The sequence below is a fragment of the Shewanella waksmanii ATCC BAA-643 genome, assembly GCF_000518805.1.
Classification (GTDB): Bacteria; Pseudomonadota; Gammaproteobacteria; order Enterobacterales; family Shewanellaceae; genus Shewanella; species Shewanella waksmanii.
This window is the reverse complement of sequence record NZ_JAEH01000025.1, coordinates 1-57,671: the sequence shown is the minus strand read 5'-3', so window position 1 is coordinate 57,671 and position 57,671 is coordinate 1. Positions and strand designations below refer to the sequence as shown.

Sequence of the window (57,671 nt, the reverse complement as noted above, 5' to 3'; positions counted from 1 at the left end):
TAACCATCGCGCAGCATACTTAAATAGATGGGAACCTGTAGCAGATTTAGTCAACTCTCCCACAAAATAGCCATTCATATAAACATCAAGAACAGCCATTACCACTCCTCTTTCCATTCATCGTCAGTGGGGATGTGTTTATCTTCAACCAGCGTCGACACCAGTTCAGGATTTCTAACCTTAATATCTAGCTCAAGGTTTAAAGCAGATAAAATCTTAAACAATGTTTCCAATTTAGTGGAATCTGGGTTCTGTTCAAAATTTGAAACCGTATCCTGACGAATACCAACCTTCTTACCTACCTTGCTTTGCGACAACTGCATATTGAGTCGCGCATCTTTAAGGTACACAGCAAGCTGTTTTGAATTAGTCACCTTCATTATTTCCCACCTATAAACCCTATCGCTATTACCAAGTTTACACGCCACAACCGTTAAAACAAGATTCACACGCTATAAGCGTTAAAACGATAATTACACGCTACAGGCGTTAAATCAACAATTACACGCTATAAGCGTTAAACAAAAAACAACACGCTATAGGCATTAAAATGATAGTTAAAACTCAATATCCACGTTGAAGAAACTCGCCGCATCCTTAAAAAAGGTGGCGCCCAAGGCCGCCGTTTAGACTTTATGATGCAAGAGTTCAACCGCGAGTCTAACACCTTAGCCTCTAAATCTATCAGCGCTGAAGTCACTGCCGCAGCAGTAGAGCTTAAAGTACTGATTGAGAAAATGCTTGGGTAAATCCAGAACGTGGAATAAGTATTGGGACGCTTGTGATAGCAGGCTGGTGAAAAATATTAGAAGCCATGAAATTTCTAGGCTTTCAGGGGGGAGATACCATAACCTAAAAAACTATCCTTTACCTAATATTTAGGCTCTTCTTATTCCCTAGACAAATGCAACCTTTTAACTCGGTTTAACCCGAAATGGCTTGAACTTCATCGATAAAACTTTTAAATGTCTGCAAATACCCTAACTGATTAGGTGTATATGTTTCATGAAGAGGCTTTGGAACAACTAACTGAAGTTTCAAGTGCACCATTTGTGTAGTTTGCTCTTCTGAAATAGCAGGTTCCAACGTTAATAGGTGCTTTGTCTCTATGCGCTTTGCTTCTGCTAGTACCTGTCTCCATCGGTCTTTGCATGATGTTTTAGCACCTAACATTCTCAGTTTTCTCTCATCAAACCGCTTGTTCTGGTATGCCTTTTGGCTTGGAAATAAAAAATCTGGAGTTTGCTTACCTTCAGTCTTTCCACCACGCTTATAAGAAAGGTTATTTGCTATAAAGATAGCCTCTATATGATTTTCAAAAGCATGCCCAACTCGAGACTTCCTTCTATTCTGAACACTAAGAGAAAATTTGATGAAAGCATCAACATCATGCCCTGAGCCTCCGAACCCTAGCTTCAACTGTTCAGATACAATGTGCCTTTCAAGTAGCCTGAAGTTTTGCTCTTCAGCTTCCATCCAAGCAAGTAAAGTTTGGTCTGGCGCTTCAACTGCACAAACCTCACTTTGAACTAGTTTCCGTGAATATTCAGAAAAAACACGAGTCTTGGGGAAATTTGAATCAAACCGATTAAGTAGCTCAGTAAGCTTACTTTCATCATCTACTTTTGAAGTACTAACATCTATTCCAAGCTGAGCTAATACTATTCGCACAGGAATAACCAAAGAGGCTTCTTTGACTGGTACATTTATTAAAGCTGTATCTATATCAAGATTCAAAGCACCAAAAATGCTTTTGAGTTGAACCTCTGCGGAACTACCTTTGGGCGCAAAAACAAGCAGCAATGTTTGCTCTTTTGTAAGGGCAATCAACAAAAAGTCATCTTCTCTAAAGCTCTGTGTAACTTCATTATCATGATAATAAAGTCTATATTCAGCCCCCCTTAGAGGGTCTTTATAGCGGGTGTCGTACCAAGAAACGGTGTCTTCACAAACAATGGGTTCACTTTCATCATCAGAAATATATACCATCTTAGCGGCAAATTTTAGGGTTTTACCATCAATAGGGAAGCCAAGCTTTCGTCCAAATCCAGCCTTAACTAACCCGCCAATTTCATGTTGGTTTGAGCCCTTCTTGTTATTGTTGCCTCTCTTTACATCAACGGCTTTTAGGTATTTGACCGCTACAGCTTCAAAAATATCTTCTAATGTCTCGTACAAAGCCACCACCCTTATATAATAACAACCATAAGATTATCATTTATTTTTATCTACTTATAAAAATAATACTACTACTCTATTCATATCAACAACTAGTTATCACTAACATCCTTTGACATGTGTTTTTATACAGTACTCAGCTGTACTCTGGGTCAAACGAGTGATAAAGTATTAGGCCTCAGATTTTGTAAAGAAGCACTCCATGGCTAGTAACGAAGAAACACTTGAACTACTTACTAAACTTTTAGAAATTTACGATCAAAAACAAATAGCAGCCAAACTAAATCCGTGGACTGAAAATGACTGGTGCAGAGAAACAATCAATCGCATTCTAAAAGGGAAATCAGATAAACAACTTACTTCTGAAGAATTCCGAATTTTAAATGACCTTTTGCCCAAGCGTCCCAAACACTATGACAATCCTAGCTTTAAATTTATAGATCTATTTGCAGGAATAGGTGGGATAAGAAAGGGCTTTGAATCTATCGGCGGTCAATGTGTTTTTACTAGCGAATGGAACAAATATGCAGTCCGTACCTATAAAGCTAATTACTATAGTGACCCGGTTGCCCATTCCTTTAACCAAGACATACGTACAATAACTCTAACAGAAGACAGTGATACCATTTCTGAAACTGTTGCTGCAAAAAACATACGAGATAATATTCCAGAGCATGATGTCCTGCTCGCGGGCTTCCCTTGTCAACCCTTCTCACTTGCTGGGGTATCTAAGAAGAATTCTCTAGGAAGAGCTCACGGTTTCGAATGCGAAGCTCAAGGCACTTTATTTTTCGATGTGTGCCGAATAATTAAAGCAAGACAACCAAGTGCATTTGTATTGGAAAACGTAAAAAACCTGAAAAGTCATGATAAGGGTAATACTTTCAAAGTAATAACTCAGGCACTTGATGAATTAGGTTATGACGTAGCAGATATAGACTTTGAAGGTTCAGGAAGTAAGGACCCAAAAATTATTGACGGCAAAAACTTTCTTCCTCAACACAGAGAAAGAATTGTACTAGTTGGTTTCAAACGTGATTTAAATATTGCTAATGGTTTCACTCTAAAAAACATTATGTTTCCTGAGCATACCCCTTCCTTTGAGAGCCTTCTTAATAGCCTTACGGAGGCCGAAAAAGCAAAATATACCCTGACACCTCGCTTATGGGAATATCTATACGAATACGCGAAAAAACATCAAGCTAAAGGCAACGGTTTTGGCTACGGTTTAGTCGACCCGAAAAAGCCTGACGTAATAACTAGAACATTATCTGCCCGCTACCATAAAGATGGTTCAGAAATTTTAATTGACCAAGGCTGGAATAAAGAATTAGGTGAACTTGATTTTTCTAATCCAGAAAACCAAAAGAATAGGCCCCGCAGACTAATGCCAAAAGAATGTGCTCGACTAATGGGATTTGATGAGCCCGGGAAAAGCGAATTCATAATTCCTGTATCTGATACACAAGCATACCGCCAATTTGGCAATTCAGTTGTTGTACCTGTTTTCACAGCAGTAGCGAAGCTAATGCAATCAAGAATTGATGAAGCCGTAAAAATCAGAAAAGAGAGCAAACTGATAAACTAGGTTAAGGGGCTTGAAAATGATGACATACCTTAAGCCCCCTCGCCGCACAATCACTGCTTAGCGCATGTTTTCTAAGAAAAAATACAACCAAAAGAACTTAGCAACTAAGCAACTAAGCAACTAAGCAACTAAGCAACTAAGCAACTAAGCAACTAAGCAACTAAGCAACTATTGAGAAGCGACTATAATACTATTTTTGAAAACTTGTATTAAGTCATTACACCATAAACTATGATAAACACTGGTAAAAAGATAACAATGTATCGACAAGGATTTTGACACATGAAAAAGCTCAACCCAGCATTTATCGGTTACACACTCACATTGAATGTTGTCGCTTTGGTCTTATGTATTTTACTAATAAATTATGGAGCGAGTGCTGGTTTTCTTATTGGACTATACACTACTATCGTGTTGCTGCCTTCAATCCTCATGGCTGTGACACGGCTCTGCTCAGACAATTCATAAGCACATACAGCCTAGTTTACAGCCCACCTACCGCCTGTATCGGCCTGTGGTTTTGCACTATCCATGCTACCCACACGAGTTTCTCTGCTTTGCCTGAGTGCTTGTTGTCGATGGTCACTTCCCCGCTAAAATGGCTGGGGTTAGTGGTATGTGGCGTAAACACTTGATGCTGCAGCACAGTAAAGTCATGCTTTAGTACTTTGTTGCGGTTTTCACCGCGGGTGACGTTAGTGGTAAAGCCGGTGCCGACCAAAGCAAGATGCAGTTCTATGGGGCTTTCGTCGTTGATAACCGTGCTTGCTTGTTGGTTGCTGCTTTGGTTTGCGGTCTTGCTACTTTGATTGTCGCTGTAGCGTTCAAAACTGGCTTGTAGATGTAAGGCCGTGCCTGCGGTGCCTGTGGCAGTATCTGTAGCTGTGGCTGTGGCTGTATTTTCGGCTTTATCCTGTGCGGATTTGGCTTTAATGCTGACTGACAGTACGCCAACTTTTTCTGGTGGCTGGTTAAATACATCACCGAGTTCACGGTCGAACCAGCCGCGCCATTCTTTGCCGTTAATCACAAACTGTGGGGTGTAGACTTGGCCGGTGTTTTTGGCGTTAAGATGATCATATTGGCGCTGGCTAAACGCGCGTTTGCTGTAGGGGTCTTTCCAGCCGATGCAGTTCCAGTAGCTTACGTGAAACGCCAACGGAAATAGGGTTTTCCACAACTGGGGATGGTCACGAAAGCTTGATAGCCATTGCTCTGCAGGTGGACAACTGCTGCAACCTTGTGAGGTATAAAGCTCAACAAAATAAGGTCGATAAACACTGCTTTGTTGATTAAATTCGCCTAGCGAGGCTGCTCGCAATGGCTGGGACATCAAAAAGCCACTGCAAAGCAGCACCAATAAATACGCTCGCGCGCTGCTTACACTAAACTGCCGCCAGTTTTGACGAGATGACAAACTACACGTTTGGAGGATTGGGGCAAACATAATCGCACTCTTGCTAGGCTTTGTAATATAGACCTAACACGACGCGTAGATCTTTCAGTCTAACTCGTATAGTTAGTCCGTATAGTTACCCCGTAAAGTTAGCCCATATAGTTGGCCTGCATAGCAGGCCAACCACACAAACCTAAGCCAATTAGGCTGCGCTGGCTAAGCGAGCTGCTCGGCTTGTCGTTAATTGTTGATAGCCATATAACAGCGCCGCTGCGACCGATAACACCATTATCCAACTCCATAGTGGCGCTAAACCTAAGTTGATTGCCTGAAAGCCCACTATCGCACTCAGCGCGGCAATCATGGCAAACGGCAGCTGAGTCACTACATGGGCATGGGGCGCACAGCCCGAACTGGTGGCACTGATCACACTGGTATCTGATATGGGTGAGCAATGGTCACCAAATACTGACCCAGCCATTACCGCACTGAGTACTGGCAACATTAGAGTTTGATCTACCGCCTGGGCAATTTCAGCACCAATGGGGATCATAATGGCAAAGGTGCCCCAGCTAGAGCCTGTGGTAAACGCCATCACCGCGCACAGTACAAAACAGCCCGCAACCAAAATGTGGCTCGATATAAATTGCTCGGCCCAACTGGCCAGCAGCTTAGCCACACCTAAATCGGCGATAACAGCACCAATCATCCAGGTAAACAGTAAAATAGCGATAGCAAAGCTAATCACTTTAATGCCTGCCACGGTATCGCTTAGCAGGTGGGTTAAGCTTCGCCCGGCAAACTTTAACATCACCACTGCAATACCTGTGGCTAGCAAACAGGCATCACGCATGGCGGCACCAATATCTGCCGCAGTAAGCCATGCTGCAAGCTCGTTTGATGTGGCATTAGCCGCGCCCGACCACAAGGTGAAACCAATGGATGCTAACAACAAACTCGCCATGGGCACACCCAATAACCACGGACTGCCTGCGGCCACTTCTGTAGACGCATCAGCATGATTTGCATCCTCTATAGCTGATTGCGAGGTTTCTGCATTCGCCGATTTAGGGTAAGTAAAACCAATACCAAACCACGCTATCAGCAATGACAACACAATCACCGTAATGGCATAGAAGTTAAGCTGAGCAATGGCAATAAAGGACTCAAGCGGTGATAACGGCAGCAGGGTAATGCCGGCCAAAATCGCCATCACATACGGCCCCCAGCTTGAAAAAGGCAGTAACGAACATAACGGCGAGGCGTTAGAGTCCACCAGGTAGGCAATTTGCTCTTTGCTCATTTGATAACGCTGGCTCAATGGCTGGCATACATGGCCCACCGCTAAGCAACTAAAAATACCATCAATAAATACCACCCAACCCAGCAGCACTACGCCAATGCGTGCTTGGCGGCCACTTTGAATGCGATGATACAACCAGTCAGCAAAAGATTTAACTGCGCCGCCTCGGGCCAGCAATTGCGTCATTACCCCTAACAGCACCATCGCCGCCAGCACATTTAAATGCCACGCTTGCCATTGGCCGTTGGCCGTTGGCATAAAATTGCTGCCAAGCCGTGCTCGATAAATAGTGAATGCTTTCGAGTGGATTAAAACTGCTTAAGATAAGGGCGCCAGAAACAATACCCACGCCTAAGGCCACTAACGTTCGGCGTAATACCAAAGCCAACACTAAGGTTAATAACAGCGGTGTAAGCATTAAAAGATTGGCCAACATGGCTGCGACTCCGGTAGGAACGATTAACTCAGCAAATAGTGCTGAGTGACTGGCACCTCAGTGCGTTAATCACTGTAGTGCCGGTTACGTTACGCGTGTGCTCGACTAGCTTAAGTGTTGTTGCAGTGCCGCTTGGTTTTCAAGCAGGCTTTTGTACAGGGTAAACTGATTGGCAGCGCGCTCTAAATTATGGTTTTCATGATGAATATTAAAATACACATCGCCATTAAGATGATCAGTTAAAAAGCGCACGCCAATCATCAAGCAAATAATTTTAGCCCCCAGCCATAAGCTTTGACGTTCAGCCTTGGTAAGAATGCTGCTTAATTCGCTCAAATACCCTTGGCATATCGCAGCAAAAATGGTTTCGCGCACCTGCACATTACTGAGGTTGGTTGAGTCTTCCTCTTCTGGCGAGCAAAAGGTACGTACCATGTCGCCAAAGTCATACATCAAATGCCCTTTCATGCAGGTATCTAAGTCAATAATTGCTAGACTCGACATGTCACGCTTATCAAACAACATGTTGTTGATTTTAGTGTCATTGTGGCAAATACGTTTAGGTAGCTGTGGCTCAATATCCGCCAGTTCTTGCAATAAACTTTGTTGAGTCAGGGCAAAATCAACCCAAGCTTGGCACCCAGCTAAGCGCTGTTTGCTATTGGTTGCCACCGCCTGTTCAAGCTGCTTTATACGCCCAGGTAAGTGATGAAACTGTGGGATCACATCTTCAATTTGCTCAGCATCAAAATCACTCAATGCTTGCGAAAAGTGGCCAAAAGCTTTGGCTGCGGCTTGGGCCTGTTGCTCGTCGCCTACCACATCAATACTGTGACTGTTGGGTAGGTAATTGATCGCTCGCCAAAAACCCTTGTCGCCTAAATCTATGGCGAGTTCATTAGCTTGAGTCGTGAGCGGCGACACGACTTTAAGTTGGTACTCAGCTTGCTGGCGTTTATCGCGTAAGTGTTGAGCAATTTTTTGCGCGTTGTTGACCAAGAAAAATGGCGTTTTAAAGACCTCGGTATTGATACGCTGCAGCACCATTTCACCATGCTGGCCGCGTACAAGAAAGGTATCGTTGATATGTCCATTTCCTAGCGGTGACACTTTGGCCTCAACTTCAATGCCAAAATTCGGCAGTACATGCTGCTTTATAAAATCAATCACCCAACAACTCCATTAATTTTTGTTTTACCTCAGCCACATCCTGAGGATAGGTCACACCCAACCATGTTTGGGTTGCTGTGCTAACCCCTATTTTAAACACATCACGTGTTTCTTTTGCTCCGTCCATGGCGCTTTGCACCACAGAAGGTAAATAACATTCGGCAGTGGCACTATTGGCATTGGCGCTAACAAAAGCCAGCAACTGCTGCTCTAGCACCGAAAAAATACTGCAGGTAAAGCCCCAACAGGTCATAGATACCAGCGCATCGGCTGACAGTTGCATTACTTGACCTGCAAACTCGCCGCTACATGTATCAGACGTCAAAGTCGGGCGAATGTTCAACCATTCTTGCACAGAACGCAGCTCGCCATTTTCAACCTGGCAAATCCCGCGATTAACGCCGCCGTGTTCAGACAAGGTATTACGCAAACGATACGCCACCATTTGCCACTGTTCCGGTGCAGATTTAAATCCTGCGGCTAATAGCTTAAATGCATCTTGGCCGTAATAATCATCCGCGTTAATCACCGCCATTGGCCCAGATACATGGTGACGAGCACACCACAGCGCATGGGCAGTGCCCCAAGGCTTAGTTCTGTGCTCGGTATTTGCAATAAACTGTTGCCAGCCATCGGGCAAGTCATCCATCGCTTGATAGCAAAATGCAATTGCTATTTGCCCAGCAAACATCGGCGCTAAACTGGATTTGAGTTCTTGTTCCAGCTCAGGACGGATAATTAACACCACTTTGCTAAAACCGGCTGCTATGGCTTCGCGTACCGATAAAGCCAATAAGGTTTCACCATTGGGGCCAAGTTGAGCAAGCTGCTTGTCGCCACCAAAGCGACTGCCCATGCCTGCGGCCATAATCACTAAGGTTAAGCCACCGCATTTAGGCATAAAGTGTTGAGACATTTAATCTTGCGCCATTAACTTATTTTCGATTAATCATTAACTTGCTGTACTTAGGCGCTTCAACCAAGGTTTATGCAGCGCTAGTCACCTCACGGTTTAGCTTACAACGGCATACTGCTACGCCATTACAGTGCTAACAAGCAAGCCCAGCAGTCTAATAACTTAACAGCATAAATGCTAGCGCGACTTATAAGTAGTCGATAAAGCCTGCACTTTTAGCCAGTGCTGCTTGGCTGCCTTTAAGGCTAAACTGATAGCCACACAGCTTTAAATTTCCGCGCATGGCAATATCGGTAATGATGGCCTGAGTATCCAACGGTGAAAACCGCGCCTGAGTGGCGCTACTTGGCAGCAGTTCTACATTAATCGGCCGATAGCTGGCACCATTATTAAACTCCATGGCTTGGCAAGTTCTGTCGCCTTTAGCCGTTGCCAATGACCATAACTGTTGCGGCGCACCGCGCTCGCCCAGCCATTCAAGCAGCACTGCGCCATCGAACAAAATCACACTAAATCCATCGGGCATATCTGCTTTAGCATCAGCCTGAAATGCTACAGGTTCTATAGATTGCGGCTCAACGGGCTCCGATGCCAAAGTTTCAACCTGCTCGCTAGGTTTTAAAAGGCTCAATACAACCACTAGCACCACAAGCGCAGCGCTGCTAATCATCAGCATTTTCTGTTTCACAGCTGACAGCGCTGACCAACGTCCTGCAAGTGCTTGCCAATTGATTTGCGCCGCTTCGGCCTCTTTAAGGCTATCCAATGAGTCAGCGTTTGCCTCACTCGCCTCAAAATTAACCTCAGTAACCTCTGTTACCTCACCATCTAGTGTGGGTTCTACTCGGCGACGCTCAGTGCTGCTTCCCGATGGCGTTGAATGATTATGAGGGCCAGCGTAACCAAACTGGTCAAATTTCACAGATTTGGTGGCAGGTAACACCACTTGGGTTAACAGCGACACCGCCACACCTAACAGGGCGCTGACCACGACAAACCCCATACTGGCATCAAATGCCAGCGCACTCCAAAACAGTAGCAATGGCAATGCCGGCAATAAGATAAACCAAGCAGGGTGAGCCACATGCTTAACGCGGCGTTTAGCGCTCAAAACAACCAGCGCAATAACCGGTAACGCTACAACCAGGGTGCCAATATGGGCGCCAATAAAGCTAGTGGTAATTAATAGCACCACATAAGCCAAAGCATTAATCGCCATAAAGCGAAATTGGCTATCAGTACCGGTCAAACAAAGCAGCGATTTAAAATGCATAACAGCGATCACCTAAAACATGCATGGAAAAGTCGATTAAACCTGATGGAGCTGAGCTGAAGATTAATGCACTAGCAGATAATAAGCCCCATCTTGGCTGTTTTTATACCATATACTGCTAACGCGCCCTAGTCACCACGCTTAATCCGGTGAATTATCATGCAAATTGATAGATAACAATGTAAAGCGTAAGCTCGACTAACAAGCAATTGATAAATTTTTGCCCTAACACTAGCTCAATAGATCAGCCAAGAGGTATAATGGGCCGCTATTATCAATTTCTAGCTTTGGACTCCGCACCATGACCGCTCGTGGCAACCTTTTTATCATTTCAGCGCCAAGTGGCGCCGGCAAATCGTCGCTCCTTTCTGCAATCTTAAAAGATAAGCCCGCTGATATGCAGGTGTCGGTATCACACACCACACGCCAGCCACGTAATGGTGAAAACAATGGCGAGCATTATCATTTTGTGTCGGTTGATGAGTTTAAAGCGCTAATTGAGCAAGGTGCCTTTTTTGAATGGGCCGAAGTGTTTGGCAACTATTACGGCACCTCACGCCAAGTGATTGAAGCTAAACTGGCTGAAGGTGTCGATATTTTCCTCGACATTGATTGGCAAGGCGCACAGCAAGTTAAACAGATGATGCCAGAAGCCATTGGGGTATTTATTTTACCGCCCTCAAAAGCGGAGCTAGAGCGCCGCTTAACCGGCCGTGGGCAGGACTCTGCTGAAGTCATTGCTGGCCGCATGGCGCAAGCAACTTCAGAAATATCCCATTACAACGAGTACGATTTCATCATCGTTAATGACGATTTTGAACAAGCACAGGTAGATTTAAAGGCGATTATTCGCAGCCAACGGCTTACTGGTGCTAGCCAAATTCAGGCTCAAAATGATATGCTTAAAGATCTGTTGGCAGACTAACTGTCATAGTGTACAATTTTGCGTCATTTTTTCACCCATAAATACTGGAGTTCCATCTGATGGCTCGCGTAACTGTAGAAGACGCCGTAGAACAAATCGGCAACCGTTTTGACATGATTTTGGTTGCAGCTCGTCGAGCTCGCCAAATCGCTGTACAGGGTAAAGACCCTATGGTTGAAGAAGAGAACGATAAGCCAACCGTTATCGCACTTCGCGAAATCGAACTAGGTTTAGTGACTGCTGACACCCTTGATGCCGACGAGCGTCAAACTGTCCGCGAACGTGAAGCAGCTGAAATTGCTGCTGTTGCTGCCATCGCTGAAGGCCGCAACACTATATAAGGAGTGCCGCCACTTTGTATCTGTTTGAAGGTCTCAGGGAGTCTGCGTCAGCCTATTTAGAAGCTGAGCAGGTAGAATTACTCAAGCAGGCCTATCAGGTGGCGCGTGATGCCCATGAAGGTCAGATGCGCACCAGTGGCGAGCCTTATATTACCCATCCGGTTGCGGTAGCCCGCATCCTGGCAGACATGCGTCTCGATCATGAGACGCTGATGGCTGCCCTGCTCCACGACACGATTGAAGATACCCCGGTAACCAAAGAAGAATTGGCCGAACGATTCAGTGAATCGATTGCCGAATTGGTTGAAGGCGTGTCTAAACTCGACAAGCTCAAGTTCAGAGACAAGAAAGAAGCCCAAGCGGAAAACTTCCGCAAAATGATGATGGCAATGACCCAAGATATCCGAGTCATTCTTATCAAGCTGGCTGACCGCACCCACAATATGCGCACCCTTGGGGCACTTCGCCCTGATAAACGTCGCCGTATTGCCCGTGAAACCTTAGAGATTTACGCACCGATTGCCAATCGCTTAGGTATTCACAACATTAAAACTGAACTTGAAGATTTAGGCTTTCAAGCCTACTACCCCATGCGCTATCGCGTATTAAAAGAAGTGGTCAAAGCCGCACGGGGTAATCGTAAAGAACTGATCCAAGGCATTGAAGCGGCCATCCATACCCGCCTAGAAGATACCGGATTAGTCGGCACCGTTAAGGGCCGCGAAAAGAACCTCTACTCCATCTACAACAAGATGTGCAACAAAGAGTTGCAGTTCCAAGAGGTGATGGACATTTACGCCTTCCGCGTAATTGTCGACTCGGTCGATACTTGTTATCGCGTTATGGGTGCAATGCACGGTTTGTATAAACCTCGCCCAGGCCGTTTTAAAGATTATATTGCCATTCCTAAAGCCAACGGTTATCAGTCGTTGCACACATCACTATTTGGTCCCCACGGTGTACCGGTTGAAATTCAAATCCGTACCGAAGATATGGATCAAATGGCCGATAAAGGGGTGGCAGCACATTGGCTGTATAAAGGTTCAAGCTCACAAGACCAAGGCACCACAACCCAAGTGCGTGCGCGCAAGTGGATGCAAAGCTTGTTAGAGCTGCAGCAAAGTGCCAGCACCTCTTTTGAGTTTGTAGAAAACTTCAAAACTGAGCTGTTCCCAGAAGAAATTTATGTCTTCACCCCAGAAGGGCGAATTCTAGAATTGCCCGTTGGCGCAACACCGGTCGACTTTGCTTATGAAGTTCACACAGATGTGGGTAACACCTGCGTAGGCGCGCGCGTTAATCGCCAAGCCTACCCATTGAGTCAGCCGCTGATTTCAGGGCAAACCATCGAAATTATTACCGTTAAGGGCGCTAGGCCTAATGCGGCTTGGCTTAACTTTGTGGTAACGGGTAAAGCCCGCGCTAAAATTCGTCACCTGCTTAAGAGTCTTAAAGAGGATGACGCGGTTATCCTCGGTAAACGTTTACTCAACCATGCGCTGGGTGAGAATAATATCGAAGATATTGATCCTAAACAGGTCGAGAAGGTTGTCGCCGATACTAAGCATGACACCTTAGATGATCTACTAGCAGATATTGGTTTAGGCAACGCCATGAGCATTGTTGTCGCTCAGCGTTTACGTGGCGACCAAGAAGTCGAACAGCACGAACATAAAGAATCCAACATGATGCCAATCCGTGGCGCTGAAGGTATGTTGGTTTCATTCGCGAACTGTTGTCGCCCTATTCCGGGTGATGCGGTGATTGCCCATGTAAGTCCAGGTAAAGGCTTAGTGGTGCACATGGAAAGCTGCGCTAATATTCGTGGCTACCAAGGCGAGCCAGATAAATATATTCCAGTACAATGGGATAACGCTGAAGGCGTTGAATTCCAAGCCAACCTGCGGGTAGAAATTGTTAACCACCAAGGTGCGTTAGCAAAAATCACCTCGATTGTGGCGGCAGAAGGCTCGAACATTCACAACCTCAGTACCGAGGAGCGTGACGGCCGAGTGTTCTTGATTAATTTACGAATTTCGGTGACCGACCGAATTCACTTGGCAAACGTGATGCGTCGTATCCGCGTATTGCCAGAAGTTTTGCGTACATCTCGCAATCGATAAGCAATCGCAGAAGATAATAACGGAGAGTTTCATGGCTGAAAAAACAATCATCGCTACCGATAAAGCCCCGCAAGCTATCGGCACTTATTCTCAAGCTGTTAGAGTGGGCGACACTGTCTACCTATCAGGTCAAATTCCACTAAATCCACAAACAATGGAGATGGTGAGCGATGAATTTGAAGCACAAGTTGTGCAAGTGTTTGACAACCTAACTGCCGTTTGTGAAGCCGCAGGTGGTTCATTAAACGACATCGTTAAACTCAACATCTTCATGACCGATCTAAGCAACTTTGCGACGGTTAACGAAATTATGGGTCGTTATTTCAGCCAGCCTTACCCTGCCCGTGCAGCGATTGGCGTTAAGCAACTGCCTAAAGATTCGCTAGTCGAAATGGACGGCGTGTTAGAGCTATAAAGCCTAACACTCAGTATTAAAGGGCGCATAAGCGCCCTTTGTTATTTTTACTCGTTACTGTTAGCCCAACTTGTTGACCACACTGAATTAAAAGACTATGAGCCCCGAACGTTTACAGCGCATCAATCAGATGCTCGACAATCGTCAAACCGACCTGACTATCTGTTTAGATAAAGTTCATAAAACCAATAACATTGCCGCGGTTGTCCGCACAGCCGATGCCGTGGGCATCCACCAAATCCATGCGGTTTGGCCCGACATTGATATGCGCGTATCGGGCAACACCGCTTCTGGCAGTCAGCAGTGGGTTGGCACTAAAAAGCACTATCACATGAGTGAAGCAAAAGCCTGTTTTGATGCACAAAACATGCAAGTGTTGGCCACTAACTTTTCCGACACAGCCGTCGACTTTCGTGACATTGACTACACCAAACCCACAGCAATTATTATGGGTAACGAGCGCGACGGCGTCAGTGAAGAAGGCATCGCGATCGCTGACCAACACATTATTATTCCAATGATCGGCATGGTGCAGTCACTGAATGTCTCGGTGGCATCTGCACTCATTATGTATGAAGCTCAGCGCCAGCGGGAAATTGCTGGCATGTACGGTAAACGCACCCTAGATGATGCCTATTGCCAAAAAATGCTCTTTGAACAAGGCCATCCTATCTATGCCAAAGCTTGTCGCCGCAAAGGTATTCCTTACCCACGAGTAGACGAGCAAGGGCAAATTGCCGCTAATGAAGATTGGTGGCAGCGCATGCGCGCGCCAGACCCGAACGCCGAGCCTGAATAGGCACTCAAAGCATATAAAGCAGTCTTGCCCATGCAATATGCGGGTTTGCTGTTACGTTAGCAGGCTAAAGCCCATGTTTTTTATCTTTTAAGCCACTATGTGTTTTGCTCAGTAGTGGCTTAACTTTATGCAGTAATAACCTACCTTGAGCGTGTTGAAGCCTACCTTACAGCCCCACTACATCTGGCTGTCATTTATAACACTATGATGACAATTCAGGGCTTTGTCCTGCAAATCAATTGTCATCATTTCTTTTATTCGCCATACTCATATTGATTACCCGTAATAAATATCAATCTAAACAACAAGACTACCCGCTCAGCTGAGTGAACAATAAAAAATAACAAATATGGAAGATCAGATGGATTCAGCAATCAAAACCCCAGTAGAGATGCTTGCCCGGTGGGTCGATACGCAAGGCGACAGTATCTACCTTAGACAGCCCATAAATGGTCAGTATGTTGATTTCACTTGGCAAGATGTGCAGCAAAAAATGCAACAGCTTGCCGGCGCCCTCAGACACTTAGGTTTACAGCCTGGCGACAAAGTCGCGGTTTTATCTAAAAACTGTGCCGAATGGTTTATTACCGATTTAGCCTTAATGCATGGCGGCTATATCAGTGTACCGATTTACCCTACCGCGAATGCCGATACCATTAAATACGTATTGGAGCACAGCGAAGCCAAAGCCATTATTATTGGTAAACTCGATTATTGGGCTGACCAAGAGCCCGGTGTTGGCGGCGATATCCTGCGTTTAGCCATGCCTTACGATACGATGCCAGCACAATACCAGTGGGACAGCTTACTCAAGCTGGGTCAACCTCTGGTTGATGCCAAGTTCCCTGAAGCAGACGACACCATGACGCTGATCTACACGTCAGGGTCAACCGGCAAACCTAAAGGTGCAATCCAAACCTATGGCAGCTATGCATGGACCTGCCAAGCGGTAGTGCGCGACTTACAAACAGATGTGAAAGATCGTCTTATCTCTTATCTGCCGCTGGCACATATTACTGAGCGTGTCGCCATTGAAGGCTCATCGTATTACTCCGGCAGCTGTGTGGCTTTTGTTGAAAGCTTAGATAGCTTCGTGGCCGACGTTCAACGTGCAAGGCCAACGGTATTTTTCTCGGTACCGCGCCTGTGGAGCTTATTCCAAAAGAACATCATCGATAAGATTGGTTATGCCAAGCTTAACTTTTTGCTCAAGGTGCCTATTATTAGCAGCATCGTGAAGAAAAAAATCCACCAAGGTTTGGGTTTGGAGCATTGCCACTTACTCGGTTCTGGTTCTGCGCCAATTCCACCTTCATTGATCGATTGGTATCACAAAATTGGCTTGAATATCAGTGAAGCATGGGGCATGACCGAGAACAGCGCTTATTCCATCATCAACTTCCCATTTGATGCTAAAAAAATTGGCTCTGTAGGACGTGCTATTGAAGGCTGTGAAATTAAACGAGCTGAAACTGGTGAGCTGTTGGTGAAAAGCCCCGGCTTAATGACCGGCTACTACAAGCAGCCTGAAGTGACGGCCGCCAGCTTTGATGAAGATGGCTTTTTCAAAACCGGCGACCTGTGTGATATCGACCAAGATGGCTGTGTCAGCATCACAGGCCGCGTGAAAGACAACTTTAAAACCGCCAAAGGTAAATACGTTGCACCTGTGCCCATTGAGCGCAAACTGGCACAGGACCCGCACGTAGAGCTGCTATGCGTCATCGGCTCAGGCCTGCCGCACCCCATTGCCCTTGTGCAGCTATCAGAAGGCGCACAATTGCAACCTCGTGAAGAAGTACGCGCCTCGCTTAAGGCGACATTAGACAGCATCAACCCTAATCTCGAATCCCATGAAACCATCGATGCCATTGTGGTTGTGGCCGAAACTTGGGATGTAGATAACGACGTGCTCACGCCAACGTTAAAGATTAAACGTCACGTGCTTGAAAAGCGCTATAGCGAGAAAGTTGATGGTATCCGTGGTGCCAAAGTACGCTGGGAAGAAGAGCTATAATCAGCGGCAATCAATGACTTATTTGCCCCAGTTAAAAAGCACGTCCTAGACGTGCTTTTTTGTACGCCCAAATTAAACAAAAATTAATCATTTTATTGCGTTTTTTAGTTGCCTTTTTAGCGTTTCGGCCTATTCTTTCGCTCCCTTAAATTAATCTTAAATTTGACATTATGTGGATTGCTCTGTCGATTATTGCTGGCTTTATCATCCTCACCTTGGGTGTTGAGGCGTTAGTGAAAGGCGCGAGTCAGATTGCGTTAAAGTTGGGTATCACGCCATTAGTGATAGGCCTAACCATAGTGGCATTTGGCACCAGCGCTCCAGAATTTGCCGTGAGTATTAAAGCGGCCTTAGCGGATAATGCCGATATAGCCATTGGTAACGTGCTCGGATCTAACATTGCCAACATTGGGCTTATTTTGGCAATCACTGCGCTGATTAAGCCGATTCGGGTCAAATCACAAATGGTTAAACGTGATATCCCCATTATGATTTTGGCATCGCTGCTACTCTGTGCCTTACTGTGGGATGGTGGCCTCGGACTCATCGACGGCATGATTTTGTCGAGTCTGTTGCTTGGCTATCTCATTATGAGCTACCTCAAAGCCGACACACAGACACCGAGCGATGTAGCCGCAACCGATACCACCCCCTCTTGGCAATCCATGGCCATGATAGTGGTTGGCATGGCCATGCTTGTGGGAGGCGGCATACTGTTTGTTGATGGCGCTGTGGAGCTAGCCACCGTGTTGGGTATCAGCCAAGTGGTGATTGGCTTAACGGTAGTGGCCATAGGTACCAGCATGCCAGAGTTAGCGACTTCGGTGGTGGCGGCACGCCGCGGAAAGAGTGATATTGCCATTGGCAATGTGGTGGGATCTAACCTATTTAACATTTTAGGTATTTTGGGTGTTACGGCATTGATTGCACCGATATCAAGCCAATCATTATCCACACTCGATCTGATAGTGATGTTGATGCTCGCAGCGATATTACTGCCGTTTGCTTGGACAGGTTATCGCATTGGCCGCCGTGAAGGCAGCCTATTGCTGGTGTGCTATTTAGCCTACATTAGTCACCTAGTATTAAACGCCTAAAATCAGTTATCCAGCTGATTTAATGTATAAAAACAAATGTAGGTGACAAAACTCACCTACATTCAATGACAAATGTCATCAGCAATTGATGACATTTGTGCCTGCCGATTATTGCTCGCAACTTAGATACTGATCCTGAATTTAAGGACAACACCTATCTAGGAGAGCAACATGAAAACACTCACTTTATTAGCATCACTCGCACTAAGCAGCCAACTTCACGCAGTAGAAATTAGCGACATTGACAACGCCGTGAATCATATGGCAGTTGATCAACTGCAAACCATGGCCAGTGAGTCACAGGGTTACCAGCAAGCCTATGCCAACTATCGCTTAGCCATCAGTGCCAATGTTATGGGTGACCGCAGCACCGCTAAAGCGGCCATTGATGCAGCCCAACAAACACTGGAATCGCTTAATAGTAATCAAGACAACAGTGAAGTGTTAATTTTGCTCGCCGCAACCTATGGCATGCAAATAGGTTTAGATCCACAAACAGGTGCGACTTACGGCGGTAAAATATACCAAGCACTGGAGCAAGCTAAGCAACTGACGCCCAATAACCCAAGACTGTTGTTAGTGAAAGCCATGAACGCATTTAACACCCCCGCAGCCTATGGCGGTAGCAAACAAAACAGTATCGACCTAAGCAGCAAAGCTATTGAATTGTTTGCTGAACCCTGCGATAACATCTGTTGGGGTCATGCAGAAGCATACACTTGGCGCGGCTTAGCTAAGCAGGAGTTAGGCGATAGTGCTGGCGCAATTGCTGATTGGCAAAATGCTATCAACGTAGATTCAGATTACGGCTGGGCTAACTTCCTGCTACAGCAAAACCAGTCATTAAGCGTTAAAAACTAACGGCTCAATTAGTCAAACTGGCCCGCTTGCGGGCCATGTGTCCCGTCAAATGGAATGGACAAATGATAAACAAAATCTCACAACAAGAAGATAAATTAGCTTGGGTATATTTAGTTAACCTGACTTTTTACCTTATTCCGCTGTTTTTTGGAGACAAGCCAGTGTGGCAAATCACCCTGGCATTATTGGCACTCATTCCGTTTGTGTATGCCTACTTTTGGGCTTATCGCAGCAATAAGCACCACGCGTACAAACCCATTTTAGTGATGATCGCTCTGGGGATTGCCACCACGCCAATCAATACCGGTTCATTATCGCTATTCACCTTTGCTGGTTTTTTTATTGGTTTTTTCTATCCATTAAACCGCGCATTGCAGGCATTTATTGCTTTAGCTGCCAGTCTGTTTGCCCTCAGTTATTTTTTAGAAATCAGTCACTATTTTGCCATCTACGGTACCGGTTTAGTGGCAGGTATTGGTTTATTTGGGGTGGCCGAGCGTAAAAGAATCGAGGCCAAATGCAAACAACAGCAAAGCCAAGATGAGATCAGTCAGCTCGCCACTATGTTAGAGCGCGAGCGTATCGCCCGAGATTTGCACGACATTATGGGCCACAGTTTATCGTCGATTTCACTCAAAGCCGAGTTAGCAGAAAAGCTACTGGCCAAAGGCAACATTGCTCAGGCACAAACTCAGCTGCAAGAGCTCAATGGTATTGCGCGAGAAAGCTTATCGCAGGTGCGTGAAACGGTGTCAGGTTATAAACACCAAGGCCTGCAAGCCAGCGTCGCTAATTTGTGCCAAACCCTACGTGATAAAGGTTTATCCGTCAGCCTAGTCGGCGATATCCCGCAACTTGAGGCAGAGGTTGAAACCCAGGTCATCTTGTCGGTCACCGAACTGTGTAACAACATTGTGCGCCACAGCAATGCTAGCCACTGCCAATTGCAGTTTAGCCAAGACGAAAGCCAACATTGTATTTGCATTGAAGATGACGGCGACAGCGTAGACATTACCGAAGGCAATGGCATTAAAGGCATCCGCGAACGCTTAAATAAACTGGGCGGTAGCTTACAGTATCGCAGTCAACCCCATTGCCAATTTAGTCTTTATTTACCCATAGCAGGAGCCCATTAAGCATGCGCATTCTATTAGCCGAAGATCAGGCCATGGTAAGGGGTGCACTCGCGGCACTGCTGAGTTTAGAAACCGACTACGACATTACCCAAGCTTGCGATGGCGACGAGGCCGTTGCGGCTTTGCAGCAACATAGCTTTGATCTGCTGTTGACCGACATAGAGATGCCTGGTCGCAGTGGCATTGAGTTAGCGCAGTGGTGCCAACAACACGCCCCCACGACCAAAGTGGTGGTGCTAACCACGTTTGGCCGCGCCGGCTACATTAAGCGGGCGATAGATTTAGGCGTTGGCGGTTTTTTACTTAAAGATGCGCCATCGGAATCTTTGATTAAAGCCATTGAACAAGTCATGCAAGGCAAACGGGTTATCGACCCCGAACTGGCTATCAGCGCAATGGGCGAGCAAGATCCGCTCAATGACAAAGAGCGTAAGGCACTGCGCTTAGCCAGCGAAGGCAAATCAACCGCAGAAATTGCTGGGCAGCTGTTTATCGCCGAAGGTACAGTACGTAACTACTTATCAGAAGCCATCTCAAAACTGCATGCCAGTAACCGTATTGATGCGGCACGTATTGCCAAACAGAAGGGGTGGCTGTAATACCAGTCAGCATAAGATGATTAATTCATTGAAGATTGCGTAAACTGATATCTCTGATAATATATGTATATATTTACAGTGTTAGCAGGTTTTAGCCGTTAAAACAGCTAAACTATCAAATGGGTATCGTAAGTGAGAAGACTCGATCTTATTGCTGTTACTGAGCTAAAAGGCGTAGCCAAGCGAATGGCTGAACGCTTAAATAAGCTCGGCATTAAAACAGTGCAAGATTTGCTATTCCATTTGCCACTGCGCTATGAAGATCGCACCCAAATCTACCCTATCGCCAGTTTACACCCCGGCCATTACGGCACCATTGAAGCAGTCATTCAATCTAGCCAGATAATCCAAGGTCGCAAACGCATGCTAACGTGCACAGTACGCGACGACACCGGTGTGATCACGTTACGCTTTTTTAATTTTTCGTTGGCACAACGCAACGGCTTAGAAAATGGCGCCACTATCCGCGCCTATGGTGAAATACGCCGCGGTAAGCATCATGCTGAGATCATTCATCCCGAATATAAAGTGATTCAGCCAGGGGACGATCTTAACCTTAGCGACACACTGACCCCCATTTATCCGACTACCGAAGGCCTAAAACAAGCCAGCTGGATAAAGCTCACCGAACAAGCCTTAGCTATGCTTGAAGACGGCGGCTTGCAAGAGCTGCTGCCTGATAGCTTACAGCCAGGCAATTTATCCTTGCGGCAATCTTTGCAGATATTACACCGTCCACCTGCTGATGTTGCCCAGTTTGAACTAGAACAAGGTCACCATCCTGCCCAGCAACGGCTGATCCAAGAAGAGCTATTGGCGCACAACCTCAGCATGTTAAAACTCAGACAAAGAGTGAACCATGATGCGGCAATCCCCATGGCTGCCAGTGGCCAACTACTCAACCCCTTTTTACGTGATCTGCCATTTAAACCCACCGGTGCCCAACAACGGGTAGTGGCAGAAATTGGTGACGATTTAGCTAAGCCACACCCAATGATGCGCTTAGTGCAAGGTGATGTTGGTTCCGGTAAAACCTTAGTGGCCGCTTTGGCAGCGCTGCAAGCCATAGAAAGTGGTTATCAAGTGGCACTGATGGCTCCAACAGAGCTATTGGCCGAGCAGCATGCTAATAATTTTAGTGCCTGGTTTGAACCGTTAGGATTAAAAGTAGGCTGGTTAGCCGGTAAGCTCAAAGGCAAAGCCAGAACTCAGTCGCTAGCTGACATTAAATCCGGTGATGCCCATATCGTCGTCGGCACCCATGCGATATTTCAAGAGCAAGTTGAGTTCAACAAGCTCGCATTAATTATTATTGATGAGCAGCACCGCTTTGGGGTGCACCAACGCCTAGGGCTGCGAGAAAAAGGCATTAATCAAGGGTTTCATCCGCATCAATTGATCATGACGGCAACGCCGATACCACGGACCTTGGCCATGACCGCCTATGCCGATTTAGATACCTCGGTCATTGATGAGCTCCCACCTGGGCGTACGCCGGTTACCACGGTGGCGATGTCAGATTTGCGCCGCAATGATGTGATCAACCGAGTCCGTGCCGCTGCCATCGACAATGGTCGTCAGGCTTATTGGGTATGTACCTTGATTGAAGAGTCTGAAGTGCTTGAATGCCAAGCGGCAGAAGATACCGCAGAAGAGCTTAAATTGAGTCTGCCTGAGCTCAATATTGGCTTAGTACATGGACGAATGAAACCCGCTGAAAAGCAGCAAATCATGGCAGATTTTAAAGTGGGCAAACTGCATTTATTGGTCGCGACAACGGTCATTGAAGTGGGGGTTGATGTGCCCAATGCAAGCTTAATGATCATTGAAAACCCCGAGCGACTGGGACTTGCCCAGTTGCATCAGCTACGCGGCCGTGTCGGCCGTGGCAGTATCGATAGCCATTGTGTGCTGATGTATAAAGCGCCGTTATCTGCCACTGCCACCCAAAGATTAGGCGTATTGCGCCAAAGCAACGATGGCTTTGTTATCGCCCAAAAGGATTTGGAAATTCGCGGCCCAGGTGAAGTACTGGGGACGAAACAAACGGGCATCGCTGATATGAAAATAGCTGACTTAGTGCGAGACCAAACACTGATCCCGCACGTGCAGAAACTAGCGCAACACGTGATGCAGCAAGCACCGCAAAGTGTGGATGCACTCATCAACCGCTGGTTAGGGCAGCGGGAGCAATTTGTGCAAGCTTAAAGACAATGAATGTCACCATATTCAAGCATTGTTCAGCGCAGAGCACCTACACTGATAACAAGGATGCGCTAGCCAGTGATGACACTTCGGCGCGATACAAATTAACCGACATTTAAGTTGGCTTTGTCGTGCTTAATGATTAAATATTCTTTATTTGAGCCAACGGCTATAGACAAGTTCTGCTAATTTTGCAGAATAACAACAGTACACACAACGTTCAGGCATAAGCCTTTCAAGGATAATCAATGCAGGTAAGTCAAGAAGATAGGATCACAGCCCCCGAGCAACGCCGCAGCACCAACTCGCTGGTTATCGCTGCTGTGGTGATTTTGCTGATTATCATTGGCGGTGTTTATTACCTTGTCAGCAGCGATGACAAATCAGCTGAGCCAGTTGAACCAACACCGGTGCAACTGCCAGAAATCGTCCCTGAAGAACCACTGCCAACGGTCGCCCCGCTGCCAGAGCCAGAGATTGTCGAACCTGAAGTGATAGAACCGGTGCCGTTGACCTTACCTGAGGTGGTAGAGCCTGCAGAGGAACCCCTACCCAACCTGAATGACAGTGATGAATTTGTCCATCAAAAAACGGCTGAAGTAGCCGATGGTATGAAGATTGAACCCTTACTGGTTGAAAAAGATTTGGTACGTCACTTTGTAGTATTTGTCGATAACTTGGCCCAAGGTGAGTTAGCGCGCAAAGTCAGTCCGCTGCAAGCGCCAAACCGTATCTTTACCGTATCGGAGATCACCAATAAAACCTATCTCAACCCAGACAGTTACCACAGATATGATCTATATGCCGATTTCTTAGCGGGTATGAATCAAGAGCAACTCGCGAGTGCTTATCAACAGATGACACCATTGCTAGGCGAAGCGTTTGCAGAGTTAGGCTATGGCGATATGGCCTTTGATGACCGTATGGTTGAAGCGATTGACGTGATGTTGGCCGCACCGATTATTGAGCAGCCGATTGAACTTGATGGTGTCAGTGTTAATTACCAGTTTATGGATCCGAAACCTGAAGCACTGCCCAATGCGCAAAAGCTCATGATACGTATGGGGCCAGATAACAGCCGTAAAGTGAAGGCCGCGCTGAGAAAAATCAAACAGCAACTGCAGTAAACACCTCCAATAGCAGTAGCCCGCATTCATTGCGGGCTACTTATTTACCACCAAAATATACATCTCTACACACAAAACCTATTCAGCATATCCCCTACTTTGGTATAGAATAGCCGACAAGGCGGAAACATTTTGGTTAACTAGACCACATCTGTGCCACATACGTATCTATAGCCAGCGCTATGTTAAGGACAACCCCAGCAATTTTGCGACAGCAGAGGCAAAGCAGTGCAGTTATCATTAGGCATCCAGTCTATCGGAGCGTGGTCTCCCGAATATCAGACTTTGTCACATTGGTTAGATTGGCCGCAATCTCCTATATCTGAACTAGACCCAGAGGCTAAGCCTAAATTAGCTCAGGTACCTGCGATGCAGCGCCGACGTTTCAGTCGCCTCAGTAAAATGTTGCTCGAGGTCGCCTTTCAATGCCAAGCGCCAGCGCAATGCCGCTCTATTTTTGCCTCCCGTCACGGCGAGCTACACCGCACTTTAGGGCTACTTAAAGACATCATTAAGGATGAACCTATTTCGCCCATCGGTTTTAGCCAATCGGTGCATAACACCGCCAGTGGCTTGTACACCATATTGACCGACAACCAAGCGCCTTCAACCTCAATAGCCGCATGTCAGCAAAGTCTGTTACAAGCGCTCATTGAAGCCTATTGTCAGTTAGCACAGCAACCCGAACCTTTGTTGCTGGCTTTCGGTGATGAGCCAGTGCCCGATATTTACGCCAATTTTGTCAATGAATCCGAGTTGCCGATAGCCATGGCCTTGTTATTAACTCCATCAGGCCAAGGTGAGCTGGGGCAATTGACCGTCAATACGCGCAATACTCAGGGCGAACCTTTAAGTTACGGTGCCATTATTCATGCTATTGCCACAGGTCATAGCTTAACGGGGCAATTTCAAGGCTATCAGTGGTGTATTAATCCATGACTGAAATGCACATGGCGCCAAGGCTACAGGGAATTCGATATGTTCCACGGTGGCTTGGCGGCGTTGGTTGTTACATTGTATTTGGCTTGGGGGGATTGCTTAGCTCAATAACCTTATTACCTGTGCTGCGCTTTTGGCCTGGGACGCGACAACAGCGGATTCGCCGAGTACGGGCGGTTGTCAGTGGCATGTTTCGTTGCTTTGTATCGATGCTGACTTGGGCGGGCGTTTTGAAACTGTACCCCAACAACGCAGCAAAATTAAACCAAGCAAGCGGCCAAGTCATTATCGCGAATCACCCAACATTAATTGATGTTGTGGTGTTAATCAGCTTGATGCCCAATGTCGGCTGCATTGTAAAACAGGGGTTGTGGCGCAATCCATTTATGCGCGGTGTATTGGCCAGTGCAGGTTATATCCCCAACCGTGGTGCCGAGCTGCTATTACAAGATTGCCAACAAGTATTGGATACTGGCACTAATCTGATTATTTTCCCTGAGGGGACACGCACACTTAAGGGCAGTATTATTAACCCTTTCGCCCGCGGCGCAGCCAATATTGCACTGCGTACTCATACTGACATTACCCCAGTCGTGCTACGCACCAATGCGATTGGGCTGACCAAGCAACAAGCTTGGTATCAGATACCAAGGCAAACAATTGGTATGCGCGTAGAGGTAGGGACAAAATTTGCCCATATCGGTTATGATGCCGATAATCAAGGACAAGCCAAAATGGCGCGGACACTCACCCGCGATCTTGAACACTATTACATACAACAACTAGATAAGAACTTATGAGCTTACATAACGAAATAAAACAGTTAATCATTGATTGCTTAGACTTAGAAGACATCAGCATCGATGATATTAACACTGAAGAAGCGCTTTTCGGTGAAGGCTTAGGCCTAGATTCCATTGACGCGCTCGAGCTTGGTCTGGCAATTAAGAAACAGTTCGATGTAAAGATTGAAGCAAATTCTGACGCCACTAAGGCACACTTTTACAGCGTTGCTAGCTTAGCCAGCTTTATCGAGTCACAAAGAGCGTAGGAGGACATATGCAAAATCGTGAAGAGATCCTCGCGAAACTCACAGAGATTTTGGTGGATGATTTTGAAATTGATGCGGACGATATCACCTTACAAGCATCACTTTACCAAGAGCTGGATTTAGACAGTATTGATGCGGTGGATCTGGTGATCAAGTTGCAGCAGATGACAGGTAAAAAAATACAACCTGACGAGTTTAAAGCGGTGCGTACCGTTGATGATGTGGTCACTGCCATTGAAGGGCTAATTCACAGCTAATGCGGCTGTTACTGCAGATTGTCACTGGTGCGCTCATTGTCGGTTACCCGCTGGCGGTGTTTTTTGGCCTGCAGTGGTTGCCACCAGGCACCGTAGCTTTAATGTTGTGTATCGCCTTGGTATTGCGATTGGCACTGCAACGTCAGCAAGTTAAAGCCATGATGGCGCCCATTATTGTTGGCATAGGTTTAACCGCGGCCAGCTTTATCGCCAAAGAGCAACAGTGGCTGCTGTACTATCCGGTGGTGATTAATGTCAGCATGTTAGCGCTATTTGGTTATTCGCTGAAACACGGCCCTAGCATGATAGAGCGTTTGGCACGCTTAAAAGAGCCAGATTTACCCGCAACTGCGATTACCTATCTGCGAACAGTGACCAAGTTATGGTGCGGTTTGTTTATTTTTAATGGTGCAATGGCGTGGTACACAGCAAGTTATGCAACGCTAGCAGTGTGGACTTGGTATAACGGTCTGATTGCTTACTTACTCATTGGAGCCATGTTTGCAGGTGAATGGCTGTATCGAACATTTTGGTTGAAAAAACATGACTGAGTTACTTACATCTTGGCTCATTAGAGGGCCTTCAAGCCAACAGCTCATCAGCTTTAATCATCACGATATTGTTACGGGTGCCCTATTTACCAATCAAGTGGCACATATTCATACTCAGCTGTCTCAATCACAGGCAACACGCTGGTTGCTGGCCAGTGATGACAGTGCGCTCTTTGCTGCAGGCCTATGTGCAGCATTGCTAGCTGGCAAGCAAATTGTGATGCCAAATAACACCCAAAGTGGCACCCTCAGCGCCATGACACATCAATTTGATGGCGTGCTCTCCGACCAGCCACTATGTGAAGGCAAACGCCTAATTTTGCTGAAAAAAGATTACCCTAACAATGGTCAACCTTGGCCGGCATTAAGTCAGTGGGGCGAGCTGCAACTGTACACATCGGGTAGTAGTGGCGAACCCAAGGCGATAATTAAACAGCTGGCTCAGCTTGATGCTGAAGTAAGCATGTTAGCGCAAACCTTCTCAAAACAAGTGGCGCAAAGTAGCGTGATTGCCACCGTGTCACATCAGCATATTTATGGACTGCTGTTTAAAATCCTCTGGCCACTCGCGGCGGGATATCCATTTTTAAGCGAGCTAGTTGAATACCCTGAGACCTTAACCTACTACACCAACCTGTTTCCTAACCTGTGTTTAGTCAGCAGCCCTGCGCAGCTATCGCGTTTACCCGACGCACTTGATAATGAAGTGCAACTACGCAGCCCTGGGGTCATTTTTAGCTCTGGCGGACCGCTCTCATTTGAAGCCGCCTCAAAGGTCGCCCACTGCTACGGTAAACTGCCCATAGAAATATACGGCAGCACCGAAACCGGTGGCATTGGCTATCGTCAGCAACAGCAAAGCGAGCAAGCTTGGCAATGCTTTAGTAGCCACCAGATAAAACGTGACGAAACCGATGGTGCCTTGTGGTTACAGTCCCCCTATTTAGGTCATGATGATTGGCTTAAATGCGATGACAAGATTGCGCTGCTATCTGCACAGCAGTTTGTATTGCAAGGTCGCCTCGACAGAGTCGTGAAAATTGAAGAGAAACGGGTGTCGCTGGAGCAAATGGAAGCTTTATTGCGTAGCCACCCGTTAGTCGACGATGCCGCCTTGGTGATGCTATCCCAGCCAAGAGCGGGTTTAGGTGGGGTCATCATTCTTAGTCAGCAAGGGCAACAACAGCTGCAAGCGCAAGGAAAGCTGGCACTGAACAACAGCTTGAAAGCCCAGTTGCTAACCCAATTTGAACGCGTCACCCTACCAAAACGTTGGCGCTACCCCGATGCGCTACCGTTCAATACTCAAGGTAAGCGTATCCACACAGAATTAGTTGAGCTGTTTAACCATGATTAAGTCTGTTTTACCGCCGATCATTAGCCACTCAGCTGATAATGACGAGGCACATTGGCGCTTAGCCATCAATGCCGAACTGCCTTTCTTTGAGGGCCATTTCCCTCAACAGCCGGTATTGCCGGGAGTGACCCAACTTGATTGGGCGATTCAGTTAGGTGCTAAACATTTTGGCTATGCTATTGATGTGGCGAGCTTAGAAGTACTGAAGTTTCAGCAATTGATGTTGCCCGGTACCGAAGTCACTTTACGCATTAGCCACAAAGCGAATAAGCAAAAGTTAGTATTCACTTACTATGATGGCGACAAGCGTTACGGCTCAGGGCGTATCGCATTTGTTGATAAGGCCATTGAGCAAGAGGTGGCTCAATGAAACTCGCGTTAGTGATCCCTAACTACAATCACCACTACGCCATTGAGCAAACTTTAGTGGCTTTAGCGCCCTATGGACTCCAATGTTATTTGGTCGACGATGGCAGTAATGAGCAAACTCGCTATCTACTTGAGCAGTTAGCCAGTCGCTTTGATTGGGTGCGTTTAATCCAGCACCCCTACAATCGAGGCAAAGGGGCCGCGGTGACCACCGGACTGCGTGCAGCTTACCGCGACGGCTATAGCCATGCATTGCAGGTCGATGCCGATGGCCAACATAACCTTGATGATATTGAACAGATGATTGCCGCGGCAACACAATCACCACAGGCAGTGATATCGGGTTTACCTCAATACGATGACTCTATCCCCAAAGGACGTTATTACGGCCGCTTTATTACCCATTTTTGGGTGTGGGTTGAAACCTTAAGTTTGCAAATTAAAGATTCCATGTGTGGATTTCGCATCTACCCGCTCGCCGCCACAGAAGCCCTGTTTTTACAAGACAGTTTGGGCGAGCGCATGGACTTTGATATCGAAGTATTAGTCAAGCTGTATTGGCGTGGCGTACAAGTGGTGCACGTGCCCACTAAAGTCATTTATCCGGAAGGTGGCATCAGTCATTTTCAGGGACTAAAAGACAACGTGCGTATCTCGTGGATGCATACGCGGTTATTTTTCGGCATGCTAAAACACCTGCCAAAGTTGCTTGCTCGCCAACGTCAGCCTCAGCATTGGTCAAACCTCAAAGAACGCGGCAGCTATTGGGGCATTAAGCTACTGGCCAACAGTTATCGCATTGGTGGCCACTGGCTTTGCCGCGCCATTATGTATCCTGTTATCTGTTATTTCTTCTTAACGGGGCGGCCTGCACGCGAAGCATCGTTAAAGTTTTTACAATATGCCCAAGCGCGCCATCCAGAGCATGCCGATCTGCAAGGCAAAATAGGCTGGCAACACAGCCTCAAGCATTTCTTAAGCTTTGGTAATGCCGCTATAGTTCGTATCGATGCTTGGTGTGACCGCATCAAATTATCCCAAGTCGACTTTCCCGATCGTCAACAGCTGGCTGACCAACTAGCAAGCGGCCAAGGCGCGGTGTTGCTGGTATCACACTTAGGTAATTTGGAACTGTGCCGCGCGATTTCCATCAACCAACGCAAAGTAAAAGTCAATGTGTTGGTGATGACTGAGCATGCCGAGAACTTTAACCGGGTTCTCAAACAACTTAATCCTGATAGCGCACTTAACCTGATCCAAGTTACCGAACTTGGCCCCAGCACTTCCATGCTGTTGCAACAGAAAGTTGAGCAGGGAGAGTTAGTCGTAATTGCCGGTGATCGCACTTCTTCAAGCAGTATGGGACGGGTAGTCTATAGCCCATTTATGGGCCATGATGCGCCTTTCCCTCAAGGACCCTTTATTCTATCGGGCTTATTAGATTGCCCGGTTTATATGATGTTTTGTTTGCGCCAACAAGATCATTATCGAGTTTATGTTGAGCCGTTTACCGCATCACTAAAAGGCCCGCGTGCGGGTCGAGCTGCTCGCCTCGATGCCGCGGTCGCACAATATAGCGAACGCCTTGAGCATTATGTGGGCCTTGCACCAATGCAATGGTTTAACTTCTTTGACTTTTGGCAGAAAGATCACCAAACCCTGCGCGACACAGGCACTAGCACGTCACAAAATCGCAGTGAAAGTCAGCACAATAGGACCGAAAATTAATGTCACACACTCACCCTTCTCACACAGCAGAGCAAACGGTTAAGTTTGGTCAAGTCGCGCTTACGCTCGAAGATGTTGTCGCTGTTGCCAAAGGTGCTAACGCGCAACTCCACACCAGCCAAGCCTATCAAGATTACATTGAAAAAGGCGCGCATTTCATCGACAGTCTGCTTGATGAAGAAGGCGTGGTATATGGTGTTACCACGGGTTACGGCGATTCGTGCACAGTTACGGTTGGGTTAGATTTGGTCCATGAATTGCCACTTCATCTGAGTCGTTTTCATGGTTGCGGCTTAGGCGATGTATTAAGTATTGAGCAAGCTCGTGCGGTGATGGCATGCCGATTAAACTCATTAGCACTTGGTAAGTCAGGGGTCAGCTACGCGCTACTTAAGCGCATCGAAACGTTACTTAATTTAAATATCACCCCGGTTACCCCCGAAGAGGGGTCTGTGGGGGCCAGTGGTGATTTAACGCCGTTGTCCTATTTAGCCGGTGTGTTAGTGGGCGAGCGAGAGGTCTTTTACCAGGGCCAACGTCAAGCCACTAGTGTGGTCTATCAGCAACTAGGCATTACGCCGCTGACCTTACGCCCTAAAGAGGGCTTGGCACTGATGAATGGCACTGCCGTGATGACAGCCTTGGCGTGTTTAGCTTATGACCGCGCCCAGTATCTTGCCAGACTCAGTGCGCGCATTACCGCCATGGCCTCACTGACACTAAAAGGGAATTCCAACCATTTTGATGACATTCTGTTTGCCGCGAAACCGCATCCAGGACAAAACCAGATTGCGGCGTGGATCCAGCAAGATCTCAATCATCATGAGCACCCTCGCAACTCCGACCGCCTGCAAGACCGTTACTCGATTCGCTGCGCGCCGCACATTATTGGCGTATTGCAGGATGCACTGCCATTTATGCGCCAGTTCATTGAAACCGAATTAAACAGCGCCAACGACAACCCCATCGTCGATGGTGAAGGCGAGCACATTTTACACGGCGGTCATTTCTATGGTGGTCACATCGCATTTGTCATGGATTCGATGAAAAATGCCATTGCCAATATTGCTGATTTAATCGACCGACAAATGGCCTTGGTCATGGACCCTAAATTTAATAACGGTCTGCCAGCTAACTTGTCGGCAGCTAAAGGTCGACGTCAGGCAATTAACCACGGCTTTAAAGCGGTACAAATTGGGGTATCTGCCTGGACCGCAGAAGCACTGAAAAACACCATGCCAGCCAGTGTATTTTCACGCTCAACTGAGTGTCACAACCAAGATAAAGTCAGCATGGGCACTATTGCCGCGCGCGATTGTTTACGGGTATTACAGCTAACAGAGCAAACCGCCGCAGCCGCGCTACTGGCAATGACTCAAGGCATCAATTTACGAATAGAACAGCAAGAGTTGTGTCAGTCATCGTTAACCCCTTCATTGTTAAAAACACTGTCGCAGGTGCGAGCTGACTTTGAACCCTTAGTTGAAGACCGGCCGTTAGAAGCGCTACTGCGCCAAACGGTTGAGAAAATTCAGCTCGGCCAGTGGGAAGTGTGTCACTAATGCTATTTGCACCACGCGTTAATGCAAGGATCAGCCAATGAAAGCTATTTTATCCACCGAGATGACCTTGACCATTCCGTTCCACGATGTGGACTCGATGGGTATCACTTGGCACGGTAATTACCTGCGCTATTTTGAAATAGTTCGATGCCAGTTGCTCGATATGATCGACTACGGCTATCGCGCTATGCAAGATTCTGGCTATGGCTGGCCCATTGTTGATGTGCAGATCAAATACGTACAATCCAGCACGTTTGACCAGCAAGTACGGATTTACGCTGAAATGGTCGAATGGGAAAATCGCATTAAGATTAATTACCAAGTGCGAGATGCGGCCACTAACAAGCGCCTCACCAAGGGCTATACGATACAGGCTGCCGTCGATATGGCGACCCAAGAATTATGCTTTGTCACCCCGCAGGTGTTTCGTGACAAAATTGCCCACCTTGTGGATGTGGAGCAATAGCTATGATCCCTATCGCGATGCGCCCAATCATCGGCTTACTGTTGGTTTTGTTATTTAGTTTGGTTCCCAACAGCTATGCCAGTGAGCCAGACCCAGCGCTGTTTAATCGCCCGGCAGATCGCGACGCCTTGCTGCAACTAACCAAGCAGCTTAACCAAGGCCCACAGGCCAATGGCCAGTTCAGTCAAGCGCGCCACTTAGCCGTTTTGACTAAACCACTGCTCAGTGAAGGCGAATTTACTTTCGACGCTGACCTCGGCTTAGCGTGGCAACAACAGCGCCCTTTTTATAGCGCCTTAATATTAAGCGGCGAACAAGTCACGCAAATTGATAGCCAAGGAAAACGCCAATCAATGCAGGCCCAAGGACCCGCGGCCGAGATTGCCAAGTTAATGCCGCAACTACTGCAAGCCATACTCAGTGGCGATATCCACCAGCTTGAACAAAGCTTTCAAATCGGCTTTATTCAGCAGCCGCAGCAGTGGCAAATCGGCTTACTGAGCCAATCTGCTGAACTCAGCGCAGTATTGCCTAAAATCATCATCAGTGGTGATAGCCAAGTTCGCCAACTGCAGCTGCTTAGCGATAATGGCGACCGCAGTGAAATTAGCTTCAAGCAGATCAGCTATGCCCCGTTGACGGAGCAGCAAATTGCCATATTTGCTCCACAAAACCGACAAACTGAGGCAGCAAGCCCGCAGCAATGAATAAGCCCAGCCGTTCTTTAACGCAATACCACTGGCACCCTAGGCACCGCTTGGGACTTTTTGCTGGCTTGTTGTTGCTACTGGTACTGGCAGGCTCGTGGCAATGGCAACAAGGGGCACGCATCCAGAGTGATATTTTGGCGATGTTGCCGCAAGTGGACGAACAACCCTTGACCCAAGCTGCCATTGAGCGGGTCGAGTCGCAACTAGAAAATAGAGTTTACTTTGCGCTAACAGCCAGCAATGCACCACAGGCCGTCGATGCCGCCCATCGCTTTATGGATGCATTAGCAACTCAGTCCGGCTTTAGCGAGATAAAAAGCGCCGACTTTGATAATGCTACTGCACTCAATGAGTTTTACTTTCAGCATCGTTTTAAACTACTGACAGACACCCAACTTGCTGATTATCAACAACAGGGGGTCAACGCTTGGGTAACCCAAGCTCAACAACAGCTGTACAGCGCATTTGGGGTCGCCAGCAGTGCCCTACTAAGCCAAGACCCTTTACTACTCTACCCTGATAATCTGATGGCGTTGGCGCCAACAAGCAAGTTACAGCTACAAGCCGGCATATTGCTCACCGATATGCCAACCGGCCAGGTGGCGGCGATGGTGAACGCTAAGGGTCAGGGCAGCGCCTTTAACCCGCAAGCTCAGGCGCTGCAGCTGGCCAGTATTGATTATGCTAAAGCCCAACTTGATGAGTCCATCAATGTGGTGGGAGCTGGCACACTGTTTCATGCAGCCCATGCCACCGCGCAAGCAAAAACTGAAATATCGACATTAGGGCTAGCCTCGTTGATTGGCGTGATCGCTTTGGTGTACTTGGCTTTTCGCTCTGTAGTGCCGTTAATCGTGGCCAGCCTAACCTTGGCCAGCAGTTTTGTATTTGCCTTTGTCACCACCTTGCTGTTATTTGGCGAAGTGCACCTGCTCACCTTAGTTTTTGGCACCAGCTTAATTGGCGTGGCAATCGACTACTGTTTTCATTTCTATTGCGAACGCCTTAACCAAAGCAACCACGATGCTGCCCAAGCCATTAAGGCGATTTTCCCGGCCATTTCTTTGGCGCTACTCACCACTGTTTTAGCCTATGTGGCCATTGGCTTTACCCCGTTTCCAGGTATGCAGCAGGTCGCAAGTTTCTGCGGCGCTGGGTTAATTGGCGCCTATTTAACCTTGCTACTGGCCTATCCATCGCTTGCGGGCGGCGCATTACCTAATCGCAGTGCACCACTAAATCGCGCCAGCGCTTATCTGGCGTATATTGAGCAACATTGCCAGCGCTTATCAGCAAGCCAACGACGCTTGCTGCTATTACTGGTGGTCATCGCCTGTGGTATGTCATTAAGCCAGCTGCGCAGCAATGATGATATTCGGGCATTGCAATCGGCCGAGCCTCAAGTGATGGCCGCTGAGAATCAAGTCAGGCAGCTGCTAAGCGGAGGCACCGATAACCAATTTGTATTGGTTGCCGCTAACGACAAGCAACAGCTGTTGACCCGTTTAGCTGAGCTAGATTCGGTGTTAAATGACGCGCAACATCAAGGTTGGATTGGCAATCATGTCAGCTTAGCGCAGTTTATTCCGCCCCATGTTCAGCAAGACCGTAATTATCAAGCACAACAAGCCCTGTACTCTCAGTTGCCCCAAGTCTTGGCACAGCTGGGGATGAGCGCCGATCTTGCTGAGCCACTACAGCAGCAATTTGCCTTAGCGAAACATAAATACATCGAACCCGAAGCCTTCATGACAACACCTATGGGGCAACTTCTCGCACCACTGTGGCTAGCACCTAGCCCCGCGCACCCCAATCAATACGGCGCTATTGTGCTGCTCGGTGGGATTACAGATCTCAATGCCGTCAGTGACAGTGTCGCGCAAATCGACCGGGCAATCGTGGTTGATAAAGTCGCTGATATCTCCAGCGTCATGGGGCATTATCGCCAGCTCACCTTAAGCTTATTGGCCATTGCACTTGCGGTCGCTGCGATTATTTTTTGCTGGCGATTTGGCCTACGAAAAGGCCTATTGGTGGTGGCTGTGCCGCTATTGGCGATTGTGATTTGTCTCAGTATACTGGCGCTAGCTGGCATCGCGCTAAGTCTGTTTCATGCCTTAGCGCTTATTTTAGTGTTTGGCATCGGCGTCGACTACGCATTGTTCTTTGCCGAATCTAAGCACCAAAACAGTGTGATGATGGCCGTGGCAATGTCCGCGTGCTCAACCATGCTGGCGTTTGGTTTATTGGCCTTTAGCCAAACTCCGGCAATACATGCGTTTGGCTTGACCTTATTATTGGGGATTGCATTAACCTTCATGCTGTCCCCCCTCCCCCATACCTTTGCAAGGAATTTGAAGTAATGCAGTCTGCACAGCAAGTCCCAAGTCGATCCCCGCAGCATTTCGATGTGGCAATTATTGGTGCTGGCCCTTCTGGCAGTGTGGCTGCAAGTTTGCTGCATCAACAAGGTAAACAGGTCATTGTCATAGAGAAACAGCACTTTCCGCGTTTCTCTATTGGTGAAAGCTTACTGCCTTGCTGCATGAACGTACTAGAGCAAGCAAACCTAATTGAGGCGGTTAACCAGGCGGGGTTCCAGTTTAAAAATGGCGCGGCATTTAACTCGCAGGGTCGCTACACCGAATTTGATTTTACCGACAAATTTTCCGTCGGCCACGGCACCACTTTTCAGGTTGAGCGCGGCAGTTTTGATAAACTGCTGGCCGATACCGCTGCCGAACAAGGGGTAAATATTCGTTATGGCCACAGTGTTGAGCAAATCGATTTGCAAGGCGCTCCTCTGCTTGATGTGGTCGATGAACACGGTCAGCCTTATCAAATTCAAGCCAAGTATATTCTTGATGCCAGTGGATTTGGCCGCGTGTTACCGCGATTGTTAGATTTAGAAATTCCATCAAGCCTACCGACTCGCAGCGCAGTGTTCACCCATATTGAAGACAATATCGATACCTTATCTGATCCCGAGTTTGAATTTGACCGAGATAAGATTCTAATTAGTGTCCATCCAGAAAACAAAGACATCTGGTATTGGCTAATTCCATTTAGCAACGGCCGCTGTTCTGTTGGCGTGGTGGGCGAGCCGCATTTGTTAGGCGACCTCAATGGCGACTTACAACCCATATTACAACGCTTTATCAATGAAGAACCGAGACTTAAGCAGTTACTCAGCAAGGCCAAATTTGTACGAGAATGCGCATTGCTACAAGGTTATTCGGCTAACGTAAAAACCTTAGCTAGCGACAAATTTGCGCTACTGGGCAATGCCGGTGAGTTTTTAGATCCGGTATTTTCTTCTGGCGTCACTATCGCAATGCAATCTGCGGCACTGGCCAGCCAATGCCTGCTAAAACAACTCGATGGTGAAAAAGTTGATTGGCAGCAACAATATGCCCAGCCATTAATGGTCGGTGTCGACACCTTTAGAACCTATGTTGAAGCTTGGTATGACGGTCGCTTTCAAGATGTGATTTTTTATCCTGATGCCGACCCAAAAATTAAACAGATGATCTGTTCTATCTTGGCTGGTTACGCCTGGGATGAAAGCAACCCGTTTGTGGCAGATTCTGAGCGTCGGCTCAAACTCGTGGTAGAACTATGCCGCGCCTAAACTGGATTGCTTTTTTACTGCTAGCTTGCATCATATTGAGTGGCTGCACCACCACCAAGGTGCGTCAAACCTGTATGCCGCTGGCAAGCGGCGTCGATTACTGTTTAGCGCCGCTCAGTGCTGCCGTCAGCTCAGACAATCGTACGTTGCAGGTAAACTTAGATGTCAAAGGTCAGTCACACCAGTTATTGGCCCAACTAGAGATCAACGCCAAGTTGGCGACCTTAGTGGGATTAGCGCCACTGGGCAATGCGCTGTTTACCGTAACCTATGATGGTCAGCAGATTAATAGTCAACAAAATCGGTTACTTGGCAGCGAGTTTAAAGCAGAGTATTTATTGGCGATGTTGCAGCTGATCTATTGGCCTATCAATGATGTCAATCAGCATTTACAACAAGGGCATCTGGTTTCGAGCCAAGATACTGCAGGCCCAGTCAGAAGATTATATGCTAACGACAGCGCTGTTGCTGCGATTGAGATTAAGTACAATAGTAGCGACCTAAGCCAAGCTCAGGTGCAGCTGATGATTGCCGATGCGCAATTTAACATGACAGTGACGCCACTGTAGGCGCGACAGATAAATAGAAGTAAAGATTAACACCATGACCGACATAGCAATTTCAAGCTTAGGCTTATGCACTCCCTTAGGGCAAACGCCGCAAGCTGTGCTCGACAATCTGATCAACGGCGATACCCAAGGCATGGTATGGCGCGATGATTTGATCCCCAATAAATCGGTATTGGTCGGCGAGGTCAGCGCTACGCTGCCCACATTACCCGCCGAGTTTAATCAATATGACTGCCGCAATAACCAACTACTGCTCAGTGCCATGCTGCAAATTGCGCCGCAAGTCGACGCAGCGAAACAACAATATGGCGCAGACCGAGTGGCGGTGGTGATCGGCACCAGTACTTCAGGCATTAATCGCGGCGAGCAAGCCCTGGCCTATCTGGACCAACATGACAGCCTGCCAACAGATTACCGGTATCAAAAACAGGAGCTAGGCAATAGCAGCGAGTTTGTCAGTCACTATTTTGCCCTCAGCGGTCCTTGCTACACTGTCTCAACCGCCTGTTCCTCTAGTGCAAAAGTGTTCGCCAGTGCCCGAGGTTTATTGCTTGCTGGCCTGTGTGACATGGTGATTGTTGGTGGAGCAGATAGCTTATGTAAGCTTACCCTCAACGGCTTTGACTCATTAGAATCGATTGCCAGTGGCCACTGCCTGCCTTTCAATGAGCAAAGAGATGGCATCAACATAGGTGAAGGCGCAGCATTGTTTACCGTGACACTGGGTCGAGCGGCGGTGCAATTACTGGCCGTGGGTGAATCAAGCGATGCACACCATATTTCTGCCCCCCACCCAGAGGGCCGCGGAGCTATTGCTGCAATGACAGACGCGTTACAACAAGCCAATTTAACAGCTCAAGATATTGATTATGTGAATCTTCATGGCACAGCCACGCCTAAAAACGATGCCATGGAGAGCCGTGCGATTGCGGCAGTATTTGCCGATAACTTACCCCCGTGTAGCTCAACTAAGCCACTGACGGGTCATACCTTAGGTGCCGCTGGCGCCATTGAAGCCGCTTTTGCGTATTTACTACTGAGCGATTTCAATGGCCAACAACGTTTGCCTCCGCAGGTGGGCGATGGCAGCCAAGACAGCAGTAATCCACAGCTTACTATGGTAACCACAGCACCAGCGGCGCGTTTGCGCTATGTGATGAGTAACTCCTTTGCCTTTGGCGGCAGCAATGCCAGCGTGATATTTGCCCGAGGTACACAATGAGTATTCCTTTAACCACCGCAGACATTGATAACGAGCTGGCAGGGCAAAATGTGGCAGACTATCTGCCCCACCGTGACCCTATGATTTTAATCAGCCGCATACTGGCGTATTGCGATGACAATCTATTGTCTGAAACTGTCATTAGTGAACAAAGCGCCTACTTTGACCCCACACAACAGCTGGTGCCTAATTATGTTGGCATTGAATATATGGCGCAAACCATTGCGGCGTTAGCTGGGGTAGAAGCCAAAGCCAACAATCTACCCATCTGTATCGGCTTTTTGCTTGGCAGCCGTAAACTTGAAATGAATACTCAGGGCTTTAAGCTGGGGGAGCGCTACCATACTCGCGTCACTCGCTTATACCAAGAAGATACCGGGCTGGCCGTATTTGACTGTCAAATCTTGCATCAAGACCAAGTTGTCGCTAGCGCCAACGTCAATGTGTTTCAACCACAGGACGCCCAAGCTTACATTTCTCAAAGTGTCCAATAAAACGGATATTTGAGTAACAGGGAACAGTAAATAGACCATGAAAAAACGAGTATTAGTAACTGGCTCAAGCCGAGGAATTGGCAAAGCCATCGCGGTTAAGTTAGCCGAATCTGGCTTTGATATCGCACTGCACTTTCACAGCAATCAGCAGGCCGCAGCAGCCACGCAAGCAGAGCTTGAAGCACTAGGAGCGCAAGTCAGCTTACTGCAATTTGATATCGCTAATCGCGCCGCAGTGAAACAAGCGATTGAAGATGATATCGCGGCACATGGCGCTTATTACGGCGTGGTGCTTAATGCCGGCATCAATGCTGATACCGCTTTTCCTGCGATGAGCGAGTCACAATGGGACAGCGTGGTGCACACTAATTTAGATGGCTTTTACAATGTGATTCACCCAACGGTGATGCCCATGGTACAAACCCGCCAAGGCGGCAGAATTATTACCATGGCTTCTGTTTCTGGCATTGCAGGTAATCGAGGTCAGGTCAATTATAGCGCTTCAAAAGCGGGCATTATTGGCGCGACTAAGGCGCTCAGTTTAGAGCTCGCTAAACGTAAAATCACCGTCAATTGTATCGCACCAGGACTGATTGAAACTGACATGGTTAGCGATATTCCTAAAGACATGGTGAAAGACCTAGTTCCTATGCGCCGCATGGGACAACCGGCAGAGATTGCCAGTTTAGCTAACTTTTTAATGTCTGATGATGCCGGTTACATCACCCGTCAGGTTATTTCAGTAAACGGCGGTATGATCTAATGTCCAGCTCGCATAAACGTGTGGTGATTACCGGATTTGGCGGCGTATCTAGCCTAGGCCACGATTGGCCAACGATCGCAGCCTCGCTGAAGAATCAGCACAATGCCGTTGTCCATATGGATGAATGGCACAAGTATGATGGCCTAAATACTCGTTTAGCAGCCCCAGTCACCGACTTTGAAAAGCCAGCCCATTATTCCCGTAAGAAAGTGCGCTCCATGGGGCGAGTCTCATTGATGGCAACCTATGCATCTGAACAAGCGCTAATCAGTGCTGGATTACTGAACGATCCGGTGGTGAGCTCTGGCGCTATGGGGATTGCCTATGGCTCATCTACCGGCAGTACCGACCCCATCACCGCTTTTGGCGATATGCTGAAAGATGGCGATATGTCAGGCGTAACCGCCACCAGCTATATTCGCATGATGGCACACACCACCGCCGTTAATGTGGGGGTGTATTTTGGTATTAAAGGTCGAGTGCACACCACCAGCAGTGCCTGCACCTCGGGTAGCCAAGGTATTGGCTACGCCTATGAAGCCATTAAATACGGCCAACAAACATTAATGCTAGCTGGCGGCGGTGAAGAGTTGTGTGCCACTGAAGCTGTGGTATTTGATACCTTGTTTGCCACCAGTACCCGCAACGATACGCCCGCCTCAACCCCCAGACCATTCGATACTGACCGCGACGGTTTAGTTATCGGTGAAGGTGCCTGCACTTTAGTACTGGAAGAGTTAAGCCATGCACAAGCGCGCGGTGCACATATATTTGCTGAGATCGTCGGCTTTGGTACCAACTCCGATGGCTTACATGTCACCCAGCCACATGCGGAAACCATGGAAATAGCTATACGTCAGGCAATAACCGACGCGGCCATTAGCCCACAACAAGTCGGCTATGTTAATGCGCACGGTACCGCCACTGATCGCGGTGATATTGCTGAAAGCCACGCGACTCAGGCGGTCTTTGGCGACCAGATGCCAATCTCGTCGCTAAAAAGTTATACCGGTCATACCCTCGGCGCTTGCGGCGCACTCGAAGCCTGGGTGAGTGTAGAGATGATGAACGCTGGCTGGTTTGCACCGACTTTGAATCTGCAGCAAGTCGACAGTGAGTGTGCCAAACTCGATTATATTCGCGATGACATTCGCCACATAGACACTGACTATGTCATGAGTAACAACTTTGCCTTTGGTGGCATTAACACGTCACTGATTTTTAAAAAATGGAAATGAAACTAGATAGGATATCTAATGAAAAATCTCTCTTTAGCTGTGTGTTTAACCCTGTCTCTGGCCAGCGGCGCGGCCCTTGCTAAGCCGCTAACTGAAGCGCAGTACATTGAAATATTTCAAGGCGATAATGTCGACAAACAAAAAGATGCTATTGCTTCACTAGTGATGGCAGGTCTGAATGACCCCCAAGTTTACGAGACGCTCAACAATAAGCTGCAAGCTTCACTACCACTAGCCATTGATCGCCACAGCATAGATTACAGTGCATGGTTAATTAAAGGCTTAGCCTATTCTGGTGATGAGAAGTATGTGGCCACTTATAATGAAATCATCAATGGTGATTATCATAGTAAACTACAAAAATACGCGAAAAAATCATTAAAAAACCTCGAAAAATACCAAGTTTGGGCACCCATTCTGGCAGATAAAAGCCACTATGATGACAAGTACAATCAACGTAGCAATGTGCTCAGTAACGCCCTAAGAAGTGATGAATTGCAGCTCAAGTTAGACGCTGCTAAACGAGTGATAAACCGCGGCGTGTATACCGACCAAGTGCTGAAAACACTCGATAGCGAGTTACAGGATACTCGGCTACTAAAGCATGACAAATTGGCGATTCAGGCCTACGCCTTTATGGCAAAAGCCTTGGCCAGCAGCGGCGAAGAAAAGTACCGTCCAACCATAGAAAAACTGGCCGAAACCAGCAGCGAGCGTAAATTACAAAGATACGCTGCTAAGTACTTACGCGCCTACTATTAATACGATACTAAAATAAAAAACCCCAAAGCAGCCAGCTGCTTTGGGGTTCACCTAATCTTGGTCGGGGTTGATGATTCCTGCCAATATCTTGTAGGTAAAAATCGTTCTCAGATCGCCAATACTTGTGTCGATATCATTACCACTCCAACACCACTCTCTTTAAGCCTCTGGGTTATCGTTCACCAGTCTATGCTGCCATTAATAAGAATAAAAGCGCATAAAATGGCATGTATTTACCTAAAAAATAGAAAGAAATTGCCATGCAGCGCCATTTTATTCGCCGTTTATCAAATCGAAAAGTTAAAAAAATGTGATCGTTAAAATTTACCTCGGCGTATAGCGATACGTAACCTACACACAATGAAGGAATATGCTATGCAACGTCTCTATCCTAGTATCGTACTGACTGCTGCGCTGGCTCTCACCGGCTGTAGCGATGACGATGACAACAGCTCAACACCTGCTCCAGATCCTGCACCAGCCCCTACGCCGGCCGAAATGTCGATGGTTAGAGTCATTCATGCCAGTGCTGATGCCCCCATGGTTAATGTCACAGCTAACGATGCCGAGCTGCTAACAGATGTTGACTATGCAATGTCGTCTGGCTTGTTAAGTGTCGAGTCAGCCACCTATGCCATTGCGGTCAATGCACAATTACCAAGTGGTGAAACTGCCACTGTCTTGTCTGCTGATTTAATGGCTGAAGCTGATATGGAGTACACCGCAGTCGCCGTAGGCAGTGTGGCAGGTGAATCACTCGACCTCGCACTAATAGCCAACGCCACTAGCGATATTGCTGCAGGATATACGCGAGTACAGGTGCTGCATGGCACTGTAGGGGTTGGGCTAGTCGATGTTTACGTCACTGAACTAGACGCAGATATCAGCGATATGGCTCCGACACTCTCAGTCGATTACATGGACAATACCGATCAATTAGAAATCATGGCTGGCGATTATCAAGTTCGCATTACCGCCGCGGATCAAAAAGACGTGGTATATGATTCTGGCGCGGTCACACTGGCTGCGGAAACCGATTATCTGCTCACGGCCATTACTAACGTTTGGAGCGGTAACTCTCCTGTTGCACTACTTGCTGCACTGCCAGAGGGCCAAGCCTTGATTCAAGACAAAAACGCCGGTGCTGACCTACGAGTGATTCATGCAGTTGCCGATGCGCCAGCTGTTGATGTATTCCTCGACGGTAGCGATATGCCAGCAGTCGATATGCTGAGCTTCGGCGAAGTCACAGGTTACCTAAACGTGCCAGAAGGTGAGCATACCGTGACAGTAGCCGCTGATGCTGACAACAGCGTGGTTGTGATTGATGCTGCAGAGGTGATGTTAGATCAAGGTATGAGCTATTCAGCACTAGCAATTGGCTCGCTAGGTGATGAGATTATGCCTTGGGTATTGATGGATAGCCCTCGCCGTGTTGCTACGGCAGCAAAACTCAATATAGCCCATGCGTCATTCTCTGCTGGTAATGTCGATATTTATTTGACCGCCACTGACGACATTAGCGATGCCGCTCCAGCATTAAGCGATGTGCCATTTATGGCCGCTTCGGGAGCCCTTGCTGTTGCTGCCGGTGATTACGTAGTTAGCGTCACGCCACACGACAGTAAAGATGTCGCCATTGGCCCGCTTAGCGTTAGTCTAATGGCTGGGGGGATCTACTCAGTTGCCGCTGTGGATGCCGCTGGCGGCGGTACACCACTGGGCGTCATCTTAATGGATGATTTCGTGGCTAACTAAGTAAAAATTTGAATGAAAATAATAAGGCGATACACGTATATGTATCGCCTTTGCTGTTAATCAAGTTATCGGCAAACTGACATATTTAGCCTCAAATTGAGCGCACAGTTTATCGGCGCAAAACAGCTCTACAGTCAGTGGGATTTTAACCCGCTTACCGCGACTAAGCGGACTTAGGTCGATATGGCTGCAACGGACAACTGCAATGGGCTGCGCAGTTACCGGCGCAAGATAACGCACATGGGCATCGGCCAACACTATGTCTCCACACACTTGAGCTCGTTGCTGTTGCAACCATACCATTCCCCATCCAGTTAAGGTCATCAAGGTATAGATGCTGCCAGCAAACATGGTCTGATGCAGGTTGATATTGGGGCCTAAAGGCGCGGTGACCTTAAACTCATTATCACTAAAGCTCAGAGGCTCTACCGCCATAAACTGGCTCAGTGGAATCGTTTGATGCCATGTTTGTTGTAATTGAGCCAATAATGATTGCTCAGCTATCACCATAATTGCCACACCTGAAAGTTAACTGGCTTACACCTGAGGATTAAAAATCATTAGACCAGAAGATGAAAAATCATTAGGCCTGAAGATTAAAAGTCACTGGACCATCATTGGTTAAGCTCACCTGCATATCGGCTGCAAACTCGCCCGTTTGGGTATTCACCCCCTGCTGCTGACAATATTCGACAAACGCATCGTACAGCTGTTTTGCTTGCTCAGGAGTGCCTGCCCCCGAAAAGCTTGGGCGTAAACCACGACCAGTATCAGCGGCAAGTGTAAATTGCGACACCACCAGTAAGCTGCCCCCGGCTTGGCTAAGATTGAGGTTCATCTTGCCATTTTCATCACTAAACACGCGATATTTCATCACTTTAGTCGCCAGTTTTTGCATTTTTTCTAGATCATCGTCGCGCTCAACACCAAGCAACACCAATAAGCCTTTATCTATGGCGCCTATGGTTTTACCTGCAACATCAACTTTGGCTTGGCTCACTCGTTGGATCAGGGCTATCACGTACTCTACTACCTTATTGTTAATCAACAGGCCTTGTTAAATAACAAGACCTATTAGCGACCAACCTCGTTTAACGCTTAGGTTGATACTGGGTTTTTCATAATGGGGATTGGCTTAATCAGCTCTTCAGATCCCTTTGGTAAAGATAAACCCACCTGATGTAGGCCGTCGTCGGTCCACAACATAAAACGGCGGATCTCTTCTAAATCAATGGTGTTGACGAAAGTCGCTGCGCCTTGCACTTGAATAACATTGCCATTCTCGCGCAAAGTGAATTTAGCGAAGTTTAACTTATGGTTCAACGTACCGATGAGCAGCAGTAACTCTTTGCTACCGGCCATTTTAGGATGAATGGCATAAAAACGATTCATTAAGATACGATCAATCCCCTCGGCATTAATGCTAGGTTGCAGTACAAACTGGCTTTTATCAAACTGCACACCGACTCGAGTAGGCGACACCTTGCTGGCAAGGTAATTCTTTTTCAGAAGCGCGGCTAATAATGCATCTGCGGCGGCCTCGTTACTCATGCCGCCCAAAGTAACTGACTCTGGTGCGACAGTCGCCGCGTCACTTGTGTTCGCCTCATCGGTTGATGCACAGCCAACTAATGCTGCACAAAGTGCAGTGACCATCATGGTTTTTCTCATTCTGCTATATCCTTTCTGTTATTCATCATTTTCCGTAAGGCGGCAATGACCGCTTGTCGCATCTTATCATCGCCTAAGGCATGATACCCGTGATTAATGATTTGTAGCGTTAACTGAGCCAAAGCATTGGTTTCAATAAAGTGGCTAACGGCCTGAGGTGGGCAGACCCAATCTAACTCGCCTTGTATGATCAAAGTCTCGGCGCTAATGACCTTAGCGCGTTGCTGCAAGATTTGCTGCGCCTCAAAATACCCAGCTTGTGCATAATGCGCTTCAATTTTTGCTAACGCCTCACCTTGGTATGGCGCGCGAGTAAAGTCATCACTAGGTAGCGCTAACACCTGTTCCCATTGTTGCCAACGTTGATGGTAATCGCGGCGTACACTCGCATCACGATCTGCCAGCCCCGTAACAAAGTCATTGAGCAAAGTTTGGGTGTCACTACCACTGTAATCACCTTTAAAATCCCGGTATTGCTGAGAGAAAATCTGCCCAGCTCCGTCACGGCCATAGAGCCATTCTAGGCTCGTCGACGAGGGAATAAACAGCCCCCAAAGTAGCTGCCAGCTCACTCGGTTGGGATAACAGCAACTGTATAACAACGCCAATGTTGCTCCAAAAGAGCCGCCACATAACCCCCAGCGGTCAACATCGGCCCATTGACGGAGCTTTTCAATATCGCTGAGTAATGCAATCAAATGGTTGTGTTCAGTACTGGCATAGGGTTTGGAGCGGCCGCAACCACGCTGATCCAACATAAACAGCCGTACCGCCTTAATGTCGGTGACCGCACTATCAAACAGCGCCACATCACCTTGTTGGCAAGCAGCCCCTGGGCCACCATGAAGGTATAACACTGGCGTGCCCTGTGACGAGCCATACTGGGCAACAAACAGTTGATGGCCATTGCCGACATCCAGCCAATCTTGACTAATGAGCGGTAAATGGACTGCCAAGCTTAGCCCCCTTTTTGATGCTGAGATTGCGTGCTTTCTGGCTCAGGTGCACTCTCTTTGGGCTCATTTTGCTGCTGTTGCGCGCTTTGCTGGCGAAAGTGACTACGTAAAGCCACTAGGCGAGTATCTAAATACTCAGGCATACCCGCGGTGATGACCGCCCCGATAAGCACGATCATCCAGCTTAAATACACCCAAACAAACAAGATTGGAATCGTAGCTAAAGCGCCATAAATGGCTTCATAACTTGGAAATTGGGTTAGGTAGTACGCAAAACCTTTTTTACCGAACTCAAACAGCAATGCGGCAACAATCGCCCCCAGCAATGCGTGGAAAAACTTCACTTTGGTGTTAGGTACAACCATATAAATCAGTAAAAAAGTCGCCACAGAAAACAGCATCGGCAGTCGTTCAACCACCAGCGGTACCACACCAGATAACTCTGTGCCGGTGAACACCTTTAATGACACCACATAAGAGGTCGCCACCAAGCTCGCGCCCATTAACACAGGCCCTAAGGTTAGCACCATCCAATACATGGAAAATGACACCACCATTGAGCGTTTTTCGGTGGTGCGCCAAATAGCATTGAGTGCTTTATCTATGTTAGATATCAACATAATAGCGACTACGACCAAGGCGCCAATACCCACTGCAGTGCCTTTAGATGCATTCGCGACAAATTCATTAATGTACACCTGCACGCTATCGCCCGCTGAGGGAATAAAGTTCTCATAGATAAAAGTTTCTATCTGGCCACGAATGCCTTTAAACACCGGAAAAGCAGACAACATCGACATCGTCACTGCGACCATGGGCACCAACGATAATAGGGTGACATAAGCCAGATGCCCGGCTCGAATGTTAACCTGATCTTCAGCCAAGCGCTGGCGCAGGTGTAATGCAAAATGCCAAATACTCAGTAAGATGGTATAAAAAACTGAGCTTTTAATTTTATTAATCACAGCTATCTCATTATTCATTGGCGTTAGGGATTGGTATCATACCAATCAGTATAAAGGTTTGTTCGCTCAGCGAGAGTATAGTGGTTCTGAGGCTAGGCAACGAATGCGATGCATAGTCATTCTACGCATTAATTCGTTAACGCCGCATCAGCGTCACTGACACTCGCCTTTGTAGGCGTATTTTTGACTTAGTGCTTATCGCTTGAATAAAATCATAAACAACAGGCATTATGCTATGTGTTGTCTTTGAGTCAGTGACTCAAAAAATACCCTGAGTAGCACAAAATCTTATACTGATTGGTATAAAACCTGTATCTTCGTACAATAAAGCTTATAACCTCAGATTTACAAGTGTAAGGAAGAAATTGATGTCTCAACAAGGATCTGCAGGCAATGTTATTGCCGCAATTGCTAGCTTTTTTATCGTTGGACTGGGTCAGCTTGTGCAGGGCCGCATCATGTCAGCGATTCTATTTTGTTTGTTCACCTATGCGGCATACGGTATTGCCAGCTTCACCCTTGGGCTATTCTTAATCGTTGCTGTGCCACTGCACATTTGGTGCATCATTGATGCGGCGCGATATCGAGGCTAATACTCAGTAGTAAAATTCAGCCAAACAGCACAGAGCGAACAGAGTCTCAGTTTGATGAGTCAAAAATAAAGGTGGTTTCAGGATGAAAAAAGGTATTTCCATTGCGCTATTAGGGGCAAGTTTACTACTCAGTGGTTGCCAAAGCGCTTATTACGGTGCCATGGAAAAAGTTGGCTACCATAAGCGTGACATCATGGTCGATCGCGTGACCGATGCCAAAGAGTCTCAAGAAGAAGCGCAAGAGCAGTTTAGCTCTGCGTTAGAAGAGATGCAGGCTCTGCTTAACCACGACGGCGGTGACTTAGAAAAAGCCTACAACAAGGCCAAAGATGAATATGAGTCTTCGCAAGAAGCAGCAGACGATGTCAGTAGTCGCATCAGTAAAGTAGAAGATGTGGCCGAAGCGCTATTTGATGAATGGCAGTCTGAAATCAATGAAATCAGCAAAGCCAGCTTGCGACGCAACAGTGAAACTAAGCTCAGAGAAACTCAGCGCTCTTATGAGCAACTGGTAAGAACCATGAAACGCGCAGAAAGCAAAATGGATCCTGTGCTCGTGGCGATGAAAGATAACATGCTTTACCTTAAGCACAACCTCAATGCCCAAGCGATTGGGGCTATTAAAGGGGAGTTTGCCAGCCTGCAAACTGATATCTCCGGGCTCATTAAAGAGATGAACAAATCAATTGAAGAGTCCAACAAGTTTATCGCCTCTATCGAAGGCAACTAGCCCAACGACTCTGCCTGTCAGCTCAGCGCGCTGGCAGGTAGGTTTTGTCTAAGCTAAACCTGCCCACATCTGACACTGCCCCTGTATTCACTAGCAATCAAGCTTATCCAAGCGCAACGCGATTGTTAGCCCCTTGTGAGCTAGCACACCAATCTAGATAAAACAGCCTCACAATTTAGACACCTCTCACACTTCTTTGGCTACATTGCGAACCAAATTAATAACGACCACTCACACTCGTTACTCACCGCAACTAATTTGAAGTCATTATGAGTTTTATTGAATCCTTTACCTTAGCCTTGGCGCTACTCTATGCGATCAGTCTGATGTTTTATAGTGGTAAACGTTGGGGCGCTTTGACGAGTCTATCACTACTAGGCGCAGGGATGATTGCCACACTCTATTGGCCCATGCTGCTAGCAACGGCATTGGTAGCTATCGGGCTAGGGCTTGCTAAACGGCTAGCGCCAAACTTGTTTAGTCCTGAGATTAAAGCCAACACCATACGGGAACTTATCCATCACACTTTAGCGGTTTCGATGCTATTGGTTGCGGTGCAATTTACCTGCAATGCCATCATGTTGAAAATGGGCCAAACCCCATGGTTAATGCGACCGGACGTTGGCGATGCCTTCTTACCTATCGACGGAGGGATTGAGCTAAAAGCGATAATCACTTTGGGCTATTGGGACCAAACTCACCCCGCAGCAGCTGTCATGCTGGCAGTGGTAATGCTCACTGGGCTGCTTTGCAAGCGTGCTTTTTGCGGCTGGGCTTGTCCATTGGGCTTAGCCGGCGAATACCTCTACAAGCTCAGAAAACGCTTTATAAAGCGCGATCTGCTACCACCAGCTTGGCTTGATTGGCCATTGAGAATGCTCAAGTATTTGCTGTTGCTGGCTTTACTGTACATCATCATTGCTGGCATGCCATCTCAGGCCATACCAAGCTATTTAAACGGCAATTACCACAAAATTGCCGACTTAAAAATGGCGCTGTTCTTTATTACTCCTGGGCTAATCACCTTACTGTGTTTCGCAGTCATACTGGCGTTAGCCGCATGGCGACGCCAAGGTTTTTGCCGCTACATCTGCCCCTATGGTGCACTACTGGGTATATTAAGCTTCCTTAGTCCGTTAAAGATACGGCGCCACACAGAGCATTGCTTAATTGATAGTAAAGGCATGAAATGCGACAAATGCACCCGCGCCTGCCCCGCTAATATTAAGGTACATCAGCAAATCAACATTCGCTCAGATGAATGCCAAGCCTGTATGCGCTGTATCAATGCTTGTCCGAAAAAAGCGTCTCTGACTTTTAGCACCCGCAATGGTTGGCAGATGTCAGCAACGGGCTTGGCAATTACCTTGCTTATCTTATTGTTTGCTATCCCTTTGCTGGCTTACCTAAACGGCTTCTGGGTCAGCCAAACACCGGATGATATCCGTATGTACTTAATCCAACACCTCAACGCTATAGGGCATTAATCTCGCGAGGGTGCATCTGGTATTATTAGTTAATAATGCCAGAATCTTATCGGTTTAAGCATTTGATTAAGTTTGAATTAATTGATAATTGCTAGCGTGTAGTGGTGAAAATAATTCATTGAAAGGAAAACTGCTGTGGGTATGATAATCGCATTCGCTATTGCCATTGTTGCAATGCTGTCGCTACTTGTCAGCAGCGTTCTTCTCATTCGCTTGCTCGACCAACTCAAAGGCTCAGTGCTACTCAAGCGCATTAGATTACAACTGCTCATCATTACCCCTTTGGTATGGACTGTCATCTACTATTTCCCAGTACAATATGGCCCAGCCGGTAGCAACTACGATCAAATTATCACGGTGTGGTGCACTAAAACCGCGCTGTTTATCTTAAGCCCAGCCATCATTGCAATCCTTTGCCGACGATTCAACCACAAGTCTGAATAACTCTGCCGTGACCAAAGCCCTCCCTGCAATCACTCCACTATGAAAGAGCACCTTAGTAAGTAGCGTCAACTAAAAAATATCACTTAAGTAATAGCTAAAAAAATCAAACGTGATCCTAATCACAGCCTTTACGAGGCTAAAAATCATCAAACCTCTGCCACAACAAAGACCAAAAAGCTTTAAACACAAACACTTAAAAACCATCCATTAGATTTTTTTCAACAATATTTTTATCAATTAGATTTTTACGATATTAGTGATCAACATCAAATTTACATCTACCTACATTTGATAAATTTATTTACAAGATGAGTACCTTCTCATCAACACTAAGAACACCATCTACCAAGATGGGTAAGGACTAAAAGATGAAAATGATGATGAACATGATGAGCTGCTTGGTTGTCGGGTTAGCCTTAGCAACCTCGGCGTATGCCGTGGATGGCGGTAATCCCAAAAAGGGCAAACACCTGTATAAGAAAACTTGCAAGGTTTGCCACAGCCAAGGTGATGTAGGCGGTGAAATGACACCCATGACAAAAACAATGTCGCAGTGGGATCGTTATTTCAAACGCAACAAACACAAAGGAAACCCAGAAGTGTTTCAGCAGCTCTCTGACAAAGACAAGCTCGATATCCAGCAGTTTCTGTATGACCATGCAGCCGATTCTGATCAACCGCAAACCTGCGGCTAACGCTCAAACCGACTAGCAAAAACTTAACCTAATTTGAGCAATTTATAGGGATATCCCTAGGGCAACGGCTTGCCAAAAATTGCCTCAAACCATGAAAAACGGACAGCTTGGTAACACGGAAAACGGACTCGATTCGTGCTGCCATAGGGAGATTCCTTATGCGTACCTTACTTTCAATACTGGTTGCTAATGCGCTTGCCCTGTCAGGCACTGCATGGGCAAATGACAGTGACACTCAAAAAATAAACCAACTTAAACAACAGCTGGCAGATATTACAGAAGAGCTAGATGATTTGAACGATCGTGTCGATAATAATGAGCGTCACACGGCACTTGATCGTATTAGCCTCACTGGTGACTTTCGCGTCAAAGCCCACTCACTGCACTACCAAAATGTGACTTGGAATCCCGCCATCAAAGTGAACTTCAATGACTTTGGCGGCAAAGCCATGAGCGGCGCATTCGGTTCACCCACCGACAGTGACTCCCCCTTAGGTAAAATGCTCGCGGCAAATCCTGCACTGGCAACCGCATTTCAGCAGGGACAACTGCAGGGAGTGATGCCCTATGTGCTCGCGCCTAAAAGTACCCAAGATATAGATAACGATATTTTCTATACCACTCGGCTTAGACTCAATATTAAGGCAAAGGTGTGGGACAACGTTAATTTTGCCGGTCGACTCTCTATGTATAAAAACTGGGGGGACTCCACCGGCGTCCAGGTGTTTGACTCTTGGCGCTCTTTTACCATGGATGGCACCAGCAGTGGTAACACCAGCGGCGACTGGCTGCGGGTAGAGCGCGCTTACTTTGATTGGAAAAACATTGGTGGTTCCAACACCTATTTGTCTATTGGTCGTCGCCCATCAACCTATGGTCCACCGACCCATTATCGCGAAAACGAGAAACGAGGTGGCACCCCTTCAGGTCATCTAGTGAACTTTAATTTTGATGGTGCAACCTTAGGTTATAACCTCGGTGAAATCACCGGTATTGATGGTCAAGTGGTGCGCTTTTGCTATGGCCAAGGGTTTGAATCCCAATGGGGCAATGGTGAAATGTTTGGTGATATTGTCACTAAAGATACCCACCTAGGCGGCTTCAACATTGACGCTATCAATGACGGCACCAACTTCCTGCAGTTCACGTTATTTGGCGCGAAAGATATCAATGATGGTTTCAAAGGCACCATGGCATTTCCCACTCAACTGGCGGGTATTTTTGCCCCCACCATGTATCAAGACATGCAGAAGTTCAGCAACTTCAACTTTGAAACCCGGGTGCAGCCCAGTGGAGTTATCGGCGATATGTACTTAGGGGGCATCGGTTTTGCCCGTGAAGAAGCCAATGATATCAAGTGGTTTATCTCTGGTGGCTGGACTCGCAGTGAAAGCAATGGCAACGCCGGCATGTTTGGCGGCATGCTCAGTGATGCGGTATTTGAAGCACAGCTGAATGCCGACGGTTCAGAAATTATCATGATGCCAGCCCATAGCGATGACAAAGACACCAAAGATGGATACGGCGTCTATGTCGGGGTACAAATTCCGGCACCGCTAGGTAAGTTTGGTATCGAATACAACTACGGCTCTAAGTATTGGACTCCCTTTACCCAAGCCCAAGACGATCCCATTGGCAGCAAGCTTGCGACTCGTGGACATGTGGGTGAAGCCTATTACATATTTGATGTTAATCCGCGCATGTTCATTAAGCTGGCCGGGCTTTATTACGATTACGAATACACCGGCAGCGGCACCCCGGTTGGTGCACCGCAGAGTATTGATGACATCTTAGCTGGCAGTGCCTACTCGATGTTACCGGTAGTCGACACCGCCTTTGATATCAACGCTTCGTTGACCGTTAATTTCTAGTCTTGATAGGCCCCCTTGTTAACAGCAAGGGGGCAAGGAGCAATCAGATGAAAACCCCAATTTTCCCCCTACTGTTGGGCCTGTTGATAAGCTGCTCAAGCTGGGCAGGCCAAGATCATGGCGAGATCCTCAGCGGGCCGTTTGCGAGTGGCAGTGAAGTCACTAGCCAATGTATCGAGTGCCACGAAGAGCATGCCACTGCTTTGATGAAGTCTTCCCATTGGACTTGGGAGCTAGAACAACAACTCCCTGACCGAACCGTAAAAAGAGGTAAAAAGAACACCATCAACAACTTCTGTGTGGCAGTGTCGAGTAACGAACCCCGCTGTACCAGCTGCCATGCCGGTTATGGCTGGAAGGATAACAACTTCGACTTTAACGATATGACCAAAGTAGATTGCCTTATTTGCCACGACACCACGGGCACCTACGTTAAAGATCCTGCCGGCGCTGGCGAAGTGGCCGCTAAGGTCAATCTGACTCGCGTGGCGCAGAATGTCGGCCGCCCAGTTAGGGACAACTGCGGTAGTTGCCACTTCTTTGGTGGTGGCGGTGATGGGGTCAAACATGGTGATTTAGACTCCTCCATGTCATACCCTGACAAAGCCACCGACGTTCACATGGACACCGATGGCAACGACTTTCAATGCCAAGATTGTCACGTCACCCAAGACCATCAAATCACAGGCAATGCGATGGGCGTCTCACCCGGCGGGGATAACCCCATCGGGTGCAGTAACTGCCATGAAGCTGAGCCTCATAAAAAAGCAAAGCTTAACCAGCACAGCCAAGCCATTGCCTGCCAAACTTGCCACATTCCGGTGTTTGCCAAAAATGAACCCACTAAAATGAGCTGGGATTGGTCAACAGCCGGCAGTGATAGACCACAAACAGTCGATCAATATGGCAAGCATAGCTACATGAAGAAGAAAGGCGATTTTGTGTGGGCTAAGTCGGTAACACCCGAATATGCTTGGTATAACGGCAAAGCTGATGCTTATATGCCTGGGGATAAAATGGATGCTAAAGTCACCACTAAGCTCACCTACCCTCTGGGCAGCATTAGCGATCCACAAGCCAAAATTACCCCCTTTAAAGTTCATACTGGTAAGCAGATTTTCGACAAAAAGCACAACATATTTATCACCCCTAAAGTGTTTGGCAAAGGCGGATACTGGAAGACATTCGACTGGGCTAAAGCCGCTGAACTGGGCATGCAACAAAATGCCACTATGGTGGAAAAAGGCATCAGCTTTAGCGGAGAATACGGCTTTGCCGCGACCGAAATGTGGTGGCCAATTAACCATATGGTATCGCCCAAATCAGCCGCACTGCAGTGTAAAGATTGTCATAGCGCCAAAGGGGGCCGCCTTGACTGGCAAGCACTGGGATATGACGGTGACCCAATGAAAAACAAGACGGGCGTCCGTCATGCCCGCTAGTCCTGCATAAGCGCATAACACTCATCGAAATGAGCTCCCACTCCATGCGCTTGTTTGCCAGCCGTTTATCTCATCTATAACGGCTGGCTTTTTTGGCAAAACCTAGCGGACACTAATAAATGTGTCTAGGTTTCGTCAGTTTTGCTGTTGGTAAATCGGCTTTAAGAAATGTCTCTACATAACAAGATGTCTTTCATTTTGGTTGAACTTCCTTCGTAAAACCCTGCTTGGTCAACAAAGTGTTTGGGATTGTTGAAAGTGCCAAATAGAATGTCAAAAAGAGGAAGGTCTGAGTAGTTATAGGCATGGACGCCCCGTTGGTGGTGTACGCTGTGGCTTTCTGGGCGCTGAATGATATATCCAAGCCAATGTGGTGTTTTGACATTGATATGCTGGAATACCGCTAAAAACATCGTGATATAGAGAAAACCACTAACTGCTTCTGGGGCTAACCCCACCCCAAGCGACAAGGTTAGGCTGCCCATCAAGGTGAACCCCATCATATCTAATGGACTAAAATAGAAAGCACCAAACGTATCGATCCGCTCTGCACTATGGTGCATTTGATGAAACGATCGCCATAGAAAATTGTTGCGATGTATCGCCCGGTGCCAGCAATAGATCAACAACTCAAACACGAGTATGGCTATCAAAGTACTGATAATAGGATTGGCTTCAGTCAAGTCAAACAACTGATAGGCCAAAGAGTATTTATCCCATAGCAAGGGTAAATAGGTCGATAAGTAAAAATAGATCACAAATACGATTAGCGATTTGGGCACCCACCCTTTAACTGTGGGTAATTGTCGTGCTGGAATCAGCCATTCAATCAGCATTAGTACGGCATAAATGGCCAATAAGAATAGCGACAGTGGATCAAATAGAACTTCAATGGGTGTCGGCATACCAAATTTCCTTTTTTGCAATAACCTACCGCTAAACCTATGATCTATTGCTACGCTTTACTTGGGGTTTAGATAACCATTGACTAATTTTTAGCTAATGATTGTGCATGCTCTGATTTGCAAGAGTGGTTTATATGGAGCCAATAGCAGGGAGCAAAAATTGCACTATCGATTTGAAAATATTGAGATCGACTCGACACAATATACTGTGCGCCTTGCTGGAACAGAGGTCGCTATTGAACCAAAAGTATTTGATGTTATTTTGTACCTCATTGAACATCGCCATCGAGTCGTCTCGCGAGATGAGCTATTCGAAAGTATCTGGCAAGGACGATCCGTATCGGATACCACTCTTAGCAACCACATCAAAACGGCGCGCAACTTACTAGGCGATGATGGCGAGCGGCAGCGGATTATAAAGACAGTACGAACAAGGGGCTATCAGTTTGTCGCCATTCTTGACCAGACAAGCAAGGAGAATAGCCATCATAATGATAGGCCACCACAAAAGAAAACCATTCGTCCAGCCCATCGATGGCAACGACTCGCACACTGGCGAGTGATGCTGGTTTTCGTCAGCTTAATTGCAGTAACACTGGGCATTTATGCATTAATATCAAGACAAAGTACGCCGCATACACCCCCCTATTTATTAGTATTGCCTTTGTCCGTTTCGAGCCAGAATCCACTAAAGTGGCAGCCTTTTTCCGATCAAATCACCCGAGAACTCATTCAGAATTTACGCAAAGTCAATCAGGTAAAAACCGTTCCGCCACCTTCCTCTTTTACGTTTAAGGGACAGAAGAATCGGCAGCATATTCGCCAACAATTGCCTGATTTAGACTACGTGTTAGACGGTATGGTTAGTATTGATAGCAATGAGAATATGCGTATCTCAATAGAACTTGAGCACCTAGCTAGTGGTCAACTTATCTGGGATGGTGATTATCAAATGAACTTACGAGAACAGAGTCCCTTTAGTATTCAAAACGACATCACATCAGCAGTGGCTAGTTCGCTAAAAGCAGTTATGGCGCAAGACAGTACCAGCAACACAACGGCTAGACCATACAACCTAGCCGCGTACGAGCATTTTGTTTTGGGACAATACCAGCTTTCACTGATGAATCATCAAGCTGTTCTTAACGCCATTGAGCACTTCAACCAATCCATAGCACTGGATCCTGAAGCTCAAGCCGCTTATGTGGCAAAGGCAACGGCCTATCGCATACTGATGACCACCTTCGACAAACCCAGCCTAATATTGCCAAAAGTGATTGCGGCAACAACAGAGATACTTAGTATTAATCCTGACTCGGCACAGGTCATGAGTCAGCTCGGACTAGCCTATGTGCACGCGTGGCAATGGGATGAGGCCTGGAAAATGTTAAACAAAGCCCAACAGCAAGAGCCTGATAACGCGCTCACGCAACTTGGTTTCGCCCTGTTTTTTGCCGCAATGGGACAGAATCAGCAAGTCCTAGATCACCTAGCCGCAGCTGACAAACTCGACCCCTTAAATGAAGAAGTAGCCGACTGGGGAATGTGGGCACTAATGATGATCAATGAGCTTGAGACTGCCCAACAATGGGGGCGTATTAAACTAACTCAACACCCAGATTCGGCATTCATGCACCTAAATTTAGGGGTAGCTAAGTACTTGACTGGAGACTTAACCCAAAGCCACAAACTTATGCTAACCGGCGTTACAATCAGTGAGCGTGCGCCGTACCCACTAATCTTATTAGCGCAGTCATATGCAGCAGCAGGTCAGAACCAGCAGGCCCTAGACTTAATCGCAGAAGCGCAGCGCCAAAGCGACTATGTTTGCCCCTATGAGACCGCGGCAGTATATGCACTGCTAGACCTTAAACCTGAAATGTATCAGCAGCTTGAGCAAGCAATTAGCTATCAATCTAATTGTCTGATTTTTACTCGGCAAGACCCAAGATTCAAGCCTTATCACACAGAGGCGCGTTTTAAATCCGTACTCGAAATCATTGGACTTGCAGAACTAAAACACTACGATAAAGCAATCTAGTTCACTATCAGCAGCAAGGCCGCAGCATGCACAAATTCAACGTTTTTGGCACCTTGATGTCAGTACACCGACAACAAGATGAGTGGCTACTTTTTGTCGAATCGGGCACGGGCATGCGCCGCCGCGTCTATGATGTGATAATTCCCAGTGAATTGAGTAGCGAACAACTGCTCGGCTATCTTGATGATATTTTTCATGAACACTCCAGTGACAAACACCCAAGCGTGACCCTTGGATAAGGTCGCCAAAATATCCCTATTACCCCACTCGTTCATGGAACAGCGCAATCGAAGAAGTAATCGAACCCGGTGCAGATGCAACTAGAAGTTTCAGTTTCAGGAGTGAAATAGTAAAGCGGCCATGGACGGACTCTTTTGCGACAAAAAGAAAGCGCCTCGCTGTAAGCAAAACCACGAACGGGGATAAGCACATCCAAAAACATGCAACCCCCTCTTTGGGCTTCCTGCCCACCGGGGATAAGCACATCCAAAAACATGCAAACCCCCTCTTTGGGCTTCCTGCCCACCGGGGATAAGCAC

Annotated in this window: 56 protein-coding genes and 2 pseudogenes (1 of these 58 running past the window's edge); 43 read left to right on the top strand and 15 right to left on the bottom strand. The window is 47.2% G+C overall.

Annotated elements, in window-relative coordinates; all coding sequences use genetic code 11:
- Both L865_RS0112095 and L865_RS0112090 read right to left on the bottom strand, forming a co-directional pair.
- Nucleotides 1-99 carry the start of a type II toxin-antitoxin system HipA family toxin gene (locus tag L865_RS0112095; RefSeq protein WP_028773481.1) on the bottom strand. The gene continues 1,236 nt to the left of window position 1, outside the view, so 99 of the gene's 1,335 nt are visible here — the first part of the coding sequence; it begins with the start codon at nt 97-99; its stop codon lies beyond the left edge, outside the window.
- Nucleotides 99-380 (bottom strand): helix-turn-helix domain-containing protein, encoded by a 282-nt coding sequence (locus tag L865_RS0112090; protein WP_028773480.1) that lies wholly within the window; start codon nt 378-380, stop codon nt 99-101. The genes L865_RS0112095 and L865_RS0112090 overlap by 1 nt, the downstream gene beginning before the upstream one ends.
- 180 nt (nt 381-560) lie before the next feature.
- Here L865_RS0112090 and L865_RS25075 point away from each other — a divergent pair.
- Nucleotides 561-749 (top strand): annotated as a pseudogene (locus L865_RS25075) (endoribonuclease YicC domain-containing protein); the annotation flags it as partial.
- A gap of 175 nt (nt 750-924) precedes the next feature.
- Here L865_RS25075 and L865_RS0112080 read toward each other — a convergent pair.
- Nucleotides 925-2,178, bottom strand: coding sequence for a type II restriction endonuclease (locus L865_RS0112080; RefSeq protein ID WP_028773479.1), 1,254 nt, complete (start codon nt 2,176-2,178; stop codon nt 925-927).
- Nucleotides 2,179-2,380: 202 nt separating this feature from the next.
- Here L865_RS0112080 and dcm point away from each other — a divergent pair, with 202 nt between their 5' ends.
- Nucleotides 2,381-3,766: a DNA (cytosine-5-)-methyltransferase gene (gene dcm / locus L865_RS0112075; protein ID WP_028773478.1), complete on the top strand. Its 1,386-nt coding sequence runs from the start codon at nt 2,381-2,383 to the stop codon at nt 3,764-3,766.
- 484 nt (nt 3,767-4,250) lie between these two features.
- Here the strand turns inward: dcm and L865_RS0112070 are convergent, their stop codons facing one another.
- The 5 genes and pseudogenes from L865_RS0112070 to L865_RS0112050 all read right to left on the bottom strand — a co-directional run bounded on the left by L865_RS0112070 (nt 4,251) and on the right by L865_RS0112050 (nt 10,260).
- On the bottom strand, nt 4,251-5,099 hold the full coding sequence (locus L865_RS0112070; RefSeq protein ID WP_037471074.1) for a DUF1223 domain-containing protein: 849 nt from the start codon (nt 5,097-5,099) through the stop codon (nt 4,251-4,253).
- A gap of 265 nt (nt 5,100-5,364) precedes the next feature.
- Nucleotides 5,365-6,901 (bottom strand): annotated as a pseudogene (locus L865_RS23655) (Na+/H+ antiporter NhaC family protein).
- Nucleotides 6,902-7,006: 105 nt separating this feature from the next.
- The gene (locus L865_RS0112060) at nt 7,007-8,071 is read right to left on the bottom strand and encodes a phosphotransferase enzyme family protein (protein WP_028773476.1); all 1,065 of its coding nucleotides are present in this window, start codon (nt 8,069-8,071) and stop codon (nt 7,007-7,009) included.
- Entirely contained in the window at nt 8,064-8,987 is a 924-nt protein-coding gene (locus L865_RS0112055; RefSeq protein ID WP_028773475.1) for an NTP transferase domain-containing protein, read from the bottom strand. The genes L865_RS0112060 and L865_RS0112055 overlap by 8 nt, the downstream gene beginning before the upstream one ends.
- A gap of 187 nt (nt 8,988-9,174) precedes the next feature.
- On the bottom strand, nt 9,175-10,260 hold the full coding sequence (locus L865_RS0112050; RefSeq protein ID WP_028773474.1) for a hypothetical protein: 1,086 nt from the start codon (nt 10,258-10,260) through the stop codon (nt 9,175-9,177).
- A 301-nt stretch (nt 10,261-10,561) separates the two neighbouring features.
- Between L865_RS0112050 and gmk the strand changes: the two genes are divergently transcribed.
- The 32 genes from gmk (at nt 10,562) to L865_RS0111890 (ending at nt 43,332) form a co-directional block, all read left to right on the top strand.
- Nucleotides 10,562-11,185, top strand: a complete 624-nt coding sequence (gene gmk / locus L865_RS0112045) for a guanylate kinase (protein WP_028773473.1) — start codon at nt 10,562-10,564, stop codon at nt 11,183-11,185.
- A gap of 59 nt (nt 11,186-11,244) precedes the next feature.
- Entirely contained in the window at nt 11,245-11,526 is a 282-nt protein-coding gene (rpoZ, locus tag L865_RS0112040; RefSeq protein ID WP_028773472.1) for a DNA-directed RNA polymerase subunit omega, read from the top strand.
- Nucleotides 11,527-11,540: 14 nt separating this feature from the next.
- Entirely contained in the window at nt 11,541-13,649 is a 2,109-nt protein-coding gene (gene spoT, locus L865_RS0112035; RefSeq protein ID WP_028773471.1) for a bifunctional GTP diphosphokinase/guanosine-3',5'-bis pyrophosphate 3'-pyrophosphohydrolase, read from the top strand.
- Between the two features lie 31 nt (nt 13,650-13,680).
- Nucleotides 13,681-14,064: a RidA family protein gene (locus tag L865_RS0112030; RefSeq protein WP_028773470.1), complete on the top strand. Its 384-nt coding sequence runs from the start codon at nt 13,681-13,683 to the stop codon at nt 14,062-14,064.
- 97 nt (nt 14,065-14,161) lie between these two features.
- Complete coding sequence (gene trmH / locus L865_RS0112025; RefSeq protein ID WP_028773469.1) at nt 14,162-14,863, top strand: tRNA (guanosine(18)-2'-O)-methyltransferase TrmH; 702 nt, start codon at nt 14,162-14,164, stop codon at nt 14,861-14,863.
- Nucleotides 14,864-15,224: 361 nt separating this feature from the next.
- Nucleotides 15,225-16,880 (top strand): AMP-binding protein, encoded by a 1,656-nt coding sequence (locus L865_RS0112020; protein WP_028773468.1) that lies wholly within the window; start codon nt 15,225-15,227, stop codon nt 16,878-16,880.
- Nucleotides 16,881-17,050: 170 nt separating this feature from the next.
- Entirely contained in the window at nt 17,051-17,977 is a 927-nt protein-coding gene (locus tag L865_RS0112015; protein ID WP_028773467.1) for a calcium/sodium antiporter, read from the top strand.
- Between the two features lie 171 nt (nt 17,978-18,148).
- Nucleotides 18,149-18,838, top strand: coding sequence for a tetratricopeptide repeat protein (locus tag L865_RS0112010; RefSeq protein WP_028773466.1), 690 nt, complete (start codon nt 18,149-18,151; stop codon nt 18,836-18,838).
- 62 nt (nt 18,839-18,900) lie between these two features.
- Nucleotides 18,901-19,974, top strand: a complete 1,074-nt coding sequence (locus L865_RS0112005) for a sensor histidine kinase (RefSeq protein WP_028773465.1) — start codon at nt 18,901-18,903, stop codon at nt 19,972-19,974.
- Nucleotides 19,975-19,976: 2 nt separating this feature from the next.
- Complete coding sequence (locus L865_RS0112000) at nt 19,977-20,573, top strand: response regulator transcription factor (RefSeq protein ID WP_028773464.1); 597 nt, start codon at nt 19,977-19,979, stop codon at nt 20,571-20,573.
- A 132-nt stretch (nt 20,574-20,705) separates the two neighbouring features.
- Nucleotides 20,706-22,781, top strand: coding sequence for an ATP-dependent DNA helicase RecG (recG, locus tag L865_RS0111995; protein WP_028773463.1), 2,076 nt, complete (start codon nt 20,706-20,708; stop codon nt 22,779-22,781).
- A gap of 245 nt (nt 22,782-23,026) precedes the next feature.
- Entirely contained in the window at nt 23,027-23,905 is an 879-nt protein-coding gene (locus tag L865_RS0111990) for a DUF3014 domain-containing protein (RefSeq protein ID WP_028773462.1), read from the top strand.
- A 228-nt stretch (nt 23,906-24,133) separates the two neighbouring features.
- Nucleotides 24,134-24,844: a beta-ketoacyl synthase chain length factor gene (locus L865_RS0111985; protein WP_028773461.1), complete on the top strand. Its 711-nt coding sequence runs from the start codon at nt 24,134-24,136 to the stop codon at nt 24,842-24,844.
- Entirely contained in the window at nt 24,841-25,644 is an 804-nt protein-coding gene (locus tag L865_RS0111980) for a lysophospholipid acyltransferase family protein (protein ID WP_028773460.1), read from the top strand. Before L865_RS0111985 ends, L865_RS0111980 begins: the two co-directional genes overlap by 4 nt.
- Nucleotides 25,641-25,895 (top strand): phosphopantetheine-binding protein, encoded by a 255-nt coding sequence (locus L865_RS0111975; protein WP_028773459.1) that lies wholly within the window; start codon nt 25,641-25,643, stop codon nt 25,893-25,895. The genes L865_RS0111980 and L865_RS0111975 overlap by 4 nt, the downstream gene beginning before the upstream one ends.
- Nucleotides 25,896-25,903: 8 nt before the next feature.
- Nucleotides 25,904-26,152: an acyl carrier protein gene (locus tag L865_RS0111970; RefSeq protein WP_028773458.1), complete on the top strand. Its 249-nt coding sequence runs from the start codon at nt 25,904-25,906 to the stop codon at nt 26,150-26,152.
- On the top strand, nt 26,152-26,703 hold the full coding sequence (locus tag L865_RS0111965; protein ID WP_028773457.1) for a COG4648 family protein: 552 nt from the start codon (nt 26,152-26,154) through the stop codon (nt 26,701-26,703). The genes L865_RS0111970 and L865_RS0111965 overlap by 1 nt, the downstream gene beginning before the upstream one ends.
- Nucleotides 26,696-28,060, top strand: a complete 1,365-nt coding sequence (locus L865_RS0111960; protein WP_028773456.1) for an AMP-binding protein — start codon at nt 26,696-26,698, stop codon at nt 28,058-28,060. Before L865_RS0111965 ends, L865_RS0111960 begins: the two co-directional genes overlap by 8 nt.
- Nucleotides 28,053-28,430 (top strand): 3-hydroxyacyl-ACP dehydratase FabZ family protein, encoded by a 378-nt coding sequence (locus L865_RS0111955; protein ID WP_028773455.1) that lies wholly within the window; start codon nt 28,053-28,055, stop codon nt 28,428-28,430. Before L865_RS0111960 ends, L865_RS0111955 begins: the two co-directional genes overlap by 8 nt.
- Complete coding sequence (locus tag L865_RS0111950) at nt 28,427-30,157, top strand: glycosyltransferase family 2 protein (RefSeq protein WP_028773454.1); 1,731 nt, start codon at nt 28,427-28,429, stop codon at nt 30,155-30,157. Before L865_RS0111955 ends, L865_RS0111950 begins: the two co-directional genes overlap by 4 nt.
- Nucleotides 30,157-31,719, top strand: a complete 1,563-nt coding sequence (locus L865_RS0111945) for an HAL/PAL/TAL family ammonia-lyase (protein WP_028773453.1) — start codon at nt 30,157-30,159, stop codon at nt 31,717-31,719. Before L865_RS0111950 ends, L865_RS0111945 begins: the two co-directional genes overlap by 1 nt.
- Before the next feature lie 37 nt (nt 31,720-31,756).
- On the top strand, nt 31,757-32,185 hold the full coding sequence (locus L865_RS0111940) for an acyl-CoA thioesterase (protein ID WP_028773452.1): 429 nt from the start codon (nt 31,757-31,759) through the stop codon (nt 32,183-32,185).
- 2 nt (nt 32,186-32,187) lie between these two features.
- Entirely contained in the window at nt 32,188-32,892 is a 705-nt protein-coding gene (locus L865_RS23650) for an outer membrane lipoprotein carrier protein LolA (protein WP_051484578.1), read from the top strand.
- A complete protein-coding gene (locus L865_RS0111930) occupies nt 32,889-35,258 on the top strand; it encodes an MMPL family transporter (protein WP_028773451.1) in 2,370 nt (789 codons plus the stop codon). Before L865_RS23650 ends, L865_RS0111930 begins: the two co-directional genes overlap by 4 nt.
- A complete protein-coding gene (locus tag L865_RS0111925) occupies nt 35,258-36,526 on the top strand; it encodes an NAD(P)/FAD-dependent oxidoreductase (protein WP_028773450.1) in 1,269 nt (422 codons plus the stop codon). The genes L865_RS0111930 and L865_RS0111925 overlap by 1 nt, the downstream gene beginning before the upstream one ends.
- Nucleotides 36,514-37,095, top strand: coding sequence for a DUF3261 domain-containing protein (locus L865_RS0111920; protein ID WP_028773449.1), 582 nt, complete (start codon nt 36,514-36,516; stop codon nt 37,093-37,095). The genes L865_RS0111925 and L865_RS0111920 overlap by 13 nt, the downstream gene beginning before the upstream one ends.
- Before the next feature lie 34 nt (nt 37,096-37,129).
- Nucleotides 37,130-38,317: a beta-ketoacyl-[acyl-carrier-protein] synthase family protein gene (locus tag L865_RS0111915; RefSeq protein WP_028773448.1), complete on the top strand. Its 1,188-nt coding sequence runs from the start codon at nt 37,130-37,132 to the stop codon at nt 38,315-38,317.
- Nucleotides 38,314-38,811: a hotdog family protein gene (locus tag L865_RS0111910; RefSeq protein ID WP_051484577.1), complete on the top strand. Its 498-nt coding sequence runs from the start codon at nt 38,314-38,316 to the stop codon at nt 38,809-38,811. Before L865_RS0111915 ends, L865_RS0111910 begins: the two co-directional genes overlap by 4 nt.
- 37 nt (nt 38,812-38,848) lie before the next feature.
- Entirely contained in the window at nt 38,849-39,574 is a 726-nt protein-coding gene (locus L865_RS0111905) for a 3-ketoacyl-ACP reductase FabG2 (RefSeq protein WP_028773446.1), read from the top strand.
- Nucleotides 39,574-40,812: a beta-ketoacyl-ACP synthase gene (locus L865_RS0111900; RefSeq protein WP_028773445.1), complete on the top strand. Its 1,239-nt coding sequence runs from the start codon at nt 39,574-39,576 to the stop codon at nt 40,810-40,812. Before L865_RS0111905 ends, L865_RS0111900 begins: the two co-directional genes overlap by 1 nt.
- Nucleotides 40,813-40,830: 18 nt before the next feature.
- A complete protein-coding gene (locus tag L865_RS0111895; RefSeq protein ID WP_028773444.1) occupies nt 40,831-41,574 on the top strand; it encodes a hypothetical protein in 744 nt (247 codons plus the stop codon).
- Between the two features lie 375 nt (nt 41,575-41,949).
- On the top strand, nt 41,950-43,332 hold the full coding sequence (locus tag L865_RS0111890; RefSeq protein ID WP_028773443.1) for a DUF4397 domain-containing protein: 1,383 nt from the start codon (nt 41,950-41,952) through the stop codon (nt 43,330-43,332).
- Between the two features lie 60 nt (nt 43,333-43,392).
- Here L865_RS0111890 and L865_RS0111885 read toward each other — a convergent pair whose 3' ends face one another.
- From L865_RS0111885 to L865_RS0111865, 5 genes are all read right to left on the bottom strand, one after another.
- Nucleotides 43,393-43,842, bottom strand: coding sequence for a thioesterase domain-containing protein (locus tag L865_RS0111885; protein WP_028773442.1), 450 nt, complete (start codon nt 43,840-43,842; stop codon nt 43,393-43,395).
- 73 nt (nt 43,843-43,915) lie between these two features.
- Entirely contained in the window at nt 43,916-44,353 is a 438-nt protein-coding gene (dtd, locus tag L865_RS0111880; protein ID WP_028773441.1) for a D-aminoacyl-tRNA deacylase, read from the bottom strand.
- A gap of 77 nt (nt 44,354-44,430) precedes the next feature.
- Nucleotides 44,431-45,003, bottom strand: coding sequence for a hypothetical protein (locus L865_RS0111875; RefSeq protein WP_028773440.1), 573 nt, complete (start codon nt 45,001-45,003; stop codon nt 44,431-44,433).
- On the bottom strand, nt 45,000-45,959 hold the full coding sequence (locus L865_RS0111870; protein ID WP_028773439.1) for an alpha/beta fold hydrolase: 960 nt from the start codon (nt 45,957-45,959) through the stop codon (nt 45,000-45,002). Before L865_RS0111870 ends, L865_RS0111875 begins: the two co-directional genes overlap by 4 nt.
- Before the next feature lie 2 nt (nt 45,960-45,961).
- Entirely contained in the window at nt 45,962-46,942 is a 981-nt protein-coding gene (locus tag L865_RS0111865) for a virulence factor BrkB family protein (RefSeq protein WP_084632527.1), read from the bottom strand.
- 350 nt (nt 46,943-47,292) lie between these two features.
- On the opposite strand from L865_RS0111865, the gene L865_RS0111860 reads away from it, so the two are divergent.
- From L865_RS0111860 to L865_RS0111830, 7 genes are all read left to right on the top strand, one after another.
- Nucleotides 47,293-47,517, top strand: coding sequence for a hypothetical protein (locus L865_RS0111860; protein ID WP_028773437.1), 225 nt, complete (start codon nt 47,293-47,295; stop codon nt 47,515-47,517).
- An 82-nt stretch (nt 47,518-47,599) separates the two neighbouring features.
- On the top strand, nt 47,600-48,247 hold the full coding sequence (locus L865_RS0111855; protein ID WP_028773436.1) for a DUF2959 domain-containing protein: 648 nt from the start codon (nt 47,600-47,602) through the stop codon (nt 48,245-48,247).
- A 269-nt stretch (nt 48,248-48,516) separates the two neighbouring features.
- Nucleotides 48,517-49,734, top strand: a complete 1,218-nt coding sequence (locus L865_RS0111850) for a 4Fe-4S binding protein (protein ID WP_028773435.1) — start codon at nt 48,517-48,519, stop codon at nt 49,732-49,734.
- Nucleotides 49,735-49,869: 135 nt separating this feature from the next.
- Nucleotides 49,870-50,178 (top strand): hypothetical protein, encoded by a 309-nt coding sequence (locus L865_RS0111845; RefSeq protein WP_028773434.1) that lies wholly within the window; start codon nt 49,870-49,872, stop codon nt 50,176-50,178.
- 374 nt (nt 50,179-50,552) lie between these two features.
- Nucleotides 50,553-50,873 carry a c-type cytochrome gene (locus L865_RS0111840; RefSeq protein ID WP_245608428.1) on the top strand — a complete coding sequence of 107 codons (321 nt, stop codon included), beginning with the start codon at nt 50,553-50,555 and terminating at the stop codon, nt 50,871-50,873.
- Nucleotides 50,874-51,031: 158 nt separating this feature from the next.
- Nucleotides 51,032-52,744: a DUF3373 domain-containing protein gene (locus tag L865_RS0111835; protein WP_028773432.1), complete on the top strand. Its 1,713-nt coding sequence runs from the start codon at nt 51,032-51,034 to the stop codon at nt 52,742-52,744.
- A 47-nt stretch (nt 52,745-52,791) separates the two neighbouring features.
- Entirely contained in the window at nt 52,792-54,186 is a 1,395-nt protein-coding gene (locus L865_RS0111830; RefSeq protein WP_028773431.1) for a tetrathionate reductase family octaheme c-type cytochrome, read from the top strand.
- A 161-nt stretch (nt 54,187-54,347) separates the two neighbouring features.
- On the opposite strand, the gene L865_RS0111825 is transcribed toward L865_RS0111830, so the two are convergent.
- A complete protein-coding gene (locus L865_RS0111825) occupies nt 54,348-55,091 on the bottom strand; it encodes a sterol desaturase family protein (protein WP_028773430.1) in 744 nt (247 codons plus the stop codon).
- 160 nt (nt 55,092-55,251) lie between these two features.
- Here L865_RS0111825 and L865_RS23645 point away from each other — a divergent pair, with 160 nt between their 5' ends.
- On the top strand, nt 55,252-57,132 hold the full coding sequence (locus L865_RS23645) for a winged helix-turn-helix domain-containing protein (protein ID WP_037471065.1): 1,881 nt from the start codon (nt 55,252-55,254) through the stop codon (nt 57,130-57,132).
- A 26-nt stretch (nt 57,133-57,158) separates the two neighbouring features.
- Nucleotides 57,159-57,371 (top strand): DUF7661 family protein, encoded by a 213-nt coding sequence (locus L865_RS25070; protein ID WP_084632526.1) that lies wholly within the window; start codon nt 57,159-57,161, stop codon nt 57,369-57,371.
- 32 nt (nt 57,372-57,403) lie between these two features.
- On the opposite strand, the gene L865_RS25780 is transcribed toward L865_RS25070, so the two are convergent.
- The coding region (locus L865_RS25780; protein WP_037471059.1) for a hypothetical protein at nt 57,404-57,671 on the bottom strand (268 nt) is incomplete at its 5' end.

Coding starts and splice junctions, on each gene's coding strand:
- L865_RS0112090 (WP_028773480.1), bottom strand. CDS start 380: ATGAAGGTGACTAATTCAAAACAGCTTGCTGTGTACCTTAAAGATGCG.
- dcm (WP_028773478.1), top strand. CDS start 2,381: ATGGCTAGTAACGAAGAAACACTTGAACTACTTACTAAACTTTTAGAA.
- L865_RS0112070 (WP_037471074.1), bottom strand. CDS start 5,099: ATGTCCCAGCCATTGCGAGCAGCCTCGCTAGGCGAATTTAATCAACAA.
- L865_RS0112055 (WP_028773475.1), bottom strand. CDS start 8,987: ATGTCTCAACACTTTATGCCTAAATGCGGTGGCTTAACCTTAGTGATT.
- L865_RS0112050 (WP_028773474.1), bottom strand. CDS start 10,260: ATGCATTTTAAATCGCTGCTTTGTTTGACCGGTACTGATAGCCAATTT.
- gmk (WP_028773473.1), top strand. CDS start 10,562: ATGACCGCTCGTGGCAACCTTTTTATCATTTCAGCGCCAAGTGGCGCC.
- rpoZ (WP_028773472.1), top strand. CDS start 11,245: ATGGCTCGCGTAACTGTAGAAGACGCCGTAGAACAAATCGGCAACCGT.
- L865_RS0112030 (WP_028773470.1), top strand. CDS start 13,681: ATGGCTGAAAAAACAATCATCGCTACCGATAAAGCCCCGCAAGCTATC.
- trmH (WP_028773469.1), top strand. CDS start 14,162: ATGAGCCCCGAACGTTTACAGCGCATCAATCAGATGCTCGACAATCGT.
- L865_RS0112020 (WP_028773468.1), top strand. CDS start 15,225: ATGGATTCAGCAATCAAAACCCCAGTAGAGATGCTTGCCCGGTGGGTC.
- L865_RS0112015 (WP_028773467.1), top strand. CDS start 17,051: ATGTGGATTGCTCTGTCGATTATTGCTGGCTTTATCATCCTCACCTTG.
- L865_RS0112010 (WP_028773466.1), top strand. CDS start 18,149: ATGAAAACACTCACTTTATTAGCATCACTCGCACTAAGCAGCCAACTT.
- L865_RS0112005 (WP_028773465.1), top strand. CDS start 18,901: ATGATAAACAAAATCTCACAACAAGAAGATAAATTAGCTTGGGTATAT.
- L865_RS0112000 (WP_028773464.1), top strand. CDS start 19,977: ATGCGCATTCTATTAGCCGAAGATCAGGCCATGGTAAGGGGTGCACTC.
- L865_RS0111990 (WP_028773462.1), top strand. CDS start 23,027: ATGCAGGTAAGTCAAGAAGATAGGATCACAGCCCCCGAGCAACGCCGC.
- L865_RS0111980 (WP_028773460.1), top strand. CDS start 24,841: ATGACTGAAATGCACATGGCGCCAAGGCTACAGGGAATTCGATATGTT.
- L865_RS0111975 (WP_028773459.1), top strand. CDS start 25,641: ATGAGCTTACATAACGAAATAAAACAGTTAATCATTGATTGCTTAGAC.
- L865_RS0111970 (WP_028773458.1), top strand. CDS start 25,904: ATGCAAAATCGTGAAGAGATCCTCGCGAAACTCACAGAGATTTTGGTG.
- L865_RS0111965 (WP_028773457.1), top strand. CDS start 26,152: ATGCGGCTGTTACTGCAGATTGTCACTGGTGCGCTCATTGTCGGTTAC.
- L865_RS0111960 (WP_028773456.1), top strand. CDS start 26,696: ATGACTGAGTTACTTACATCTTGGCTCATTAGAGGGCCTTCAAGCCAA.
- L865_RS0111955 (WP_028773455.1), top strand. CDS start 28,053: ATGATTAAGTCTGTTTTACCGCCGATCATTAGCCACTCAGCTGATAAT.
- L865_RS0111950 (WP_028773454.1), top strand. CDS start 28,427: ATGAAACTCGCGTTAGTGATCCCTAACTACAATCACCACTACGCCATT.
- L865_RS0111945 (WP_028773453.1), top strand. CDS start 30,157: ATGTCACACACTCACCCTTCTCACACAGCAGAGCAAACGGTTAAGTTT.
- L865_RS0111940 (WP_028773452.1), top strand. CDS start 31,757: ATGAAAGCTATTTTATCCACCGAGATGACCTTGACCATTCCGTTCCAC.
- L865_RS23650 (WP_051484578.1), top strand. CDS start 32,188: ATGATCCCTATCGCGATGCGCCCAATCATCGGCTTACTGTTGGTTTTG.
- L865_RS0111930 (WP_028773451.1), top strand. CDS start 32,889: ATGAATAAGCCCAGCCGTTCTTTAACGCAATACCACTGGCACCCTAGG.
- L865_RS0111925 (WP_028773450.1), top strand. CDS start 35,258: ATGCAGTCTGCACAGCAAGTCCCAAGTCGATCCCCGCAGCATTTCGAT.
- L865_RS0111920 (WP_028773449.1), top strand. CDS start 36,514: ATGCCGCGCCTAAACTGGATTGCTTTTTTACTGCTAGCTTGCATCATA.
- L865_RS0111915 (WP_028773448.1), top strand. CDS start 37,130: ATGACCGACATAGCAATTTCAAGCTTAGGCTTATGCACTCCCTTAGGG.
- L865_RS0111910 (WP_051484577.1), top strand. CDS start 38,314: ATGAGTATTCCTTTAACCACCGCAGACATTGATAACGAGCTGGCAGGG.
- L865_RS0111905 (WP_028773446.1), top strand. CDS start 38,849: ATGAAAAAACGAGTATTAGTAACTGGCTCAAGCCGAGGAATTGGCAAA.
- L865_RS0111900 (WP_028773445.1), top strand. CDS start 39,574: ATGTCCAGCTCGCATAAACGTGTGGTGATTACCGGATTTGGCGGCGTA.
- L865_RS0111895 (WP_028773444.1), top strand. CDS start 40,831: ATGAAAAATCTCTCTTTAGCTGTGTGTTTAACCCTGTCTCTGGCCAGC.
- L865_RS0111890 (WP_028773443.1), top strand. CDS start 41,950: ATGCAACGTCTCTATCCTAGTATCGTACTGACTGCTGCGCTGGCTCTC.
- L865_RS0111885 (WP_028773442.1), bottom strand. CDS start 43,842: ATGGTGATAGCTGAGCAATCATTATTGGCTCAATTACAACAAACATGG.
- L865_RS0111875 (WP_028773440.1), bottom strand. CDS start 45,003: ATGAGAAAAACCATGATGGTCACTGCACTTTGTGCAGCATTAGTTGGC.
- L865_RS0111865 (WP_084632527.1), bottom strand. CDS start 46,942: ATGAATAATGAGATAGCTGTGATTAATAAAATTAAAAGCTCAGTTTTT.
- L865_RS0111860 (WP_028773437.1), top strand. CDS start 47,293: ATGTCTCAACAAGGATCTGCAGGCAATGTTATTGCCGCAATTGCTAGC.
- L865_RS0111855 (WP_028773436.1), top strand. CDS start 47,600: ATGAAAAAAGGTATTTCCATTGCGCTATTAGGGGCAAGTTTACTACTC.
- L865_RS0111850 (WP_028773435.1), top strand. CDS start 48,517: ATGAGTTTTATTGAATCCTTTACCTTAGCCTTGGCGCTACTCTATGCG.
- L865_RS0111840 (WP_245608428.1), top strand. CDS start 50,553: ATGATGATGAACATGATGAGCTGCTTGGTTGTCGGGTTAGCCTTAGCA.
- L865_RS0111835 (WP_028773432.1), top strand. CDS start 51,032: ATGCGTACCTTACTTTCAATACTGGTTGCTAATGCGCTTGCCCTGTCA.
- L865_RS0111830 (WP_028773431.1), top strand. CDS start 52,792: ATGAAAACCCCAATTTTCCCCCTACTGTTGGGCCTGTTGATAAGCTGC.
- L865_RS0111825 (WP_028773430.1), bottom strand. CDS start 55,091: ATGCCGACACCCATTGAAGTTCTATTTGATCCACTGTCGCTATTCTTA.
- L865_RS25070 (WP_084632526.1), top strand. CDS start 57,159: ATGCACAAATTCAACGTTTTTGGCACCTTGATGTCAGTACACCGACAA.